The following is a 46,241-nucleotide window of genomic DNA, read 5'->3' on the forward strand; positions in this document are numbered from 1 at the left end:
CGAGCAACCCGTGGTCGGGCTCCTGGTCGAAGGAATCGGCTTCAACGTCCCAGTCGATCGAGGTCATGGCCCGATGCTCGCACCGGGCACTGACAATGGGCCGCGCCGCCGGTCGACGCGCTGTCAGGCCCCCGTCCCTGGCCGCCCGTTCCCGCGCCGTCCGGTCAGCTTCTTCAGCAGCGGCCAGAGCAACAGGAGCAGCACCACCGCGTACGCCGTCACCGAGAACGGCGTGTTGACGAGACCGCTCGCGCTTCCGTCGCTGATCTGGAGCGCGCGCCGCAACTGCTGTTCGGCGGCCGGGCCGAGGATGGTGCCGATCACGGCCGGCAGCACGGGCAGCCCGTAGCGCCGCATGCCGAACCCGATCAGGCCGATGATCAGCAGGATCACCAGGTCGAACGCCTCGCCGCCGACCGCGTAGGCGCCGACGGCCGCGAAGAAGAGGATCCCCGCGTAGAGGTACGGGCGCGGGATGCGCAGCAGCCGCGTCCAGAGTGGCGCGAGCGGCAGGTTGAGCGCCAGCAGCAGCACCATGCCGACGAAGAGCGAGGCGATCAGGCCCCAGACCAGGTCGGGTTCGCGTTCGAAGAGCAGCGGCCCCGGCTGGATCCCGTACTGCTGGAAGGCGGCCAGCATCACGGCGGCGACGGCTGTCGTGGGCAGGCCGAGCGTCAGCATCGAGACGAGCGTCCCGGCGGCGGACGCCGAAGCGGCCGACTCGGGGCCCGCGACGCCCTCGATGGCGCCCTTGCCGAACTCGTCCTTGTGCTTGGAGAGCCGCTTCTCCATGACGTACGAGAGGAACGTGGGGATCTCGGCGCCGCCGGCCGGGATCGCGCCGAAGGGGAAGCCGATGAGCGGTCCGCGCAGCCAGGACTTCCAGGTGCGTTTGAGGTCGGCCCTGCCGAGCCAGGGGCGGCCGACCGGGATCGCCTCGCCGGACGAGCGGCGCAGATGCGCGGCCACCCAGAGCGCCTCGCCGATCGCGAAGAGTCCGACGGCGATGATCACCACGTCGATGCCGTCGGCGAGTTGGAGCGCGCCGAAGGTCAGCCGCTGCTGTCCGGTCATCTGGTCGAGGCCGACCAGGCCGAGGGTGAGACCGATGAGCAGCGAGGCGAGTCCGCGGATCCGGGAGGAGCCGAGGACGGAGGTGACGGCGATGAATGCCAGCACCATGATCGCGAAGTAGTCGGGGGCGCCGATGTCGACGGCGAGCGAGGCGACGGTCGGAGCGAGGACGACCAGCAGGATCGTGCCGATCATGCCGCCGGCGAAGTGGCCGACAGCGGCGGCGGCCAGGGCCTGGGCGCCCCGTCCGGCCTTCGCCATCGGGTTGCCCTCCATCGCGGCCACTACGGCGGCGCTCTCCCCCGGGGTGTTGAGGAGGATGGAGGTGGTGGAGCCGCCGAACATCGCGCCGTAGTAGATCCCGGCGAACATGATGAAGGCGCCGGTCGGTTCGAGTCCGTAGGTCACCGGCAGCAGCAGCGCGACCGCCATGGCGGGGCCGATGCCCGGCAGGACGCCGATCGCCGTGCCGAGCAGCACACCGATCGCCGCCCAGAGCAGATTGATCGGGGTGAGTGCCGTACCGAAGCCGTCCAGCAGGGAGTTGAGGGAGTCCATGGGTCAGATCACCTCCATCAGCGGGCCGCCGGGGAGCGGGACGCCGAGCAGGTTGTTGAAGATGAAGTAGGTGAGCAGCGCGAGACCGGCGGCGATCAGCGGGTCGCGTTCGAGGTGGCGGCTGCCGAGCGCGTACGCCGAGCCCCAGAAGAGCAGGGCCCCCGAGATGGGGAAGCCGAGCGGATCGATGAGGACCGCGTTGCCGAGGAAGACCCCGGCGAGCAGCAGTACGGTGCGCCAGTCGCCGGGCTCGCTCAGGTCGACGTCCTCGCCGCCCTCCGCCTCGCCGCGACCGCCGCGCAGCACGTCGACGCTGAGGAGTACGGCCACGGCCAGCAGACCGGCGCCGACCACCATGGGCACGGTCTTGGGGCCGACGGGGCCGCGCTGGGTGATGTCGACGTTCATGGTGAGGGCGTCGGTGAGGACGAGGACGCCGAGGGCGAACAGCAGCGCTCCGACGCCGAGTTCGGAGTGTTCGCGCAGCCAGGAGCCGCGCGGCGCGGGCTCCCCCGCCGTGTCGATGGTGTCGGCGCTGCCGTCCGCGCCCGTCCCTGTTCTCACAGTCCCAGCTCCTTCAGTACGGAGTCCACGCGCTTGTCCTCGTCGGCGAGGAAGTCGCCGAACTCCGGTCCGGTCAGGAAGGCGTCGTCCCAGCCGTTCGTCCTGAGCGATGTCCGCCACTGCGGCGAGTCGTGCAACTTCGTGAAGAACGCGATGAGTTTGGCGCGTTCGGCGTCGGAGAGCCCTGGTGGCGCCACCACGCCCCGCCAGTTGGTGAAGTCGGTGTCGATCCCCGCCTCGCGCAGGGTCGGCCCGTCGAGCCCGGCGACCCGCTCGGGTCCGGTCACGGCGAGCAGCCGCAGTTCGCCCGCCTCGATCTGGTCGCGGTACTCGCCGACACCCGAGACCCCGAAGGCGATCTTGCTGCCGAGGATCGAGGCGAGGAGTTCGCCACCGCCGTCGAAGGGCACGTAGTTGACCGTGCGGGGCGCGATGCCCGCCGCCTTGGCGAAGAGCATCAGCGCGAGATGGTCGGGGCCGCCGGCCGAGGACCCACCGCCGACCGGCACCTTGGCGGGGTCGGCGCGCCAGGCCTTGAGCAGATCGTCGAGGGTCCGGTACGGGGAGTCCTTCGCGACGACGACGATGTCCGACTCCTCGCTGATGCGGGCGATCGGCGTCGTATCGGCCAGTGTCTTGGGGGACTTGTTGGTGCGTACGGCGCCGACGACACCGAGCCCCATGGACAGGGCGAGCTTGCCGTTGCCGTGTTCACCGACGACTCGGGTGAGACCGACGGTGCCACCGGCGCCCGGCAGGTTGAACACCTCGATGTTGTGGCTGAGTTCGGCGTTCTCGGCGTCCTTGGCCATGGTGCGCGCGGTGATGTCGTAACCGCCGCCGGGTGTGTTGGGGACCATGAGCCGCAGACCGGGTATCTGCGTACCGGTGTCGGCGCCGCCGCCCGAGGTGAGCAGCGGCGGCCCCACCAGTACGAGAAGCGCCGACCCGAGCAGGGCGAGTGGAGTGCGCAGTCGCAACGGTGCCGCCTTCCGGAGGGAGAGGAAAAGCTGTGAGGTGGGCCACATGTTGCCTGTGCGTTAACAAGCTGTCTCTCTTCCGGAACCAACGGACGTTGTGGTCGTTGTGGTCGCGGCCTAGCGTGACGGCGTGACAAAAGTGCTGGTGGTGGACGACGACTTCATGGTCGCGAAACTGCACAGCCGTTTTGTGTCAGCGATGGACGGCTTCACGGTCGTCGGGGTGGCCCACAACGGTGCCGAAGCCCTGCGCGCCGCCGAGTCGTCCCGGCCCGATCTGGTCCTGCTCGACATCTATCTGCCGGACATGGACGGCATCTCGGTCCTGCGCGAACTGCGCGCCGCCGAGCAGCGGGACGCGACCCGTACGGGCGTCGACGTCCTGTTCATCACGGCGGCGCGCGACGCGGGCGTGGTCCGCTCCGCGCTGCGGGCCGGGGCGCTGCACTACCTGATCAAACCCTTCAACCAGGCGGCGCTCCAGGAGCAGTTGCGCCATGTCGCCTCGCTCCGTACCCGCCTGGCCGGCCTGGGCGAGGCCCGGCAGGAGGACGTGGACCAGATCTTCGGCACCCGGCCGCCGGGCAGCAGGGAACTCCCCAAGGGACTGGCACCCCACACCTCTGACCTGGTCGAACGCACCCTGCGCGCCCACCCGGAGGGCCTGTCGGCCACGGAGTGCGCGGACGCGGGAGCCCTGTCGCGGGTCAGCGCCCGCCGGTATCTGGAGTACTTCACGGACACGGGCCGGGCGGAGGTGACCCTGCGCTACGGAGGCACGGGGCGCCCCGAACGCCGCTATCGCTGGATCAACTGACGTACGGCGCCCGGGTCTTCCGGCTGTCGCGGCCTTCCGGTCGACGAAGCCGCCGGTCAAGGAGGCGCGCACGGGGCGAACCCGGCCACTCGGACTGATCGTCGCGGAGTGCTAGCCTCCGCGACCGGAGCCGTCCGTCGTCTCTCGGCGCAGAGACAAGGAGACGGAGAGACGAGGACCGGGAGAACCGATGAGGCCTGCTCGCGTGTCACTGCTGTGCGCACTCGCCCTGCTCGTACCGCTCACCCCGCTCACGCTGGGCGGGCAAGCGGTGGCGGCCGATCCGGGACCGGCGAGAGACTCCGGCGACGTACGGGACGTACTGACCGTGGCCAACCCCGGCTTCGAACAGGGCACCACGGGCTGGACGTTCAGCGCCGGCAGCGGTGTCTCCACCGACAAGCCGCACGGCGGTACGAAGGTCGCCCACCTCGCCGTCGGGAAGGGCGGCATCGGCGGCAAGGCCACCCAGACCCTCCGGGCGCCCCGCGCCGGCACGTACGACATATCCGCGTGGATCGCCACGGGCGGCGCCGGCGGGACGTACGCCGTACGCGTCAACGGCGCGAGCGCCGGCTCCCTCGCCCTGCCGGCCCGCCCCGGCTACGCCCGTTACACCGTGAGCCGCGTCCGGGTGAGGGCCGGCGACTCCCTGGAGATCGCCTTCACCTCGGGCGGTGGCACCGACGTCTGGGCCGACGCGGACGACGTCATGGTCTCCCCCGCCGCCCCCGTCGATCCGGTCGTCACCTCGTCCGACCCGAAGATCACCGCGATGTTCGACTGGGCGAAGCGCAAGGCCAACAGTTGGACGCAACTCCCGGGCGCGGTCGGCCCGCTCAATGTGGACGAGAACAACCTCCCGGGTACGGGGACCGCCGCGTACGGCCCCTCGTACTGGGCGGGTTACGCCAACCGCAGCGGCTACTACGCGCGCGACATGGCGCACCAGCTCGCCGGCGCCTCGGTGCTCGGCCTGGGCGCGGCCAACAAGTCGATGCTGAGCTCGTTCGCCGCTTCGGCGACCGCCGGCCAGAAGTTCTTCCCCGACTGGTCGTTCAACTTCGACGCCAGGACCCCGCTCTCCATCGACTACCACGGCCCCGACGACTTCGTACGCGAAGTGCCCGCGCCCTTCGAGCTGGTGGAGAAGGCCGCCGAGGCGTACCGCTGGAGCGGCGACCCGGCGTATGTCGACGATCCGGCTCTGTGGGACTTCTACCGTCACGCGACCGGCCAGTTCATCACCCTGCACGACTCCACCAAGCCCAACGGGGTCGCCGAAGGCACCGGCGACGGCATTTTCGCCGGCTCCGCCAGCTACAACGAACAGGGTGACGAGCACCTCGCAGAGGCGGGTGACGCGATCGGCGCGCAGTACCAGGCGTTTCTCGCGATGTCGGAGCTCGCCAGCGGCAAGGGCGACCGTGCCCTGTCCGCCGACTTCGCGAAGAAGGCCAAGGACCTCAAGGCGTACTTCAACTCCACCTGGAGCGGCGACGGTTCGGGCGCCGACATGGTCCGCGCCTACACCACCGACGGGCAGCCGCTGACCGGCTGGGGCAAGGAGAACAGTTGGTTCATGCCGATGGACCGGATCATCGCGCCGGGCGTCCGCAACGACGCGTACCTCGACTTCGTCGACCAGCAGGCGAGCGGCGACGGAAAGCCGGACAACATCGAGGCCCTCACCTATCTCCCCGACACCTTCTTCAACAACAACCGCCCCGACACGGCCTGGAAGTGGATGAATTACATCTACGACCACAAGGACGTCCAGCACGTCAACGCGGCGCAGGGACCCAACGGCGACTACCCGGAGGTGTCCTTCACCCTGCTGAGCCAGACCGTCGGCGGTCTGATGGGCGTCACCCCCGACGCGCCCGACCACGCCCTGACCACCCAGTCCCGGCTGCCCACCGGGATGAGGACGCTGCGCGTCGCCGGGCTGCGGATCGGCGGCAACACCTTCACCCTGAGCCACGAAGGGGCGACCGGCTCGACCCTCGCCAACACGTCGGGTACGGGCAGCTATACGTGGGAGGCGCGCTTCCCCGGTACGTACTCCTCGGTCGTCGTCAACGGTGTGGCGCGGCCCGCGCGGACCGAGGTGGTGGACGGGGTGACCTACACGTACGTGCGTCCGAAGGTCGCTCCCGGCGCGACGGTGAAGGTCGAGGTCCGCTGAGCGGCCGGGGTGACTCGTGGTCCCGCGCGGTCCCGTGTGTTCCCTTAGCTGATCCTTAAGAGAAGCCTAAGGAACGTCATCCCGGGCCGGGGAGAAGGGACTTCGGGGAGCCGAGCGGCTAACTTGCTGACCGGGGCGGGATCCGGTGCGGCGGCACCGTGCACTCGGGAGGTCGTGGTGACACCGCGTACGGCCCCGCCCCGCTCAGCTTCGCGTACGCCCGGTCAGGCGCCGCTCGCCGAGGCGCAGGTGGTCGGGGTGGCGTGCGCCGGGTCGAGGGCGTTGGCCACCTCGTGGAAGGCGACCTTGTCGACCGTCCCGATCGCCACATGGTCGGAGAGGTCGAGCGGGCACAGGTCCTGGACCAGCACGTTGTGCACGTCGGGACCGCTCAGGTACTGCGAGCGGTACGGCGTGACGACCTGGTCGTACCGTGTGGAGATGACCGTGTAGTGCACCCCGGGGACCGTGTCGCCGTCCTTGTTGAGCCGGGTGAGGAAGGGCGATCCGACGAGCTGGTCGGCGAGTCCGGGGGTCCTCTCCGTGAGCAGGTCCTTCGCTTCGGGGTAGTACGTCAACATGCGGGCCAGCCCGGACAGGGTGGTGCCGTGGTTGTCGGCCCCGATGCCGATCATGGCGTTCGTCTTCGCGGCCCCGCCCAGGAACTTCAGGTACCAGTTGGGCATCATGCCGCCCTGCGAGTGACCGACGATGTCGGCCTTCTGGGCGCCGGTCGCCGCGAGCACCTTGTCGACGTACGTGGCGAGTTGCCCGGCGGACGCCTCGATGGGGCCGAGGCCGTAGAAGACCGGTACGCCGGGCAACTGCCCGTAGTCGAGGGAGAAGACGCAGTAGCCCCGGTGCGTGAGATACGGCGCGAGGGCGAGCCAGTTGTCGACAGAGTTCCCGAAGGTGCCGTGGACGAGGACGACAGGCCGGGGATGGGCGGCCGACGGCTTGCAGGAGTAGTCGTTCCAGTTGGACGCGGACACCTTGGCCGGGGCCGGCCGGGCCGGGTGGACGGTGGCGGCGCTCACCGCCGCGGCGGGGGTGACGGTGACCGTGACGGCCAGCAGCAGTCCGGCCAGCGGTCCGAGCGCGCGTTTCCAGGGCAGCATCGGGTGGTCTCCTTGCGGCTCAAGGGAATGGCGATGACTGTCAGCCCATATGGCCCGGACCACATATCTGGCTGTGCTCATGCCAAGTTACGCACGAGTAGGGAGCTGTTGGGAAGTTACGTGCCGGTAAAGATGTGGCCGACCAGGTCACCGTAGGCGTACGCGCGACACCTCGGCCGCCAGGACACCGGGTGTCGCGTCCGTGGACTCATGTCCGTTTTACGGCGTCACCCGGCCGCCTTCAAGGGCGTGGCGCCGAGCGATCCGTTCAAGGGGCCGCGGCCGGGCATCTTTTGGGCTCCTCGCCCCCGTGGCACCGTAATCCGCACCGTGCCGGAGAGAGGCTCTTACTGAATGGGCCATTCCGTTTCTTCATGTCCGGTACATTGCCGATGCGCTACGCGGCAGTCTCCTCCGGATTTCGGCACGTTGGACGTGGGACCTTGGTCCTATTGATGGAGAACGAGCGGCCCTGACAGGCTGTTCCACCATGGACGCAGCGAAACCGGAGATTCTCTACAACCCCCGTGATCCGAAGATGCGCAATGATCCTTATCCGTTCTACGCACGGTTGCGCGAGACGGAACCGGTCCATCGGACGCCATTCGGGTTCTGGGTCGTTTCCGGATATGACGAGGCCGCGCAGCTACTCCGTGACCCGCGGCTCACCAGCGAATTCCACCGGGACGCGAAGTGGGCGGAGCACCGGGGCGGTTGGAACAGCCCCGTGGTGGACGACACCCGAATGTGGATGCTCATGCTGGACGGTGCGTCCCACCGCCGCATCCGCGGTTTGGTCAATCCCGTGTTCACGGCGCGTTCCGTGCAGGAGATGCGTCCCCGGATTTCCAGGATTCTGGAAAAGGTCCTGAACGACATGGGGTCCGGGGAGGGCATCGATCTCATCGACGGCCTCGCGCTGCCCCTGCCGGTGACAGTGATCTGCGGGCTGGTCGGCCTCCCGATGGAGGACCGGGACCAGTGCCGGCGGTGGACCGAGGCCATCGGGCACGTGGTCGACCCCGCCCTGGACGAGGCGACCCAACAGGTCATGAACAGCTCGGTGGTCGAGTTCCACGCCTATATCGCCGAACACCTGGCCAAACGGCGCAGTGATCCCCAGGACGACATCCTGTCCCGGCTGATGCTCGCGGAGGTGGACGGCCAGCGACTCTCCGACGACGAGATCATCGCCAACGTGCTGTTGCTGTTCAACGCCGGTCACGAGACAACGGTCAACCTCATCGGCAACGGCATGCTGGCGCTGCTGCGCCACCCGGACCAGTTGCGTGCCCTGCGGGAGAACCCCGGACTGATCGAGGAGGGTGTCGACGAATTCGTCAGGTACGACGCCCCCGTACAACTCGTCGCGCGTATCACCACCGCGGATGTCGAGGTCGGCGGAGAAATAATTCCGGCCGGATCGAAACTCATGATCCTGCTCGGCGCCGCCAACCGTGATCCACGCCGGTACGCCCATCCGGACACCTTGGACATGACGCGCACCGCTATCAAACCTTTGGCCTTCGGCGGCGGTGCGCACTATTGCATCGGCGCGCTGCTCGGCAAGATCGAGGGCCGGCTCGTCTTCGACGAGTTGCTACGGCGATATCGGAGCATCTCGCTCACCACGGAGGACGTTGTGTGGCGCCCCCACGTGAATTTCCGCGGACTGAGCGAGTTGCGGGTCGATCTCGTTCCCTGACCTCACGCCGAACACCCAGCGCTTCGAAGCCCGCGGGAATGCCATGAAAGGACCCGATCACTTGCGCAGTTCCCTGCTGTCCGGCGACACCCTCACGGAGAGTTTCCTCCACCACACTCAGGCCTCACCCGACGCCGTGGCCGTCTTTCCCGGCAGTGAGGAGCGCGTCTCGGGCGCCCAACTCGCCGAGTCCTCGCTGCGATGCGCGGTCGGACTGATGGAGCACGGGGTCGGCCCCGGCGCCGTCGTCGGCCTCCTCGTCCCCACGGACGCCCGCTTCCTCACCCTGTTCTTCGGGGTGCAGCGCACCGGGGCCGCATGCAGTGTCCTGCCTCTGCCCGCGGGCTTCGGCGACGAGCAGGGCACCGCCCGCCGGCTGGCCCGCGTCCTGCGTATCGCCGGCATCCGCCACCTCGTTCTCGGGGCCTCCTTCGCGAGCCTCGGTGCCCTCCTCACAGAGCAGGTACCTGGCCTCGTACTCATCGACCCCGCGGTCTCCGCCCCCGGCGGCGCGCACCGGCTGCCCGCCGTCGACCCGACCGCCCTGTCGGTCGTTCAGTTCACTTCCGGCAGTACCAGCGCCCCCAAGGGTGTGATGCTCACCCAGAGCGCCATGGCCGCGGGTCTGCGGGCCTGCGTGGTCTCCGGGGAGTTCAGTCCGGACGACGTCTTCATGCAGTGGGTGCCCACCTTCCACGACATGGGCCTGGTCGGACTCTGCTCGCATCTGCTCAACGGCGCCGATGTGCATGTGTTCACGCCGACCGCGTTCCTTCGTCGCCCCGCCCAGATTCTGACGTACTTCGCCGAGCACCGCGGCACGGTGATCACGGGACCCAACTTCTCGTACGACCAGTTCGTGGACGCCACGCCGCCCGAGCTCGTCAAGGAGCTCGACCTGTCCGCCTGGCGGCTCGCCTTCAACGGGGCGGAGCCGGTGAGCGCCAAGACGGCCGAGCGCTTCACCGCCCACCTCGCGCCCGCCGGGCTGCGCGACAGCGTCATGTACCCCGTCTACGGCATGGCCGAGGCCACTCTCGGCATCACGTTCCCCCGGCCGGGCACCCCGGTACGGATCCTGTCCCTCGACCGGAACGAACTGGCGGCCACCGGGCGGGTGGTGCCCGTGGAGCGCGGCGTCCGCGGCGCCAAGGACGCGGTGGCGCTCGGCGGCCCTGTGCACGGCATCGAGATACGCCTGGTCGCCGACGACGGCCGGGAGTGCGGGCCGGGCGAACTGGGAGAGGTGCAGATCACCGGACCGGCCGTGACGTCCGGCTACTACAACAATCCCGAGGCCACCGCGGCCGCCTTCGACGGACCCTGGTTCCGCACCGGCGACATCGGATTCCGGCACGAGGAGGACCTGTTCGTGACCGGCCGCACCAAGGACATGGTGATCGTCCGGGGCCAGAACTACTTCCCCGACGACGTCGAGGCAGTCGCCCGTGAGGTTCCCGGCATCTACCGCAAGCGCTGCGTCGCCTTCTCCGATCTGACGGAGGACGGACGTGAGGTGGTCCGGGTGGTGGTCGAGGCCGACCCGAAGAAGGCCGGGGACGATCTGGAGGCCGAGATCACCGCCAGGGTCGTACAGGAGATGGACTTCACCGACGTCCGTGTGCACCTGGTCAAGCCGCGCTGGATCACCCGTACCACCAGTGGCAAGTGGCAGCGCTCCCGCACCCGCGAACGGCTGGCGGAACTGGCCGACATCACTGCCGCCGACACGCGGCGCGGCGACCGAACCGAACCGGAGGACATCCCGTGACCACCCCGCACAAGTTGAAGACCGCCCGCGACCCTGAGGCGGAGGCCCTGCACAGCTACGACGTCTTCCCCGCGTACCAGAGCGCCTCTTGGGAGATGAACGACATCCCGTGGGACGAGTTCCGCCCCGATCTGGTGCGCCCCGAGTACATCGCCTTCGCGATGGGCGCCGTCATGGGCGAGTCCAACTCGATCGCCGCGCAGCACGGTTTCTTCAACGAGTTCGTCGACGACTACGACTTCTCGGCCTTCGTCTGCCTGTGGGGCTACCAGGAACTCCAGCACCACCTGACGTTCAAGAAGTGGCTGCGGCTGGCCGGCACCGATGTCGGCTACGAGCAGATCAACGCGATGCGTGCGCCGTACCCGCCGGGCATCACCCCGTCGGCGACCCTCGCCACCAACATCATCTCCGAGATCGCCACCAACCACATGTACAAGTGCGTGAGCCGGGCCACCGAGGAGCCCGTCATCGCCACGATCATGAAGCGGGCGAGCGGCGACGAGGCCCGCCACGCACGGGAGTTCATCCACTACACCGCCCGCCGGCTGGTCAGCCACCCCGAGGAGCTCGCCTCGGTCCTGGAGACCTTCTACATCTACATGTCCGATCCCAAGGGCCGTTACAACCACCCGGTGAGCAAGTTCAAGAGCGATCTCCCCGAACTCGACGGCCATGTCACCATCGACGAGGTCTTCCGCCACTTCGGCGAGGTCGACGACGGTACCGAGTGGGACCGCATCCACCGGCAGTTGTTCAACACGCTTGCCGAACTCACCGGCCGCCCCGTGGAGAAGCTCCGTGACATCCGGCGCATCCTCGCCGAACTGCCCCGGGCCGAGGACGGAGCGCGATGACCGAGAAGGCGACCCCTGTCGAGCTGCCCTGGCTCGACGAACCGCGCTTCCAGTGCTTCGGCTGCTCGCCCCGCAACAAGATCGGCCTGGCCCTGGAGATGTTCCGCCTCGCCGACGGCCGGCTCGCCACCGACGTCACCTTCTCCGACGAGTACGCCTCCTACCCGGGAGTCGTCCACGGAGGCATCGTCAGTGTCCTCGTGGACGAGCTGATGGGCGATCTGATCGCCCTCGACCGCGGCATGCTGGCCTTCTCCGTCACCCTGCGCACCAAGTTCCTGCGCCCGATGCGGACCGGCACCCACTACCGGGCCGTCGCCCGGATCATCCGGGAGGGCAAGGGCGTGGTGCACGCGGAGGCCGACGTCATCGGCTCCGACGGGAGCCCGCACGTCATGGCCAACTCCGCCTACCAGCCCATCAGTTCGGTGCAGGCCGAAGACCATATGGGCCTGGTCGGCGCCGACCGCGACCGTCTCGCACACTTCTTCGACCATGCGATTGGATGACCATGTCCCAACAGATCAGCCCGGGGCCCGCCTCCCTCGAGGAGTCCGCTGTCCTGGAGGAGGTCCTGGCCCAGACGGCGAAGGAACTCGGCATCGGCGTCGGTGAGATCGCCGAGGACTCCGTCCTCAAGCAACTGCCTGGCGCGGACTCGGTGCGTCTGCTGCGCGTCGTCGCGCAGATCGAGCGCGTCTATGACGTCGAGTTCGAGGACGAGGCCATCTTCGACGTCGGCACCCCCCGACAGCTCACGGACCTCGTCCTCGCCCAGGCTCGCGCGGAGGCCTGAAGATGACCACCCACGCCCGGGCGGACGACCGCCCCGAGCTGCACGCCGGGCGCGAAGGCGATCTCGCTCTTCCCCCCGAGGATGCGAGGCGGGCCACCAACGAGCATTACGAGCTGCCCCCCGAGGTCTTCAGGGCCTTCCTCGACGAGCGGGTCAAGTACAGCTCCGGCCTCTACCGCACTCCGGACGCCACCCTGGAGGAGGCGCAGACGGCCAAGCTCCACTTCGTCGCCGAACGCCTCGGGCTGCGCGGCGACGAGTGCCTTCTCGACATCGGCTGCGGCTGGGGCAGCCTCACCCTGTTCATGGCCGAGGAGTACGGCTGCGAGGTGACCGGCGTCACCCCCTCCGCTCCGCAGGCCGAGTACATCCGGAAGCGGGCCGTCGAGCTCAAGGTGGCCAACCGGGTCGACATCCGGGTCGGCTCCTACAGCGACCTGGAGATCGACGGACGCTACGACGCGGCCACGATGCTCGGTTCCATCATCCACATGCCGGACCGGGTGGCCGTGCTGCGCAAGGTGTACGGCTCGCTGCGCCGCCAGGGCCGGCTCTACCTCTCCGAGAGCTGCTTCCGCAGCACCGAGGTCTACAAGGAGTTCGCCGCCCGGCCCGGCACGCGGCACGTCACCGAGACCATTTTCGGCTTCGCCGACATGGTGCCCTTCTCCCATCTCATCGAGGCGACCGAGTCGGCCGGCTTCAGCCTGGAGGCGCTCGACGACCTCACCGCCCACTACCACCGCACCATCGAGGAGTGGGAGCGCCGCGCGGAGGCCAACCGCGACCGGATCGAGGCCGCCACGCCCGGCATGGCCGAACCGCTCGTACGGTATCTGCGCACCGCCAACGCCGGCTGGGGCTACACCTCCAAGCACTACGGCCTCACCGCGGCCAAGTCCCGGCTCGGACCCAAGGCGGGGGCATGACCGAGACGCCCGTACTCAACGACCTGCTGCCCGCCCTCGAGATGCACGAACTCGTCGACCAGGCGGTGACCCGCGCCGGAGAGCGGTCCTGGACCATCGCCGAGCTGGACTGGGACTCCCTGCGTCCCGAGCGGCTCAGTGAGACCGATCGCTCCGCGGTGCGGTTCATCACCTTTGTCGAAGACCACATCCCCGGCTATCTCTCCCACTTCCTGGAGGCGTTCCCGGTCGCCGACGCCGAACAGGAGCTGGAGCGCTTCGGGTTCAACCGCGAGTACTTCCGCTTCCTGGTCGCCTGGGCCGGCGACGAGGAGCGACACGCCTCGGCCCTCGGTCGCTACCAGGTCGAGACCGGTATGGCGACCCGTGAGGAACTGCTCATGAGCCTCGCGGAGGAGGGGCGCAAGAAGTTCGTGCTGCCCTACGAGCACCCCGTCCAGTCCTTCGCGTACACCTTGATCCAGGAGAAGGCGACGCAGCTCTTCTACCAGCGCTTCCGCGAGACGGTCAGTGAGCCCTTCCTCAAGGACCTGCTCGGTCGGCTCGCCCGCGACGAGGCCCGCCACTTCGCCTTCTACAGCAATCTCGTCGGCGCCTACGTCGCGCGGGACGGCGCCGCGGCCGTCCCCGGCCTCAAGGACGTGATCGCCACCTTCCGGATGCCGCTCGCGGACACCATGAAGGGGTACTGGCGCTGGTCCCTGAAGGTGGCCGACGCCACCTCCTACGACCACACCGAGTCGTACGACGCGGTGGTGCGCCTGGTACGGGGCTTCGTGGACACCCCCGGCGAGCCGAGCGTCGACGACCTGGGCGACTTCGTCCAAGCCATCCGGCGGGTGCGGTGAGCCCGGTCGGTTCCCCGGTCCTGGTGGTCGGCTGCGACTGGGCCGGACGGCACGCGCCCGAGGAACTGCTCGGGGAGCGCGAACGCGCCCACGCGGAAGGCCTGACCGGGGCCCGGCGCGCCGAGTGGGTCCGCACCAGGCTCACCGCCAAGGCGGCGGTCCACTGGGCCACCGGGGACCGCCGCGTCCAGATCCTGCCCGACCCCGGCGGCGCCCCCCGTGTCTGGGACACGCCCTCCGGGGCGGCCGTCTCACTCGCCCACACCGGCGAGTTCGCCGCCTGCGCGGTCACCCGCGCGGGACCCGCTCACCCGCTCGGTGTGGACGTCGAACCCGTCGACGCCCGCAACGACATCCTGCTGCCGAGGCTGCTGGGGCCGGACGAACCGTCCTGCGCCGTACCGGGAACCCGGCCGGTGCCGCTGCCGTCCGGCTTTCTCGCCACCGTCCTGGCGGCCTGCAAGGAGGCGGCGCTCAAGGCGTATCGGCGGCCTTCTCCGGCGCTGCGTGACTACCGGCTGCGCCGAGGGCCCGACGGCCGGCTCAGGGTGCGGGCCGCCGGTACTCCCCAGGGCGAACTGAGCGTGTGGTGGTCCTGCCGGGCGGGGCGAGTGACCGCCGTCTGCGGCACCGGGCGCCTGCCGCCCGTACGCCGGGTGGTCTCCGCCGAGAGCGTCCTCGCGGCCCTCCGCGGCGACTCCCGACTGCCGGCGGGACGCGCCGAGGCGGCCGACCGCGGCGGGCGAGAAGGCTAGCGGCGGATCACGCCCGAGCTGTCGCCGCGCAGCACCGTCTCCTTGTCCTGATTGAGGATCTCGATGTCGAACTCCACCCTCGTGCCCGAACGGGTCTCGGTCAGGGTCCGCACGGTCACCTCGGCGGTGATGGTGTCGCCCGTCCAGACCGGCCGGAGGAATTCCCAACCCATGCGACGCGCGATGAAGTTCAGCCGGCCGCCGATCATCGTGGCGAGCGAGGCGGTGAGCAGTCCATGCGCCATGGCCCGGCCCTGATCGGGCAGATGGTGCCGCCCGCGGTCCCCCACGAGGTCGGCGAAGGCGGTGATGTCCTCGACGGTGATGAGGCGATGCTCGCGCAGCACCTGGCCGACCGTGAGGTCGAGCGGCGCGGCCCGGTCGCCGGCCGGCCCGCTCATCAGCGCGTCTCCATGGAGTCGGCGGAGGCAGGGGCAGGGGAAGGGGAAGGGGCCGCGGGGGACTTGGTCCGCACCAGACAACTGCTCTTGCCCACGGCGCAGAGCTTGCCTTCCGAGTCCACGACGCGGCAGGTCGCCAGGCCGCGGTTGCGCCCGAGATGCACGACCTCGGCGTCGACCGTGACCAGACCGGACGCCTCGCGCACCGGACGCAGGAAGTCCACGTTCAGGTCGAGGGTGACGATGTCCTTGTCCTCGGGGATCGCGGAGAGGATCGAGCATCCGAGGGCGGAGTCGATGAGCGTCGACAGGATCCCCCCGGCAAGCAGGCCGAGGTGGTTTGTGAAGAAGTTCTTTACCGGCATTGTGAACTGCACCCTGCCTGGGTCGGCTTTGACCACTTCGATACCCAGGACTTGCGCGACGGGCGGTGCGACGACATCACCGGAGACAAGCCCTCGCAGATACGACAGGCCCGTTGCGTCGGACTGGGTCGCGAAAAGCGGCCCTTGGTCCCGCCATTCGATTGTGGCGGTGTGGGTGCTGCGGGCAGGTGCGTCTGACATTTCGCTCCCCCATGTGGGCACCGGGTATGAGGGTGTCAGTCTGACAGTGTCGACGACTGCCCGCAACAGTCTTCAGTTAGTGCGAGTTGACGACTCGTCGACTCCATAGGTCAAAGGTCCTGGTGGTTCTCTCCTTGACAGTTCGAGATTGCTGGCCGTTGGATAAAATATCATCCGGGTGCACTGATCCGCGATTGGATTGATGACGTCGATGACCACTGAAATTCGATCCCTGCCCAGCCGGTTCGCCCGCATTCTCGGGGTGGGTTCGTACCGTCCGGGGCGCGTGGTCGGCAATGAGGAAATATGCCGGCTCATCGATTCCGAATCCGAATGGATAGAGGCGCGGTCGGGAATTGTGACCCGACATTTCGCCGATATCGATGAGACCATTCCTGTCATGGCGGCGAGGGCTGCGGAGAAGGCTCTGAGCGCGGCCGGCCTCACCCCCGCGGACGTCTCCTGCGTGGTCCTGTCCACGATGTCCTATCTGCACCAGGCGCCGCCCGCAGCGGCGGTCTGCGCCGCCGAGCTGGGGGCACGCGGAGCCGCCGCCTTCGACCTCGGCGCGGCCTGCGCCGGGTTCTCCCACGGCTTGGCCGTGGCCGGCAGCCTGGTGGCGGGCCGTCAGGCGGAGCACGTTCTGGTGGTCGGGGCGGAGCGGATGAGCGACATCGTCGACCCCCGGGACCGTTCGACGGCGTTCATCTTCGGCGACGGCGCCGGCGCGGCCGTGGTCGGTCCCGCGGACGAGCCGGGCATCGGGCGTGCGGTGTGGGGGACCGACACGGAACACCTGCGGGCCATCGAGCAGAGCCGGTCCTTCGCGGAGCTGCGACACGACCCCACGGCGCGCTGGCCCTTCCTCGAGATGGCCGGTCCGGAGGTCTTCCGCTGGGCCATCGGTGCGGTTGCCGAGGTGTGCGGCCGGGCTCTGCGGGCGGCCGGAGTGACGATGGACGACATCGGGGCGTTCGTGCCGCACCAGGCCAATGTGCGCATCATCGACGCGGCGGTGAAGGCGATGGGCCTGCCGCCCTCGGTCGAGGTGGCGCGGACGATCCGGGAGGACGGGAACGTGTCGGGCGCCTCGATCCCGCTCGCTCTCGACACCCTGATCGCCACCGGCCGGATCAGGCCCGGGGCGCTCGTGCTCACGGCCGGCTTCGGCTCGGGCCTCAGTTACTCGGCGCAGGTTGTCGCCGCCCCCTGACCCCGGCTGCTCGGGCACACGTACGGATCGGCTCCCCGTCACGGCGGGGAGCCGATCCGTACGTGTGCCGGCGGGTACGGGCTTCAGGTGTCATCCGCGGACCCGTTCCGCGTGGACCCGCCCCGCTCGGGGCCGAGCCCCTCCATCTCGCGGAGCTGGTCGAGAATGGCCTTCGCGAATTCCAGGCCCTTGGCGGAGAGGCCCACCGCACGCATGGCCACCCCCGTGACTCCGGCGCGCTCCAGGGATTGCAGATCCTGCTGCGTCAGGCCGGCGTCGCGCCAGGCCGCGAGTTCTTCAAGCCTTTTGTCCGTGTGGGCGGCCGACTCGTCGTCGAAGAAGTACGAGACAGACACCCCGAAGAATTTGGCGAGGGCCTCCAGGTGATGGAGGCGCGGATTTCCTCGCTCGCCCTTGCGGAGATAGGCAATGTACTGCTTGGAAATGTCACCGCCCTGATCCCTGATGGCGCGAGCGACTTCCTCGTTACTGAACGGGCCGCGACCGCGCGGGTGAACGGTCTCAAACAGGTGGTTCAGCCGCTGGATCAGCGATATGGGCGGTTGCATCCCCATATGTTCCTACTCCTCTCGTCTTGTTGCTGACAACTGGAAGCATGCTTGAGGGGTGGGTGAGGTTACGCCAGTTGACGGGGTCAAAGTGGTGTCGTAGTGTGCGTGAGAGTATTGGTGGGCCTATCGAAGTACCTCACGCAGAGGTTACTGCATGCCGTCTCCTCCCTCAATGTCCGTGCCCGAACTTGTTGTTGAGTGCACGTGGTGACTACGGCCAAGATGGCCGATGGGTAAACCTTCCAGGAATCGCGCAACTTCCGACCGACGCTTATGCCGTTGTGTGCGGGCAATTTCCGTACGCACTTGCTGGGCGCCTGTTTTCTCGTGCCCTTCGTGAGAGGCAAAGAAGTGGAAGAAGCACCGACTGCGAATCTCACCTGCCGGGAGTTAGGCGTACTGCGCCTGCTGACCCGGGGGTTGAGTAATCGGCTCATCGCTCGCAGCCTCGAAATATCCGAGAAGACCGTGAAGAATCATCTCAGTAGCATTTATCCCAAGATCGGTGCTGCTGACCGCACTCAGGCCGCGCTCTACGCCCACCGCATGGGTCTGACCGAGTCCGGCAAGGGGACGTCGCCCGCCTCCCCGCCCATTGCGGCGTCGCCCGCGGACCCCACGCTGACCGCATGCGAGCGCGGTGTACTGCGCCTACTGACCCGGGGGTTGAGTAATCGGCTCATCGCTCGTAGGCTCGATATATCTGAGAAGACCGTGAAGAATCATCTCAGTAGTATTTATTCCAAGATCGGTGCTGCTGACCGCACTCAGGCCGCGCTCTACGCCCACCGTGTGGGTCTCGCCGCCTGAGGGTTCTCAAGGTGGAGCTTTCTCTGAAGGCATTCCTGCCACCTGGGCAGTGTTGTCTGGACGGGGGAGCAATGAAGCGTAGGTACATACGTCGAATATGCGGCGACCTGATACAAGACCTCGATCTGACCGCCCCATTTTCCGTGGATGACCTCTGCGAGCAGGTCGCCGAGCGTCGGCGGCGCAGGATCCGGCTGGCACCGCTGGCGTTCCCCGCCAGTGGCCCCGTCGGTCTCCTCGTCTCCACTGCCGCCGTCGACTACGTGTTCTACGAGGTGCACACGACGACGACCCATCAGACCCATATCGTCGTCCACGAGTTGGGCCATCTCGTCTGGGGTCACTCCTCCAGCGGCCCCGGCGAGGACAGTCCTCACGACTCGGGAAGTTCGCTCTTCTCCGAGGACATCGACCCTGTTCTCATCGGACACATGCTGGGACGCACCCAGTACAGCCGCCCCGAGGAGTACGCCGCCGAGTACTTCGCCACCCAGGTACTGCGGATGGTCAGCGGCCCGCCCCTCGACACCGCGGCGGTCCCGGCCGACATGGGCGACCTCGCGACCCGGCTCGAACGCTCACTGCAGCACTGCGGCGGTACCCGGCGGTGACCAGGACGCTCGAATACGTCTTCAGCTTCACCCATACCCTCTCCGGCGTCATCAGCCTGAGCGCCTTCGGCTACAAGTGGCGTGATCTCAGGCGCGATCCGCGGAACCTCGCGCTGCGCGCGTTGTGCGGCACCCGCCTCTTCAACGGTCTCGCCTATCTGGTCCTCGCACCGATGACGTACCTGTGGATCGGACGGCTGACGGGGATCCCCAACCTCTGCACGCTCCTCGGCCACTCCTCCATCGTGCTGGCTGCCCTGTCGGCGCACGTGATGATGACCGGGTGGTTCCGCTCGCCCGACGAGGCGCGACGCCGGCTCCCGAAACTGGCCGCGCTCTACCTCCTCGCCATCGCCGTTATGGCCGCCTTCTTCTTCGCCGCCCCCCTGCCCGGCGCGCACCCCATCGACTTCGAGGTCCATTTCGCCACCCAACCGACCGCCGGCGTCTACGTGGCCGTCTTTCTCGTCACGTACGGCCTGAACCTCGCGAACACGGCGCGGTACACCTGGCCCTCCTCCCGCGCCGTGGTCAGACCGTGGCTCGCGCAGTCGCTGCGCCTGGCCGCCGTGGGATCCGTCTTCGTCCTGGGCTTCATCCTCGGGAAGCTGATCGGGGTCGTGGGCCGCTGGTTCGGGCAGACCGCCCTGGACCAGGTGGCGGTCCTGTGGAGCCCCCTCATGGCCAGCGCCGGCTCGATGGTGATCGTTGTGGGCTTCACGATGCCGGGCTGGGGGGCGGCCCTCTCCAGGAGGCAGGAGCGCTACGGGTCCTACCGCACCCTGCACCCCCTCTGGTCCTCCCTCTGCGAGGCGGCCCCCGGCATCGCCCTCTTCGAACCACGCTCCCCGCACCGGGCCCTCTGGACGAGGGACCTCCACACCCGGCTCTACCGGATGGTCATCGAGATCAGGGACGGCCAGCGGCTGCTGCGCCCCTATGTGTGCGACGCCTGCGAGGATCGGCTGCGGACCGGGCTGCGGGAGTCGGACGTGGTACGGGGCGACAACGGTGACCTCCTTCTGGAGGCGGCGGTTCTTTCACTGGCGATGCGGCGCAAGCGGGCAGGCCGCCGGCCCTCCGGCAACTCGGCCGGCACCGGATCGCGCCAGTCGGGCGGGGAGTTCGCCGACGAACTGACCTGGCTGCGGCACGTGGCGGTGGCGTATGCGCGGGTGCCGGCGGACCGCGGACTCCTGCCCGACCTCGACCGTTGCGACTGCACGGTGGCGCCGAGCCTTCGGCCGGTACGGGGCGGCGCGGCCTGAGCGGGTGCCACTGGCGCTCGAATGCTCCTCGGACGGAGCCGGGGCAAGGAGCATTCGAAGGTGCCGCGGCTGGACGCGTCGGCTGGGTTGTTCAGCGGCGACGGCCTCGCTCGGCCCCGTTTCGAGCCGCGGCGCCGGAGGTTGTGGCGGCAGGCGGTACCAGGTCAGCGGTGATCATGACGTCCCGGTGGGCCACGTGTCCGGGGGGTAGAACTGACGCACCCAACGGCGGTAGTCGTCGATGGCGCTCTCCCCAGGGGCGAGTTGGGGGTGTGGCTCGTACCGCTTCGAGTTCCAGATCCTGGCGTCCTGGCCCATCTGGTGGGCTATGGTCCGCACGAGCGCCTGCCCCGCCACCGCGGACCAGGACATGGAGGCGGCCTTCCGGAGCCGGGGGGAATCCGCGTGCGAAGCGGCCTCTGTCATGGCGACTACACGCAAGCGCGTCTGCCACGGCCCGACCGGAGTCGCCGTGAGCAGTACCCCCAACTCCATTCCGACCTGGTGCAGCGTCACATCCCCCGACGCCAGGCCGAGGCCGGACAGGACCAGGCCCTGGTCCACCCTTATGGTCGCCAAGCCGACGGACAGCCTGATGGCCGCGCTGAAGGATATGCGCAGCAACGGACCTTCATCCACCGGCGGGGTCACCTCGCGAAGGGAAACACTGTGCACGACCGGCTGATGCCGGTAGTCGACGAAGCTCTCCATGACCTCCTGTGGGTGCGAGGCCAGGAGCGTGCTCCAGGAGGCGGCGGGCGCGAACCTGTCATCAGGTGTCTCTGAAGGCTCCCAGACAGGCGGTGCGGCATCATGGCCGTGCCACACATAGATGATCTTGCCCCGCTCGCGCACGGTGAACTGCGCCAGCGTCGCCCGGGGCGGGGCTCCGCCCGGGACCTTGACGCAGGATCCCTCGACGTCGAAGGCGAAGCGGTGGAACGGGCACACCAGATGCTCGCCGTCAACCACCCCTCCGGCGCCGAGGTGGGCGCCCAGGTGGGGGCAGTGGGCATCCACGACCCGCAGGACGCCGCCCCTGGTGCGGTAGAGGACAACATCGCGGCCCATGAAGCGCCGGTTCACCACCGCGCCGGCCGGCACCTCACGGGACAGCGCCAGGCAGAACCATCCCGACGGGTACGGCAACGGCACCCGGTCCCCCTCTCCCACGGCGAGGTCGGTCCGCGACGGAACGGCTCCCGCCCGCACTCGATGTCGGAGCCTGGCCAGCGATTGCCTGTTCAAGGTCTTCCTCCTTGTCCCGCCCGGTTGTCCCGTACAGGTCCGTGACCACGGACGACACCTTGACAGCCGACACCGCTACGGTGTCGTGCTGTCCGGTGGCCCGTCTTCTTCCTCCCTCGCCTTCTCTGCAGCGTAGGCACTCACCAGGTCGTCGGAGTGGTACCGCTTGGGGGCGTACTCCTGGATGAGGTGCGCGTAGGCGAGCCCGGTGAGGGCCTGCATCGCCGCCAAGGTCGGCACGTTGGCCAGTTGGCCCGCGTCGGCGGCGGTGATGTCGCGTATCCGGTGCGCGCCGAGAACGCGGAACATGCGCGCCTCGGCGCTCGTCAGACGCTGGTACGACCACGAGAAGGCCGCCCGGATGTCGCCCGAGACCCGTCCGCCGCACAGCACGTTGAGCCGATTCTGCTCGCTCCGCAGTTCCTCGGCCAGGTGACGCAGGGGGACCATCGGTCTTGCGAGCGCGCGCGTTGCCGCTATCACCAGCGCCAGCGGCAGCCGTGCGCACGCGTCGGTCACCTCTGAGAGGGCGGCGCTGTCGATGTCGAGGTCGCCGGCGGCCAGCCGGCTCGCGAGCAGGGCCTTCGCCTCGTCCCGGGAGGGCACGTCCAGGGTGGTCAGGCGGGCGCCGTGCGAGGTCACCAGGCCGGTGAGCCTGCGGCGGCTGGTGATGATGACCATGCATTGCGGGGCAGCCGGGATCAGGGGCTGCACCTGGGCGCTGTCATACGCGTTGTCAATCAGGATGAGCATCTGCCGCTGCGCGAGGGTGGTCCGGTACAAGTTGGCATACGCAGCCGGGGTCATCGTCTCCGGTTCCGGCAACGACATCAGCGGCGCGAGGACGGACCGGATCGCTTGCTGAATACTCACCGAGTCGGTCGCCGGGCTGAAGGCACCCAGGTCTACGTACAGTTGCCCGTCGGGGAAGCGGTCGGCGACCTTGTGGGCGAAATGGAGAGCGAAGGCCGTCTTGCCGATTCCCGGGGGGCCGCACACCACGGAAACCACCGGGGAGGAGCCGACCGGCGACATCTCGTTCGCCACGTCGGTGAGCACCCTGAACTCGGCCTCGCGCCCGATGAAGTGCCGGGGCTCAGCGGGGAGTTGGTGGGGAACGCCGACCGGCGGCCGCGGGATCTCGCGGCTCTGCGGGTGCGGCTCGCGCGCGACGTCGGCGTGAACCCGCTGAGGCGGGACGGGCAGTGCGAGGGACCGCATCGGGTCGCCGGCCAGGATGAGCTGCTGGAGGTGTTGCAGCGGGCCGCCGGGATCGATGCCGTAGTCCTCGGCAAGAAGCTGGCGCGCCCGGGTGAACGTGTCCAGCGCCTCCGCCCGCCTGCCGCACCGGTACAAGGCAAGTATGAGTTGCTCCCACCGTCGCTCCCGCAGTGGCTGCGCGGTGGTGAGTGACATCAGGAACGGCAGCAGTTCATGGTGCTGGCCAAGGGCCAGCCGCGCGTCCACCAGCGACTCCTGCACCGCGTGGCGGTGCTCGAGCAGTTCCGAGATGACCGGCTGCATGATCGGCGTGGCCGGGATGTCGGCCAGCGGCGGGTCGCCCCAGGTGTCCAGGGCGCGCTGGAAAAACCGGGCGGCGCCGTCGACGTCGCCCAATATCTGGGCCGCCCGCGCCTGTTGGGCCAGGCTCCGGAAGCGATGCAGGTCCAGCACGTCACCCTCGTGCAGCGCGAGGCCGTAGCCGTCACGGCCCGTCTGCAGCCGCCCCCTGATCGGAGTCGCCTTGCGCAGACCGTAGAGGTTGCTCCGAAGCGCGCCACCTGGATCGCTGGGCAGGTCGGTGCCCCACAACGCGTCAGCAAGATATTCTTTACTGACGCGGCGCCCGCTATTAAGTAAGAGGATAGACAAGGTGCTCCGCTGGCGAGGTCTCATAATTGCTATGGGATCGCCGTTCGCAAAACGCACCGTAAGTGACCCAAGGATTGCGAACTGCACTTCCGCCCCCGTATGCGTAGCAGTTCTCGCCAACATGAAGCCATGAAGCCATGAAGCGTCTCAGTTCTCTGACGCACGATGCCATTCAATCATTATTTTGGCGGTTGTCTCAAGACCCTACGGCGGTTTCTGTTCCAAGTGGCCGGGCCGCGCTTAGGGTTCCCTATGCGATCTTTGTCAGCAATTGTCACCAGGAGAGTCCCGCACCGGCACCTCGCCAACGATCCCGGAGTGTGCCCCGGGCTGGATGATTGACCGAGCTCATCCGATAAAAGCGGGGCCTACCAGCGAGATCACGCTTCGATCACGCCCCCGTCGCGAGCATGCTGATAGTTTGACTGCCGCGAAAGACACTCATTTGTGTCGCATCAACAAAGCACTCGATCATTCATTTATCGGCCCTATTTCAAATGGGCTTGGACGCACCTGGGAGGATCGCATGCGCAACGTGCTTGCACGCAAGAGAACCACCGCAGATCCCAGTGAGACCGTTCCTGTAGCGCCTGGAGGCCTCCCGGTCGTGGGTCACGCGGTGAAGGCACTCCGTGATCCAAGGGGATTCCTGCGTTCGCTGCCCGCGCACGGCGACATGATCCGCGTCAGCGTCGGACCGCTCAAGGCGGTGATGGTCTGTAATCCGGAGCTGACCTCACAGATACTTCTCAACGATCGCGCCTACGACAAGGGCGGTCTGCTGTTCGACAGGGCCAGGGAGGTATTCGGCGACGGTCTGGTGACCTGCCCGCATGCCATGCACCGACGGGAGCGCCGGCTGGTTCAGCCCGCGTTCCACCGCAGCCGACTTTCCGGCTACGCCCGGGTGATGACCGAGGGGACAACCCTGCTGACCAGCCGGTGGCGTGATGGTCAGGTCCTGGACATGCCCGCGGAAATGCTCAGCCTGACGATGCATAACATGTTGCAGACGATGCTCGGCGGGACGCTGCCCCCGGAAGACCTGCGACAACTGGTCAGCGACGCCATCGAGGTGCAACACGCGACGTACCGGCAGACATTCACGCCGGCGGTGCTGAACCGGATTCCGACCCCCGGCAACCGGCGTTATCAGCGGGCTCTGGCCGGGCTCCACAACACCGTGACCGACATTATCGCCAAGGCCCAGGTGGACCCGGAGGACCATGGGGATCTGCTCTCGGCGCTCCTGACGTCCCGCGATCCAGGCAGCCCCGACTGCCCGGCCGGCGGCGGTCAGAGCGAGCGTCTGAGCAGCACCGAGCTGCGCAACGAGGTCCTGACCTTCCTGGTGGCAGGTTCGGAGACAACAGCGATCGCCCTGGCATGGGCGCTGTACCTTGTCGCCTGCGATCCGGATGTCCAGGAGCGACTGTGGGCCGAGACCGATCGCGTCCTGGACGGCAAGCCGGTTTCCCTCGACCACCTGCCCGACCTGAAATTCGCCAACCAGATCATCACCGAGACGCTGCGGCTGTATCCTCCGGCCGGGATGATATGGACCAGGATGGTCACAACAGACATCCGCCTGGGCGACTATGACATCCCGGCAGGGACGACCATCGCGTACAGCCCTTACGCTCTGCAACGCCTGGCGCGCTACTATCCGGATCCTGACGTCTTCAATCCTGACCGCTGGGATGCCGAGATGCAGCATTCAGCACCGCGCAATAACGCCTATCTCACCTTTGGTGGCGGTGCACGCAAATGCATCGGCGACCAGTTCGCCGTCACCGAGGCTGTGCTGGCACTCACGGACATCGCCTCTCGCTGGCGCGTGGAACCCATTCCCGGACAGAAACACCCGGCCATCACTCCCTCAATGGGGCCACGCGCTCTCAAGATGCGCCTGAGTGCCAGGTCTGCACCGAATCGCACGTCATAGCGCGAGCGCACGGATCCATTTGGAATGGTGAGACAGGTTCTGCCCGGGGAGACCGGCAGGCCGATCACGCAGGTCGCCCGTGCCCTGGAGTGAGGAAACCTCCAGGGCTTCCGGGGAATACCGACCAATTTCCGGCAACGCGGCTGCGTTGCTTTTACATGAAAACGCGAGCGGCCACACGTGTGTAAAAAATATGCGAAAGGCAGGTCGGTGAGGGTGAGTCAGGAGCAAGGTGTCATGGGTGGTGCGAGGACTGCCGAGAGGTCCGGGGAGCCTGTCGCGGTGGTTGGAGTGGGGCTCCGTCTTCCCGGGGGGATCACAACGCTGGGCGGGTTGTGGGATGCCTTGGCCGCCGGCCAGGATCTTGTGACATCGGTACCCGACGACCGGTTCAATACCGATGATTTTGTTGTAAGTGATGGTGAGGTTCGAGCGGGGAAGGCATACACCGCGGCGGCCGGGATTTTCGGGGACGTGTGGGGGTTCGACCCGGAGTACTTCGGTATTTCGCCGAAGGAGGCGGGCCAGATCGATCCGCAGCAACGGTTGCTGCTGGAGTGCGCGGTGGAGGCCTTCGACGACGGGGGCGTGGATCCGCGGCTGCTGGCGGGTTCGGACGTGGCGGTTGTGATGGGGCTGACCGTCCAGGACTACTGGGGTCTGCTGCTGCGACGTCCCGGGGTGATGAATTCGTTCGCCCCCACCGGTACGGGGGCTTTCAGTGCGGCGAACCGCCTGTCGTACCTATTTGATTTCCATGGGCCGTCCCACACGGTGGACACGGCGTGTTCGTCGTCCTTGACGGCACTGCATCTGGCGGCTGAGACGGTCCGTTCGGGCCGTTGTGAGGTCGCGTTGGCCGGCGGGGTGAATCTGGTGCTCGGCCCTGGCGGGCACGTCATCTCCAGCCAGGCGTCGATGCTCTCCCCGACGGGGCGTTGCCATTCGTTTTCGCAGGACGGCGATGGCTTCGTCCGGTCGGAGGGCGCGGGGGTGGTGCTCCTGAAGACATTGAGCCGTGCTGTGGCTGATGGTGACCGGGTGCACGCGGTGATCAGGGCTTCGGTGGTCAATGCCGACGGGCGGACCTTGGGGATGTCCATGCCGGGTGCGGACGGGCAGGCGGCGATGCTGGAACGTGCGTACGCCGAGGCCGGTGTGCGCGCCGACCAGGTGTCGTACGTCGAGGCTCACGGGACGGGGACGGCGGCGGGCGACCCGGCGGAGTGCGAGGCTCTGGGGCGGATTCTGGGGCGGCGGCGCGGGGGGAAGCCGTTGCCGATCGGGTCGGTGAAGTCGAATCTGGGGCACCTGGAAGCGGCGGCCGGCATGGCGGGACTGTTCAAGGCCATGCTGGTCCTGCGCGAGCAGCGGGTGCCCGCCACCTTGCACGCGCGACCGTTGAACAGGGCGATCGATTTCGGCGGGCTGGGGCTGGACCCGGTGACGGCGATGCAGCCGCTGGACGGTGGGGCCGGTGCGCGGCGTATCGCCGGGGTCAATTCGTTCGGTATCGGCGGCGCGAACGCCCACGTGGTCCTGGAGTTGCCGGACGCGCCGCCGGCCCCGGCCGAGGGCAGGCGGCCGAGTGCGGCCGTACCGGTGGTGGTCACCGGCCGGACGGAGGCGGCCTTGCGGGAGTCGGCGCTGGCGATGGCCTCCCACCTGGAAGGCATTGACGATTCCGCCCTGGTGGATGTCGGGTTCACCACGGCGCGGCGCCGCGAGCGCCGTGAGTTGAGCACGGCCGTGCTGGCCTCCAGCGGCGCGGCGGCCGCGCAGGCACTGCGGGAGACGGCGGAGAAGGGCGCGTCGGACAAGGCGGCATCGGCCGTCAGTACGGCCCGGGGACGTGTCGGGTTCATTTTCAGCGGGAACGGCACCCAGTGGCCGAGGATGGGCGCGGAGTTGCTGGGGCAGGACGCTGCCTTCACCGCCGAGGTCCGGGCTGTCAGCCGCGAACTGGAACCGCTGCTGGGCTGGTCGGTCGAGGCGGAAATGGCGGCGCCGGACGCCGGGCGGTGGGCGCTGACAGAGGTGGCGCAGCCGATGCTGTTCGCCCTGCAGGCCGGATTGATCATGTCGCTGCGCGAGCGGGGGGTACGACCGCACGGGGTCTGCGGCCATAGCGTCGGTGAGGTCGCGGCCGCCTACTGCGCCGGAATTCTGGATCGTCCCCAGGCATGTCACGTGATCGCGCACCGTAGCCTCGCGCAGGCGCCCACCTTCGCGACCGGGCGGATGGCGGCGCTGGCGCTGTCGCCCGCACGGGCTCAGCGGTTGCTCGACGAGACGGGCGCGAGCGACCGTGTGGTGATCGCGGCTGTGAACTCCGGCAATGACGTCACCCTGGCCGGGGACGGCCGGACACTGGAGGCTGTTGAGGATCGCTGTGTTCGCGACAGTGTGTCCTTCCGGTTCCTGCGCCTGGACTACCCCTTCCACAGCCCGGCCATGGATGCTGTCCGCGGCCCGCTGCTGGACGGCCTCGGAGAGCTCGAGACCGGTCAGGGCGGGATCCCGATGGTCTCCACCGTCACCGGCCGCGCGATCGCGGATCACGAGATGGACGCCGACTACTGGTGGCGCAACGTGCGTGAACCGGTCCAGTTCGCCGCGGCGGTCACGGCGCTCATCGGTGCGGAGCACGGCTGTGACGTTCTGGTCGAAGTCGGCCCTCACCCGGCGCTCAGCGGCTACCTGCGCCGCATCGCCGTCGATGAGGGAGCGTCGGTGGAGGTGGCGTCGACACTGACCCGGATCAGCGCCGGCGATCAAGCGCTGAGCGGCACCGTGCTGCGCGCGGCCGCGGCTGGGGCGCGACTGGACTGGGATCGGTTCTTCCCCCAGGGCGGTCGCGTCGTGGATGTCCCGGCCTACTCCTGGCAGCGCCGGCGCTACCAGTTGGGAGATCCCTCGTGGTGGTCCGACCACGAGATCGCGCCGGCGCCGCAGCCGGTCGCGTCCAATCCGCTGCTGGGCCGGCGCCTGCTCGCGGCCGACCCGACGTGGGGGCGGGAGCAGAGCGCGGCCTGGATCGCTGATCACAAGGTCGGCGACGCTGTCGTCATGCCCGGCACGGGCTTTCTCGACATGGCGCTGTCGGCGGCCCGCGAAGTGCACGGCGGACCCGTGGAGTTGCTCGACATATCCCTGACCAGGTCGCTGGTCCTGCCCAGCGATCCCGGAGCGGCTCCGGTACGCACCACCATCACCGTCCGTCCCGACGGGACCTTCGTCGTCGCCGGGCACACCGGTGAGGACATCGAGGCCGTCCAGCACGTGAACGGGCGGTGGCGCGGCCTGGCCGATGCCAGACCTGCTCCGGTGGACGTGGCTGCTCTCGCCCGCCGCATCAGCGAACCCGTGGACATGTCCGACCACTACCGGGCCTGCGCCGCGGTGTCGCTCAACTACGGGCCGGCGTTCCGTTCGCTGACAACGCTGGCTGTCAAGGACAGCGAAGGGCTGGCGGGGCTTCGTACGGATCAGTTCGCCGGCACTGAGCACCAGGCCCGTGTCGTTCTCCTCGACGGCTGCCTCCAAGCGATGCTGCCGCTGTCCGCCAGTGCCGTCTCCGGCTCGGCGCAACCGTACGTTCCCCACCTCCCGGTGGCGGTGGGGAGCGTACGCGCCTGGGGTCCTCTGCCCGCCACCGTCGTGGCGTACATGCGGCTGACGTCCGTTGTCGAGACCGGGCTCATGTGTGACATCACCGTCTGTGACACCGAAGGAACAGTCCTGCTCGACCTGGGGGACGTGTACGCGCGGCGCATCGAGAACAGCGGTTCTCCCGCGCCCCGGGTCTACAACGAAGTGCTCAGGGCACGCCCGCGGATGACCGCGCTGCCCGGCACCCCCTGCCCGCTCCCTCCGCCTTCACGCGTCATCGATGATTGCGGCCCGGTCGTCACCCGGCTCGATGACGCGTTCCGGGACCACGGCTACGGCGACCACATGGAACGGTCCCGGCAGTTGAGCGCGCACTACATGGCGGCCGCGGTGAACAGCATCCTGGGCTCCGCGGTGGCACGAGGTGCGATCAAGGCAGCCGGACCGGTCGGTGGACAGGTTTTCACCCTCGACGACCTGAGGAGTGCCGGCGTCAGGGAGAGCCTGTGCCCGTTGGTGGAGATGATGTCGGCGATCGCGGTCCGGTACGGGCTGCTGACCGCTCGTGCCGACGGGGGCTGGTGCCAGAGCGGCACACCGGTGCCTGAGGAGCTTCTGCGGGACAGGCTGAACGAATTCCCGGAGCTCATCGTGATGTGGCAGGCCGCCGCGTGGGTCGGGCGCAGCCTGCCCGGCGTCCTCACCGGTGAGGTGGAGGGGCTGGAGGTGCTGTTCGGCGAATCCGGTCCGATCGCGGCGCAGGTGTACAACCACGATCCGGGGCTCACGTACCTGTCCGACGCCGCCGTGGCGTACCTCCGCGCCGCCCTGGCCGACTGGCCGGCTGACCGGCCGTTGCGGATTCTGGAGATCGGTGCCGGCACCGGGGGCTTCACCGCTCGCATCCTGCCCCACCTGCCGCCCGAGCGCACGCATTACGTGTACTCCGACGTCTCCCCGGCGTTCTTCCCCAAGGCCGAGGCTCGCTTCGCCGCCTTCAACTTCCTCGAATACCACACCCTCGACCTGAGCGCTGATCCCATCGCGCAAGGGTTCGTGGCGGGATCCTTCGATCTCGTCATCGCGAGCAATGCCCTGCACACGACGACCGACATCACTCAGGGGCTGCGTAGCGCCGCCACGCTCCTGGATCACAACGGTCAGCTCGTTGCCCTTGAAATGCACAGCAATGCCTACGTCGCGACACTGTTCGGCATTCTGGACTCCTTCTGGGACTCCTCCGACACCGATCTGCGGCCGGCCGGCGCAGCCCTGACCCGCGACCAGTGGCCGTCGGTACTGGAGCGAGCGGGGTTCTCCGCCGGCGCGTTCCTGAGCGCCCAGCCGGACCAGGAGGGTGTTCCCGCGTCGGTGATCGCGGCGGTCCGCGCCCTGGGCACTCAGCCCGGCGGCACACCGCAGGACCAGGACACAGACGGCGCGACCTCTCCGTGCCTGCTGATCACTGAGAGCGGGGGCAGCTCCGCCGATGGCCTGGGCGACCTCGTGGCAGCCGCCCTGACCGCCACAGGAGCACGCGAGCTGGTGCTCTCGGGTCTCCAGCCGCGGACGGACTGGGCGGCTCTGCTGCCGGCCACGGGGCCGGTCGACATCGTCCTGATCGCCGACGACACCGAGAAGACGACAGTCGAGCGGGTCACCGCGCGTGCCGCCGAGGCCTGTGCGCGGCTGAGTGCCCTGGCGACCGTCTGTGCGCGGGCCGGTGGAGACCTTCAGCCCACCCTGTGGCTGGTCGCGTGCACGACCGCCGACAGCCTGGACGCCCCGATGACACATACCGGCGCGGCCCTGTGGGGCGCCACCCGCACTCTGGCCAACGAACAGCCGCTGGTGACCGTCCGCAGGATCCGTGTCGTCAGCGGGACCGCGGAGTCGGCACGGCGGACGGCCGGCCACGTCGCGTACGAGATCACCCACCCCGATGCCGAAGACGAATGCGTGATCACCCCTCATGGGCGCTTCGCCGTACGGGTGCAGGCGCTGCCGGAGACCCGGCGGACACGCGCCCACGGGGCCACCGCGCACTTCGCGCTGGCCGTCCACGGTGAAGCGGGCACCCCCCACAGGCTCGTCTGGCAGGACAGCGGCATCCCCGACCCGGGGCCGGGTGAGATCACCGTCCGCGTGCGGGCCGCGGCCCTCAACGGCCGTGACGCCCTCTTCGCCACGGGGCGCCTGCTCCCGCCCCGTGGCTCACGTCCGGGCGACGTCCACCTCGGCTGCGAAGGCGCGGGGATCGTGACCGCCGTCGGAGACGAGGTCACCGGCATCCTCCCGGGAGACCGGGTCGCGGGGATCACGCACGGCGGCTGGCTGGCCTCGCACATCAACCTGCGCGCCGACCGCGTGGTGAAGCTCCCCGAGCAGGTCACCTTCGCCGCGGCGGCATCCCTTCTCATAGCCCAACTGACCACGCACCATGTCCTGGGACACCTGGCCGGTCTGGGTCCCGGCGACAGCGTTCTCATCCTGGGCGCGTCTGACGGGACAGGGCTGGCGGCCATGGATTTCGCCCGGCTCGCCGGGAGCCGCGTCATCGTCGGCGCGCCCACGCCGGCTCTGCGCGCCTTGCTGTGTCTTCCGGGGATCGACCACGTGGTGGACTCGGGTGCTCCCAGCTTCGCCGAGGAGGTCCGGGACGTTACCCAGGGCGGCGTCGATGTCATTCTCAATCTCAGCTCCATCACGGCGGACCTGCGCCGGCGTGCGCTGGACCTCTTGGCGCCGGGCGGACACTTCTTCGACGTCGGACCGCTCGTCGCGCCGTCATCGACGCCGCTGCACATGCCGCCCATGGACCGCGACGTCACCATTCACGCCGTCGATGTCGTCGGCTGGTTCGAGCAGCCCTCACGCACGGTGGACCGCTGCCTGCACGACCTGCAGAAGGTGATCGACAGCGGCGAATGCCGCGCATTGCCCCACACGGTCTACCCCGCCGACAGGATCCACGAAGCCATGGACGGCCTCCTGGCCGGTCAGGGGGCCGGGAAGACTGTCATCGCCCTCGACGACGGGGTCCCCCTCGATCGCGCCCCCGAGCCGCCGGTGCTGGATCCCACGGCAACCTATCTGGTCGTCGGCGGCCTTGACGGCTTCGGAGCCGAGACCGCCCGGCACCTGGTCCGCCGGGGAGCGCGTCACCTCACGCTCGTCAGCCGGCGTGGCACCGCGGGCAACCAGAACGCCGCCGCCCTGGTCAGCAGCCTGAACGACCAGGGAGTCCAGGTGGACGCGCGCGCTGTCGACATCTCCGACCCGAAAACCGTCGACCAGCTCTTCCGCGACCTCGACGCGGGCGGACGCCGGCTCGCCGGGGTGATCCACGCTGCCATGGTCCTCGATGACGGCGAGATCACCGACCTGTCCGCCGAGCGTTACCTCACCGTCCTGAACCCCAAGCTCACCGGAGCGCTTCTCCTCGACTCCCACACCCGCCGACGCGACCTCGATTTCTTCGCCCTGTACTCGTCTTTCGCCGCGTTGCTCGGCAACAGGAGACAGGCCTCGTACAGCGCCGCCAGCCTCACCCTGGAAAACATCGCGCGCCGGCGCAGGCACGACGGACTGCCCGCCTCCGTACTGCAGTTGGGCGCCATCTCCGACGTCGGATACGTGCTCCGCACCGGGATCACCTCGGTGATGAGCGATTACGGCATCCTTCCGATGACCTCGTCGCAGGCGCTGGACCGCTTCGACATGCTGCTTCACCACCCGGACACCACGGTCACCGCGGTCGTCGCCGAATCCCGGGGCCGTGAGCAGGCGCTCATGGCCTTCCTCCCCGCGGTTACCGCACCCCGTACCGCCATGCTGGTCCACACGCCGGATGCCGGCGCCGACGACAGTCTCCTGCCGCGCCTGCGGGCCGCTGCCACCGCGGAGGAAGCCCGCCCGATACTGCTGGAGGCCCTCACTTCGTGGCTGGCCTCGGGTCTCCACACCACACCCGATCGCGTCGACGTCAGCCGCCGCATCGATCAACTCGGCGCCGACTCCCTCACCGCCACCGAACTCATCGGCCACATTCGCCGCCACACCGGTTGCGCGATCCCCGCCCCCGAAGTCATGACCGCACCTCTCACCGGCATCGCCACCACCGTCCTCCACCACCTGCGCCCCGAGAGCCAGTCCTGACAAACCCCGCGCCGGGGTGCGTCCGAAATGGCCGCGCCCCAGCAAGTCACCAAAGCCAATAGCTGAACCGCACAGCAGTTGTCCAGAAAACGGATTCGGCAACTGGGCAGGTCGAATCCGTTTTCTGGACAACCTGGCGGGAGCAGCCCCTACTCCTAGTGGCTACGAACTGGCAGATATCCCGGGAGAGAACAGATGCCGCTCACGACAGCCCTCGCTTTTCCGCCGTTCAGCAACCCTTACCCTCCGGGGATCCTGCGCACGCTGGCTCGCACGAACGCGAGCGTGGCCGATGCCCTCGAGACAACAGACCAGAAGCTCGCGGAAATCGGCCAGCCACCCGTAACGCACAGACTCACCACCACAGCGCCCGGGCCGGCTCCCAGCCTGGAAACGGAATACGTCCACAACCTGGTCGCGGCAACGCTCGTCCCGTACTCCGTATACGCGTCACTCGATCTGAAGGTTCAGCCATCCATCCTTCTCGGACATGGTGCGGGCTTCAATGTCGGGAGCGTGATCACGGACCTCATGTCCATGGCAGAAACAATCGATGTTCTCCTCACGGGATTCTTCGAAGCCAAAAGAATTTCACTGCGGGGTGGAATGCTCGCCCTCGCCGCCAACCAGCGGACCGCCGGGGCGATGTGTCGGCAGATCTCGGAGGACGGCCTCCACGTCGGCATGATCAATACTCCGACCCAAACGGTTGTATGCGGCCGCTTCGACGACCTGGACCTACTGGAGAGGCACGCGGAACGCGAAGGAATCCCCTGCAGACGTCTCGCTGCCATCCTCCCCATCCACACCCCGCTGTTCAAGCCGGCAGCCCTCCAGGCAATCCTTCGGCAAGAAGAACGAACCGTGCAACTCGCACTGCCCCCTCTGTACTTCACCACCGAATGCCGACCCATCATCGAATCTGACACAGTCAGAAAAGCGTCACTCGCCATCTGGACCAAACCCGCGAACCTGATCGAGTCCATCACGGACCTTCAGGAGAATTTCGGTATCAACCACTTCATCGAAGTCAACACCACTCCGACGCTCACACCAATGATCATCCAGAACGCGCACCCGGGCACACGGGTCGACGGCCCGCCACCCGGCATAACGGATGCCGCGGACGTACTCCCATTCCTCAACGGCGCTTACTGACCTAGCTCTCGCATGACGGCTCGCCAGGGGCCCGTGCCGAACTTGGGTTTCCAAGATTTTCTCAGGCGTTGACCGGCGCCGCTGACGGTCGGTTGAGCAGGATGAGCCGGCAGAACCGACGCCGCACGTGCGAAGTGCCTCACCACCACGACGGCTACGAAGCAACGAGCCGCCGTATCCTCATAGTTGACAGTCTGCGGCGATAGTCTGCGGCTATCAAGATCAGTCCGATACCATATTGGACGGCAGCTTACTTCGGCCCATATGGTCCTGTACATGACCACCCCACCCGCGTTAACAGCCCTGCCGCGTCCGGTTTTCCGGCAGGTGACGGTGCCCTCACGGCCCCGCGTGGGCTCTCAGCCGATCGAGCCGTGGGCGGAAGGGGTCCGGACTCGCATCCGTCCCGGCCTGTTCGACCACATCACGACCGGGACCAGCCGATGAGCACTACCCGGGAGCACTCCGAGGCGCGGCTGCTGGTCCCCTCCCTGATGTTCATCGCCCTGGTCGTGGCGGCAGTCGCCAGCCTCGGGGCGCCGCTCATCACCAGCGTGGCGACCACGTTCCACGTCTCACTCGACAGCGCGCAGTGGACACTGACCATCGCGCTGCTGAGCGGCGCGGTCGCCACGCCCATCCTCGGCCGGCTCGGAGCCGGCCCACACCGACGAGCCACGATTCTCGTCACGTTGGCGGTCGTCGTCGCCGGCAGTGCGCTCACCGTGCTACCGCTGCCGTTCGCGTGGCTGCTCGTCGGCAGGGCCGCACAAGGCGTCGGGCTCGGTCTGACGGCGCTGATGATGGGCGTGGCCCGCGACCATCTCCCCGAGGAGCGCAGCGCGCCCACCATCGCCCAGGTCTCGGTGGTCTCCATCATGGGGGTCGGTGTCGGCTACCCCCTCGCCGGCCTGCTCACCGAGTTCGGCGGGGTGCGCGCCGCCTATGGCCTCGGTCTGTTCGTCACCATCATCGCCTTCGTGGCCGCCTGGCGCTCCATACCCGTAGCCCCCGAAGGCCGCTCCGCCCACGTGGACATAGCGGGCGCGCTCCTCTTGGCGGGTGGACTGTTCCTCGTCCTGTTCCTTGCCGGCCAGAAGAGCCTGTGGAGCCATCACCTCGCCGTGGCGGTGGTCCTCGCCGTCGTCGCCGTGCTCCTGCTCTCCGCCTGGACCGTCTCCGGGCTGCGCGGCAAGACGCCCCTGGTCGATCTCCGGGCGTTCCGGCACCCGGCGGTCGCCGGAGCGAATGTCGCCATGTTCGTCGGTGCGATCGGCATGTACATCCTGCTCACGCTCATCACCCGGTACGCGCAGACGCCGCACAGCGCCGGCTACGGCTACGGGCTCACCACCTTCGTCGCCGGGCTGGTCCTGATCCCGTTCTCCGTGCTGGGGTTCGTTGCCGGCAAGCTCACGCCTCGGATGCTCAAACGGATCGACGCCCCCTTGCTCCTGGCCGGCAGCGCTGTCGTTATCGGTGGCGGGTTCGTCCTCTTCGCCGCGGCCCGGTCGAACCTTGCCGAGCTGTTCGTAGCAATGAGCGTGCTGGGCTTCGGTGTCGGCAGCTTCTCGGCCGCCATGCCCGGCGTCATCCTGGCCGTCACCCCCAAAAGCGAGACGTCCAGTGCCATGAGCTTCAACTACGTCGTGCGCAGCGTCGGGTACTCGCTCGGCAGCGCCATCGGTGGCCTGGTCCTCGCCTTCGGCACCGACACCGGCCAGATCTTCCCGAACGACAGCGCCTACACCACGGCAGCGTTGGTCGGCATCGCCGCGATGGCGATCACGACGATCACCAGCCTTGTCCTGGCCCGCCAGCGCTCGCCCAAGGCCGAACCGACCGTCCCCACGGTCGGCGCGCCGTGATGTCGGTGAGGTACGACAGGTACCGCTCGATCGGACCGACCGGCGCGTCGTCATCGCCGGGTACCGTCCACGATTCCTGCCGTGTCACCGGCGACACGACTCGCTGAACCAGCGTGATCCCCGGGCCCTACTGGTTCATGAAGGCAGGCGGGTCCGCGTTCGTACGTGGAGTGCACCCGACCCCGGCACGCGGGCGTTCACCAGCACCATGACGGACGCCTCAAACGAGCGTGGCACACCTCAAGCGAGCATGGCGAATGGGGCGAAGCACCACGAAGACCCTCCCGTAGATCTCGCCCGGGCTCACCAACGAAGAAATAAGACCAACGCGGCCTCGGCGAACACGGATAGGGGCCGAGCGGGGTCTCCACCACTCCATCAATCGAACGAACGTGCGAAAATTTGAGTTAGGGTGCTTCTCACGATCCAAATGACGCAAAGGGGGCTCATGGGAAGCAGGAGGTGTGTATGTCGTTTACGCACCTCCGTGTCGCCAGCGGCTACTCGCTGCGCTACGGGGCCAGCCACCCCCACGCGCTGGCGGAGCGGGCTGCCGAGCGCGGGCTCGACACCCTGGCGCTGACCGACCGGGACTCGCTCGCGGGGGCGGTGCGTTTCGCCAAGGCGTGCGCGCGGGCCGGGGTCCGGCCGCTGTTCGGCGCCGACCTCGCGGTGCCCGGCATACCGACAGCCGGCCCCGCGCGTCCTGAGCGGCAGCGGACCCCGGCCAAGGGGGGCGCGTTCGTGACGGACGCGCCGCAGCGTGCGGTGTTCCTGGCCCGGACCGCGGGCGGCTGGGCCGAGCTGTGCCGCCTGGTGTCGGCGGCGTCGGATCAGGGCGTCACCTGGGAGGACCTCGCCTGCGAGGACGGCGAGCTGTTCGTGCTCCTCGGGGCGGATTCCGAGGTGGGGCAGGCGCTGGCGGCGGGGCGTCCCGACCGGGCCGAGGCGTTGCTCGGTCCCTGGCGTGAGCGGTTCGGCCGGTCGCTGCGCCTAGAGGTGTCCTGGCATGGGCGGACCGGCACCGGACCGGGGTCGTTGCGGCTCGCCTCGCGGATGGCCGGCTTCGCCGCCGAGCAGCAGGTGGAGGCCGTATTGAGCAATGCCGTGCGTTACGCCGACCCGCACCAGGGCGAGGTCGCCGACATCCTGGACTCCGCTCGCCTGCTGGTGCCGGTCGACACCCGGGACGCGTCCCGTCTGGACAGCGGGCACCGGTGGCTGAAGGACGCCGGGGAGATGGAGCGGATCGCCGAGCGGATCGCCGAGGCGGTGGGCGGACAGGGTGTGGACGCCCGGCGTCTCCTCGCGGCGACCGAGGAGACGGCGGCGGCCTGCGTGGTCGACCCGGGTGAGGCGTTCGGCCTCGGCCGGCTGAATCTTCCCGAACCCGAACTAGTGGGCGCACGCGCCGAGTTGGCTGACCGGGTGCTGGCGGACCGCTGCGCGGCGGGCATGATGGACCGCGACTACCACCGGGACGTCCTTCGCTGGGACCGCCTGGAGGACGAGCTGAGGATCATCGCCGGGCACGGTTTCGCCGGATACTTTCTCACCGTTGCCGAAGTGGCCTCGCAGGCGCAGAAGTTGGGCATCCGGGTCGCGGCCCGCGGCTCGGGAGTGGGATCGCTGGTCACGCATCTGCTGGGCATCAGTCCGGTCGACCCGGTGGCGCACGGTCTGCTCATGGAGCGGTTCCTGTCCGCGCGGCGGTCCGCGCTGCCCGACATCGATCTGGACGTGGAGTCGGCGCGGCGCCTGGAGGTCTATCAGGCGGTACGGACACGTTTCGGAGCCGACCGGGTGGCAACGCTCGCGGTGTACAAGACCTACCGGGCACGCGGGGCGATCGAGGACGTGGCGCGGGCCCGGGGCATGGACCCCGACCAGGCGGCACGCCTCGCCAAGGCGTTCCCGCACATCCGGGCAGAAGACGTACGGGCGGCGCTCGCCGAACTGCCGGAGCTGCGCGAGGTCGCCGCCGAGGACCACGGCCGGCTCTGGGAGCTGGTGGAAGCGCTGGACGGGCTGCCGCACGAGGCGGCGATGCACCCCTGCGGGCTCCTCGTCTCCAACGCCGGGCTGCTGCGGCGCACCCCGGTGGCGCCGACCACCGTGGCGAACATCGCCATGTCGCAGTTCGACAAGGAGGACATCGAGGACACCGGGCACCCGAAGATCGACGTCATCGGTGTACGCATGCAGTCGGCGCTCGCCCACGCGGTCGCCGAGATCGAGCGCGTCACCGGCGAACACCTCGACCTGGACGACCCCGCGCAGGTCCCGCAGGACGACCCCGCCACGTACGACCTGATCACGTCCGGAGACACGATGGGCACCTTCCAGTTGGAGAGTCCCGGGCAGCGCGAACTTGTCCGGAATCTGCGGCCGCGCTCGTTCGGCGACCTGGCTCTCGACATCAGCCTGTTCCGGCCCGGGCCGGTGGCCGCCAACATGGTGGCTCCGCTGATCGAGGCCCGCGACGGCCGGACCCCGACCCGCTACCCGCACCCCGATCTGAAGCCGATCCTGCGGGAGACCGAGGGGCAGGTGGTCTTCCACGAGCAGGTCATCGCGATCATGGCGACGATGACCGGGTGCGACCGGGGCATGGCGGACGAAGCGCGCCGAGCCCTGTCCAGCCCCGAGCGGCAGGGCCGGGTGCGGGCCTGGTTCGCCGACCAGGCCCGGAAGCGCGGTTATCCGGTGGAGGCGGTACGGGAGGTGTGGAACATCCTGGAGGGCTTCGGCAGTTTCGGCTTCGCCAAGGCGCACGCCGCGGCTTTCGCGCAGCCCGCGTACCAGTCGAGCTGGCTCAAGGCCCACCGGATGGCGGCCCTGCTCGCCGGGCTGCTCACGCACGATCCGGGGATGTACCACAAGCGCGTTCTGGCCGCGGACGCCCGCCGCCACGGCGTACCCCTGCTGCTGCCCGACATCAACCACTCGCAGGCCGCACACATAATCGAACTGGTGTCCGGCAAATGGGGGGTTCGGATCGGTCTGTCGCAGATACGCGGCATCACCACGGCCGAGAGTGAACGCATCACCGCCGGGCAGCCCTACACCTCCCTGGAGGACTTCTGGCAGCGCGCCCGGCCCAGCCGCCCCCTGTCCGAACGCCTGGCCAGGGTCGGAGCGATGGACACCTTCGGACCCCGTCGCGAACTTCTGCTGAAACTCACCGAACTGCACCGCTCCGGCCGCGGCCGGAGCTCCTCCGCGGGACAGCTCCCCATGGAGAACGGCGGCACCGGCACCGAGCCGGACGACACCACCATGGCCACAGGTCTTCTGACCATGAGCGGCTCCGAGCAGCTCGGCGCGGAGCTGGACGTGCTCGGCATGGACGTCTCACGCCACCTGCTGGAAGACCACCAGGACCTGCTGGCCGACATCGGCGTGACGCCTGCCGCCGCTCTGTCCGGGCTGCGGCACGGTGCCACCGTGCTGGTCGCCGGCGTCAAGGTCGCCACCCAGACCCCGCCGATCCGCTCGGGCAAGCGGGTCATCTTCGCCACCCTCGACGACCCGACGGGCCTGTCCGACCTGGCATTCTTCGAGGACAGCCACGCACGCTGCGCCCATACGGTCTTCCACAGCGGCCTGTTGCTCGTCCGCGGGACCCTGGCCGGCCGCCCACCGCGCGCCTTCAGTATCACCGGCACGGCCGCCTGGGACCTGGCCGAGCTGATCGAGCTGTACGGCGACGGCGGCCCGGCCGCCGTCGCCGACCGGCTCGCCCGTCCCGCGACTGCCGAACGTCAGGCCGGTACGCACCGGACCATCGCCCAGCCGACCGGCACCGCCCTCCATCCCTGGGCCGACCTGAAACCGCCCGGAACCCCGGCCGCCCTCACCGCTCTCGACGGAAGGACCTTCCATCATGCGAGTCCCGGAAGCGCAGGGTGACTGCCGATGATCCTCTACCTCCACTTCGGCCCGCAGCCCGAGCCGATATACCACCAACTCCTCGCCACAATCCATGAGTTCACGCCCGCGACCCAAGCGCTGCCGCCGGATGCGGCACTCGCCGACGTGTCCGGGAGCATGCGGTACTTCGACCGCGATGCCACCGGCCTGGCGGCCCTGATCCGGATGCGGGCCGCCGCGGCCCTCGACGTCGACGCGACTGTCGGCATCGCCCCCAACCCCCTGCTCGCCCAACTGGCCGCCCATCGCGGCGCCCCCGGTACGATCCGTGCCGTCCCCGACGACCCCGAGGCCATCACCACATTCCTCACCGGTCTGCCCGCCGGTACGCTGCCCGGAGTCGGCCCGGCGACGGCGCACACCCTGGCTTCCTACGGCCTGTCCACCGCCGACCAGATCGCCGCCACCCCTCTGCTCACCCTCCAGCGCATCCTGGGAGCGGCCGCCGGACGTCAGCTCCATCAGCGCGCGTCCGGCATCGACCCCACCCGCGTCACCCCCGGTGCCCCGCCCCGCACGTACAGCGCCGAGCACCGCTTCGTACGCGACGAACTCGACTCCGACCGCCAGCACGACACCCTGACCCATCTCGCCGAGCATCTCGGGGCACGGCTCCGCGGCGAGCACCAGGCCTGCCAGTCCCTGACCCTGACCGTCCAGTATGCCAACCACTCGACAACCACCCGCAGTCGCACCCTGGCCGAACCCACCGCACACAGCCCTCAACTCCGCGCGGAAGCACACGCGTTGCACAAGACTCTGGGGTTGCAGAGAGCCCGGGTCCGTCGCCTCACACTGCGTGCGGGGGATCTGTGCGACGCGGGTTCGGTGTCCCGGCAGTTGGTCTTCGGCCTCGACAACGACAAAGCGCGTCGCATCGAGGCCGCCGCCGATCGAGCCCAGGCACGCTTCGGCCCGGGCACGGTGCGACCTGCCAGTACCGCGGGGATGGTGTGAGCCCCCGGTGGGGCCGTCGCCGTGGTTGCCTCCCAGGGCAGCCCTACGACACCACCCAACAAAGCCCTACTAGCTGGGCGTCAGCCATTCAGACCCCTCCCACCTGCGGAAATACCGGGCGACCCGGACGGTGGGGGCATGACTTTCGTCGACGAGGTGAAGAACGCCGTCACTCCACGGGCAGCCCTGCTCGTCATCGGTGTACTGGCGTTGCAGCTCCTGTTCATCGCGTCCTACGTGGGTGCTCTGCACCATCCGAAACCCACGGACGTGAAGGTCGCCGTCGTGGCTCCCGGGTCGATCGCCGGCCAGTTGGCCGATGAGCTGAGGCAGTTGCCCGGCGGTCCGCTGGACCCGCGCACGCTCCCCGACGAGAAGAAGGCGCGCGAGCAGATGCTGAACCGCGACATCGATGCCGCGCTCCTCATCGATGCGAAGTCCTCGACCGACACACTGCTGATCGCCTCGGGCCAGGGGTCCACCGAGACCAGCACCCTGCTGAACCTCTTCGAGCAGATCGAGGCCCAGCAGCAGCGCACCCTCAAGCTCGACGATGTCGCGCCCGCCTCCCAGGAGGACGCGGACGGGCTCTCGTCCTTCTATCTGGTCGTGGGCTGGTGCGTCGGCGGCTACCTGTGCGCGGCGATCCTCGCGATCAGCGCGGGGGCGAGGCCGGCCAACCGCAGCAGGGCCGTGATCCGGCTGATCGTGACGGCCCTGTACGCCGTCGCGGGCGGACTGATCGGCGCGGTGATCACCGGACCGATCCTGGGCGCGCTGCCCGGCAGCCTCTGGGGGCTGTGGGGGCTCGGCGCGCTCACGGTCTTCGCGGTCGGCGCAGCCACCCTGGCCTTTCAGTCGATCTTCGGTGTGGTCGGAATCGGCCTGGCGATCCTGGTGGTCGTCGTCGCCGGCAACCCGAGCGCCGGCGGCGCCTTCCCGCTCCCGCTGCTGCCGGATTTCTGGCGGGCGATCGGTCCCGCGCTGCCGGTGGGCGCCGCCACCTGGGTGGCCCGCTCGATCGCGTACTTCCGGGGCAACGCGGTCACCGGACCGCTGCTGATCCTCTCCTCGTGGGCGTTCGTCGGCACGGTGGTGACGCTGGTCATGGCGTCGCTGCGGCGCAAGGACCGGCCGGCGGGCCCGGCCATGGCCCCGGCGGAGGACCGGCCACCCGGCCCGGGAGACGAGGGCGGTCGTACGGAGGGTACGGAGCCCGGCGCCGAAGGTCCGGAGCCGGGCACCCCCACGGGACCCCGAACCGGAGCGACCCCCGTGTAACCCCGCGTGACCCGGCATCAGCCGGACCCGCACCGGACACGCGGAAGCCCGGCCCACCGATGGATGGTGGGCCGGGCTCCCGCCGTCAGGCGTTTCCGGTGGCGGTCAGCCGATCAGCCGATCTCCGAACCGGTGGCGGAGAGCGCCGCCGTCGCCGGCTGGAAGAACGTCTCACCGCCGGAGGTGCAGTCACCGCTGCCGCCCGAGGTCAGCCCGATCGCCGAGCTGCCCGAGAAGAGCGAACCGCCGCTGTCGCCGGGCTCGGCGCAGACGTTGGTGTCGATGAGCCCGTTGACGATGTCGCCGTTGCCGTAGTTCACGGTGGCGTCGAGTCCGGTGACCTGGCCGTCGTGCACCTGGGAGGTGGAGCCGCTGCGGGTCACGTTCATCCCGACAGTGGCCTCGGCCGCCTTGGTGATGCTCTGCGCGCTGCCGTTGTAGAGGTCGACCTCACTCGGGTGCGCCACGCCGGAGGCGTACTTGACCAGGCCGTAGTCGTTGCCCGGGAACTTGGACTGGGAGGTCGTGCCGACCGCGTTGCCCTGGGCGTCGGACCAGTCCGTGATCTCCGCCGTGCAGTGCCCGGCGGTCAGGAAGTACGGCTGACCGCCCTTGACCACGTTGAAGCCGACCGAGCAGCGTCCCGACCCACCGGGCACCGGACCGCTGACCGCGTCGCCGCCGGCGATGAAGGGCTTGAACGCCCCCGCCGTCTGCTTGAGCGTGGCCTTGCCGCCGAGGTCCTTCACCACACCGCTGAGCTTGTCCCAGGCGGCGCCCTTGACCGTGCTGTCGGCCGTGACCACCATCTTGTTGGCCACCGGGTCGAAGGACCAGGAGGTACCCGGGATCGTCGCCTCGGAGACCAGCGTCTGCCGGGCGCTCTTGAGGTCGGCGAGGGAGTTCTCGACGACTCTGGCCTTGCCGCCGGCCTGGCGCACGACTTCGGCCGCCTGATCGTCGACCACGTTCACCACGAGCGCCTTGGCCTTGGCGTCGTAGTACGAACCGGCCGCGTCGGCACCCAGGCTCTTGTCCAGGGTGGAGGAGAGAGTTCCGGCCGCGGTCGCCGTCAGCGACTTCACCGTGAAGTCAGGGGTGGCCTCACTGGCGTTCGCAGTCTGGAAGGTGACGCCCGCCGTCACCAGAGCGACGACAGCGGTGCCCGCCATTGCCGCACGCTTCGTGGATATGTGTCGATGCTTCAACACTGACCTCCTGTGGGGGCCGAGTCGGGGCAAGTGGGGTGCTCCGACCCGGAGGATGGGCCGCTCACTATTCCGAGACCGGCCAGTAGCACACAAGGTCGCCCACCAGACACGCACACGACAACACCAATACGCCCACGCGGCCTACACCTCCGACTCGCACGGGTCGGGGAGCAACCGTCCCGTTCGCGAAGACCGCCGCCGCCCGGGCCCCGGCGGAAGGCGGGTCCCCGCCCGGAGTCTGGCGGGGACTCACCTTCCGCTGGTCGTACGTACGTACGGATCCGGTCAGTAAATACTGACGCCGTACGCGCTCAGCGCCTCGGTGACCGGCTGGAAGTATGTCGTACCCCCGGAGGAGCAGTTGCCACTGCCGCCCGACGTCAGGCCCACCGCGAGGCTGCCCGAGTAGAGCGAGCCGCCGCTGTCACCCGGTTCGGCGCAGACATTGGTGCGGATCAGGCCGGAGACGATGTCGCCGCCGCCGTAGTTGACCGTCGCGTTGAGGCCCTGCACCGTGCCGCTGTGGATTCCGGTGGTGGAGCCGCGGCGGGTGACCGACTGGCCGACGCTGGCGTTGGTCGCCCCCGTGATCTCGACGCTGCCGACGGTCCCCGGATGGGCGATCGCGGTGTTCGAGTACTGCACGATGCCGTAGTCGTTGCCCGGGAAGCTGGAGCCGGCCGTCGGGCCGATGCTCGTGGTGTGCGAGGAGTTGGTGTACCAGGGCGGGTTGCCCTCGGTGCAGTGGCCCGCGGTCAGGAAGTAGTACGTATTGCCGCTGCGTACGTTGAAGCCGGCCGAGCAGCGCCAGCTCGTGGCGTAGACGGCGTCGCCGCCGCTGATCAGCTTGGAGAGCCGACCCGCGGTGCGCTCGACGCGCAGCGCTCCCGCGTTGGCTCCCGCCGTCTGCCGTATCTTCGCTATCTCCGCTTCGGTGACGGTGCTGTCCGCCGTGACGACAAGACCGTTACTCGCTTTGTCGACATACCAGGCCGTGCCCGCCACATCGGCGTTCAGTACGGCGTCGCTCGCTGCGGCGAGCTGGTTCGTGCTGAAGGTGGACGCCGAGTCGGCGTTCGCCGACGGTACGGCGAGCGCGGCGGCGGCGACGAGACCGGTGGCGACGGCGAGCAGACGCGTACGTCTGGCCAGGCCACGGCCGGGGGTGGTGCGCTTGATCCTCACGTGTCGTTCCTCCCTGGGGGAATCGGAGGGCCCGACATGGGGCGTGCGCCGGACCCGTGAGGCGCAGCCGGGAGCGCCCGTCCGGATTCCGGAGGACCCTGCTCCCGACAAGCGCTGTTCGGGAGTATTGGGGGCGGCCAACTCGGGGCGCAAGGCCATCTTTTGGCCTGCCCTTGGCCTGGACTTGACCCGACGTGACCGGTGGTGCGGGTGGTTCTCGGGTGGCGCCACGGAAGCCACGAGCCCGCCGGGAACCAACCGAGCCACCCGAACCGCCGGAACCACTGGAACCGCCGGAACCACCGGGAGCCGCCGGGCACCCCGAAGGCGCCCGGCGCCTCCCGGTCACGCGACACGCGAGGTGTCAGCCCGCGATCAGGTTCCGCTCCCCGGCGGGGACACCGATCGTGAGCGTGTTGCCCGGCGGCGGGAACGGGCAGATGAAGTGCTCGGCGAAGGCGCACGGCGGCAGCAGCGCGCGGTTGAAGTCGACCAGGACCGTGCCGTCCTCCGCCGGGGCCGGGGGGCGCAGGAAGCGGAAGCGGTAGCTGCCGTTCCCGCTGGTCGTGTCGGCGAAGACCGCCCAGAGCGAGCCGTCGGGCTCCACCGCGACACCGAGGGTGTGCTCGGCGCCGTCGACATCGAAGACGATCTCACCGGCGATGCCGAGGCCCCGCTCGACCCCGTCGGCGTTCTCCACCCGTACGGTGCGGTGCTCGTCGTACGGGTGGAAGCGGCCGGGGAGCGCCCAGTGGCTGTCGTACGGCGTCGCCTCGATGCCCCGGAACGCGTGGCGGGCGGCTGAGCGCGGATCGAAGTCGCGTACCGCCCAGAGTCCTTCGCGGCGCAGCACGACCAGCCGGCGTTCGCCGGCCGCGATCCTGGACTCCCCGATCGGGCCCCGGTCGGGGGTCAGCCGGATCTCGCCGTCGAGCGGCTCGCCGTCGGCGGTCAGGCCGTCGCCGGCGCCGGCGCTCAGCACCACCTCGTCGCCGTCCTCCCGCCACACGCCGGGGACTGCGGGGATCCGCCCGTCCACGTGGTCGGCGAGCCAGTGCGTGCCGGTGAGGGAGAGCGGGCCGTGCGGTTCCGACACCTTGGCGGTGCGCCGGTCGTGCCAGCTCTTCCACTCCTCGGCGGCGGCTGCGGATGCGTCGTGCGCGTCGCGTACATCGGTCCTCATGACGCTCAAGACTTCCACACCGGCTCTCCGGTGGACGTCATGAGCCGTGCGTCAACGCTGTGGTACGGCTCACCCACCCCGTACGTGTCATCCCGCCCGGGTGTACCGCCCGGTCGGCCGCGCGAGGCACAGGTGCTCACGGAGGGTGCCGCCCGGGTAGAAGGTGCGGAACCGGCTGCGGTGCTGGAGCAGGGCGACGGTCCCGTTCACGAGCCGTTCGAGATCGCGG

General features: G+C 68.8%; 32 protein-coding genes and 3 pseudogenes. 22 read left to right on the forward strand and 13 right to left on the reverse strand.

The genetic code is table 11. From position 1 onward, the window contains the following. Positions 1-123: 123 nt before the first annotated feature. From QR77_RS06855 to QR77_RS06865, 3 genes are read right to left on the reverse strand one after another with little or no spacing between them, the layout of a single operon-like run. Positions 124-1,632 (reverse strand): tripartite tricarboxylate transporter permease, encoded by a 1,509-nt coding sequence (locus QR77_RS06855; RefSeq protein WP_040020303.1) that lies wholly within the window; start codon positions 1,630-1,632, stop codon positions 124-126. Positions 1,633-1,635: 3 nt separating this feature from the next. Beyond that, complete coding sequence (locus QR77_RS06860; RefSeq protein WP_040027423.1) at positions 1,636-2,157, reverse strand: tripartite tricarboxylate transporter TctB family protein; 522 nt, start codon at positions 2,155-2,157, stop codon at positions 1,636-1,638. A 35-nt stretch (positions 2,158-2,192) separates the two neighbouring features. Continuing rightward, the gene (locus tag QR77_RS06865; RefSeq protein WP_040027424.1) at positions 2,193-3,176 is read right to left on the reverse strand and encodes a tripartite tricarboxylate transporter substrate binding protein; all 984 of its coding nucleotides are present in this window, start codon (positions 3,174-3,176) and stop codon (positions 2,193-2,195) included. A gap of 130 nt (positions 3,177-3,306) precedes the next feature. Here QR77_RS06865 and QR77_RS06870 point away from each other — a divergent pair, with 130 nt between their 5' ends. Both QR77_RS06870 and QR77_RS06875 read left to right on the forward strand, forming a co-directional pair. Continuing rightward, positions 3,307-3,993, forward strand: a complete 687-nt coding sequence (locus QR77_RS06870; protein ID WP_269084311.1) for a response regulator — start codon at positions 3,307-3,309, stop codon at positions 3,991-3,993. Between the two features lie 190 nt (positions 3,994-4,183). Then, a complete protein-coding gene (locus tag QR77_RS06875) occupies positions 4,184-6,181 on the forward strand; it encodes a hypothetical protein (protein WP_040020306.1) in 1,998 nt (665 codons plus the stop codon). A gap of 224 nt (positions 6,182-6,405) precedes the next feature. Here QR77_RS06875 and QR77_RS06880 read toward each other — a convergent pair whose 3' ends face one another. After that, on the reverse strand, positions 6,406-7,299 hold the full coding sequence (locus QR77_RS06880; protein WP_040020308.1) for an alpha/beta fold hydrolase: 894 nt from the start codon (positions 7,297-7,299) through the stop codon (positions 6,406-6,408). A gap of 490 nt (positions 7,300-7,789) precedes the next feature. Between QR77_RS06880 and QR77_RS06885 the strand changes: the two genes are divergently transcribed. The 8 genes from QR77_RS06885 to QR77_RS06920 all read left to right on the forward strand — a co-directional run bounded on the left by QR77_RS06885 (position 7,790) and on the right by QR77_RS06920 (position 14,960). Next, entirely contained in the window at positions 7,790-9,004 is a 1,215-nt protein-coding gene (locus tag QR77_RS06885; protein ID WP_040020309.1) for a cytochrome P450, read from the forward strand. 61 nt (positions 9,005-9,065) lie between these two features. Continuing rightward, complete coding sequence (locus QR77_RS06890; RefSeq protein ID WP_078876514.1) at positions 9,066-10,775, forward strand: AMP-binding protein; 1,710 nt, start codon at positions 9,066-9,068, stop codon at positions 10,773-10,775. Then, the gene (locus QR77_RS06895) at positions 10,772-11,632 is read left to right on the forward strand and encodes a ferritin-like domain-containing protein (RefSeq protein ID WP_078876515.1); all 861 of its coding nucleotides are present in this window, start codon (positions 10,772-10,774) and stop codon (positions 11,630-11,632) included. Before QR77_RS06890 ends, QR77_RS06895 begins: the two co-directional genes overlap by 4 nt. After that, positions 11,629-12,141 carry a PaaI family thioesterase gene (locus QR77_RS06900; RefSeq protein ID WP_040020310.1) on the forward strand — a complete coding sequence of 171 codons (513 nt, stop codon included), beginning with the start codon at positions 11,629-11,631 and terminating at the stop codon, positions 12,139-12,141. Before QR77_RS06895 ends, QR77_RS06900 begins: the two co-directional genes overlap by 4 nt. Continuing rightward, positions 12,138-12,428, forward strand: coding sequence for an acyl carrier protein (locus QR77_RS06905; protein WP_078876516.1), 291 nt, complete (start codon positions 12,138-12,140; stop codon positions 12,426-12,428). Before QR77_RS06900 ends, QR77_RS06905 begins: the two co-directional genes overlap by 4 nt. A gap of 2 nt (positions 12,429-12,430) precedes the next feature. Then, positions 12,431-13,357 (forward strand): class I SAM-dependent methyltransferase, encoded by a 927-nt coding sequence (locus QR77_RS06910; RefSeq protein WP_078876517.1) that lies wholly within the window; start codon positions 12,431-12,433, stop codon positions 13,355-13,357. Then, the gene (locus QR77_RS06915; protein WP_040020312.1) at positions 13,354-14,205 is read left to right on the forward strand and encodes an acyl-ACP desaturase; all 852 of its coding nucleotides are present in this window, start codon (positions 13,354-13,356) and stop codon (positions 14,203-14,205) included. Before QR77_RS06910 ends, QR77_RS06915 begins: the two co-directional genes overlap by 4 nt. Beyond that, positions 14,202-14,960: a hypothetical protein gene (locus QR77_RS06920; RefSeq protein WP_040020313.1), complete on the forward strand. Its 759-nt coding sequence runs from the start codon at positions 14,202-14,204 to the stop codon at positions 14,958-14,960. The genes QR77_RS06915 and QR77_RS06920 overlap by 4 nt, the downstream gene beginning before the upstream one ends. Here the strand turns inward: QR77_RS06920 and QR77_RS06925 are convergent. Together QR77_RS06925 and QR77_RS49755 are read right to left on the reverse strand one after the other, a co-directional pair. Continuing rightward, a complete protein-coding gene (locus QR77_RS06925; protein ID WP_052488579.1) occupies positions 14,957-15,361 on the reverse strand; it encodes a hypothetical protein in 405 nt (134 codons plus the stop codon). The two genes, QR77_RS06920 and QR77_RS06925, sit on opposite strands and share 4 nt — an antisense overlap. Continuing rightward, the gene (locus QR77_RS49755; protein ID WP_078876518.1) at positions 15,361-15,927 is read right to left on the reverse strand and encodes a PaaI family thioesterase; all 567 of its coding nucleotides are present in this window, start codon (positions 15,925-15,927) and stop codon (positions 15,361-15,363) included. Before QR77_RS49755 ends, QR77_RS06925 begins: the two co-directional genes overlap by 1 nt. A gap of 211 nt (positions 15,928-16,138) precedes the next feature. Here QR77_RS49755 and QR77_RS06935 point away from each other — a divergent pair, with 211 nt between their 5' ends. Further along, a complete protein-coding gene (locus QR77_RS06935) occupies positions 16,139-17,140 on the forward strand; it encodes a beta-ketoacyl-ACP synthase 3 (protein WP_078877757.1) in 1,002 nt (333 codons plus the stop codon). Between the two features lie 83 nt (positions 17,141-17,223). Here QR77_RS06935 and QR77_RS06940 read toward each other — a convergent pair whose 3' ends face one another. Then, positions 17,224-17,715 (reverse strand): helix-turn-helix transcriptional regulator, encoded by a 492-nt coding sequence (locus tag QR77_RS06940; RefSeq protein WP_040020315.1) that lies wholly within the window; start codon positions 17,713-17,715, stop codon positions 17,224-17,226. A gap of 372 nt (positions 17,716-18,087) precedes the next feature. On the opposite strand from QR77_RS06940, the pseudogene QR77_RS48355 reads away from it, so the two are divergent. The 4 genes and pseudogenes from QR77_RS48355 to QR77_RS06950 form a co-directional block, all read left to right on the forward strand. Further along, positions 18,088-18,270, forward strand: a pseudogene (locus QR77_RS48355) (LuxR C-terminal-related transcriptional regulator); the annotation flags it as partial. A gap of 60 nt (positions 18,271-18,330) precedes the next feature. Continuing rightward, positions 18,331-18,522: pseudogene (locus tag QR77_RS44915) on the forward strand (LuxR C-terminal-related transcriptional regulator); the annotation flags it as partial. Between the two features lie 71 nt (positions 18,523-18,593). After that, positions 18,594-19,133 carry a hypothetical protein gene (locus QR77_RS06945; RefSeq protein ID WP_160310884.1) on the forward strand — a complete coding sequence of 180 codons (540 nt, stop codon included), beginning with the start codon at positions 18,594-18,596 and terminating at the stop codon, positions 19,131-19,133. Beyond that, positions 19,130-20,401 carry an MAB_1171c family putative transporter gene (locus QR77_RS06950; RefSeq protein ID WP_040020316.1) on the forward strand — a complete coding sequence of 424 codons (1,272 nt, stop codon included), beginning with the start codon at positions 19,130-19,132 and terminating at the stop codon, positions 20,399-20,401. Before QR77_RS06945 ends, QR77_RS06950 begins: the two co-directional genes overlap by 4 nt. 174 nt (positions 20,402-20,575) lie before the next feature. Here the strand turns inward: QR77_RS06950 and QR77_RS06955 are convergent, their stop codons facing one another. Together QR77_RS06955 and QR77_RS06960 are read right to left on the reverse strand one after the other, a co-directional pair. Then, positions 20,576-21,649, reverse strand: a complete 1,074-nt coding sequence (locus QR77_RS06955) for a Rieske 2Fe-2S domain-containing protein (protein ID WP_160310885.1) — start codon at positions 21,647-21,649, stop codon at positions 20,576-20,578. Positions 21,650-21,724: 75 nt separating this feature from the next. Beyond that, the gene (locus tag QR77_RS06960; protein ID WP_160310886.1) at positions 21,725-23,521 is read right to left on the reverse strand and encodes an AfsR/SARP family transcriptional regulator; all 1,797 of its coding nucleotides are present in this window, start codon (positions 23,519-23,521) and stop codon (positions 21,725-21,727) included. Between the two features lie 421 nt (positions 23,522-23,942). Here QR77_RS06960 and QR77_RS06965 point away from each other — a divergent pair, with 421 nt between their 5' ends. The 7 genes from QR77_RS06965 to QR77_RS06995 all read left to right on the forward strand — a co-directional run bounded on the left by QR77_RS06965 (position 23,943) and on the right by QR77_RS06995 (position 42,433). Further along, positions 23,943-25,466: a cytochrome P450 gene (locus QR77_RS06965; RefSeq protein ID WP_160310887.1), complete on the forward strand. Its 1,524-nt coding sequence runs from the start codon at positions 23,943-23,945 to the stop codon at positions 25,464-25,466. 237 nt (positions 25,467-25,703) lie between these two features. Next, on the forward strand, positions 25,704-33,236 hold the full coding sequence (locus QR77_RS06970; RefSeq protein ID WP_063798007.1) for a type I polyketide synthase: 7,533 nt from the start codon (positions 25,704-25,706) through the stop codon (positions 33,234-33,236). A 195-nt stretch (positions 33,237-33,431) separates the two neighbouring features. Further along, positions 33,432-34,394 (forward strand): hypothetical protein, encoded by a 963-nt coding sequence (locus QR77_RS06975; protein ID WP_040020320.1) that lies wholly within the window; start codon positions 33,432-33,434, stop codon positions 34,392-34,394. A gap of 443 nt (positions 34,395-34,837) precedes the next feature. Next, positions 34,838-36,262: an MFS transporter gene (locus tag QR77_RS06980; RefSeq protein ID WP_040020322.1), complete on the forward strand. Its 1,425-nt coding sequence runs from the start codon at positions 34,838-34,840 to the stop codon at positions 36,260-36,262. Positions 36,263-36,730: 468 nt separating this feature from the next. Beyond that, complete coding sequence (gene dnaE, locus QR77_RS06985; protein WP_040020325.1) at positions 36,731-40,174, forward strand: DNA polymerase III subunit alpha; 3,444 nt, start codon at positions 36,731-36,733, stop codon at positions 40,172-40,174. Positions 40,175-40,180: 6 nt separating this feature from the next. Then, positions 40,181-41,152 carry a DNA polymerase gene (locus tag QR77_RS06990; RefSeq protein WP_040020327.1) on the forward strand — a complete coding sequence of 324 codons (972 nt, stop codon included), beginning with the start codon at positions 40,181-40,183 and terminating at the stop codon, positions 41,150-41,152. A gap of 138 nt (positions 41,153-41,290) precedes the next feature. Continuing rightward, a complete protein-coding gene (locus tag QR77_RS06995) occupies positions 41,291-42,433 on the forward strand; it encodes an ABC transporter permease (RefSeq protein ID WP_107068901.1) in 1,143 nt (380 codons plus the stop codon). A gap of 113 nt (positions 42,434-42,546) precedes the next feature. Here the strand turns inward: QR77_RS06995 and QR77_RS07000 are convergent, their stop codons facing one another. From QR77_RS07000 to QR77_RS44925, 4 genes and pseudogenes are all read right to left on the reverse strand, one after another. Beyond that, positions 42,547-43,641 (reverse strand): S1 family peptidase, encoded by a 1,095-nt coding sequence (locus tag QR77_RS07000; RefSeq protein WP_078876522.1) that lies wholly within the window; start codon positions 43,639-43,641, stop codon positions 42,547-42,549. A 288-nt stretch (positions 43,642-43,929) separates the two neighbouring features. Beyond that, on the reverse strand, positions 43,930-44,829 hold the full coding sequence (locus QR77_RS07005; RefSeq protein ID WP_040020331.1) for a S1 family peptidase: 900 nt from the start codon (positions 44,827-44,829) through the stop codon (positions 43,930-43,932). A 364-nt stretch (positions 44,830-45,193) separates the two neighbouring features. Then, complete coding sequence (locus tag QR77_RS07010) at positions 45,194-46,012, reverse strand: DUF1684 domain-containing protein (RefSeq protein ID WP_040020333.1); 819 nt, start codon at positions 46,010-46,012, stop codon at positions 45,194-45,196. A gap of 87 nt (positions 46,013-46,099) precedes the next feature. After that, positions 46,100-46,241: pseudogene (locus tag QR77_RS44925) on the reverse strand (FMNH2-dependent monooxygenase); the annotation flags it as partial.

It is taken from the genome of Streptomyces sp. 150FB (genome assembly GCF_000818195.1).
Classification (GTDB): Bacteria; Actinomycetota; Actinomycetes; order Streptomycetales; family Streptomycetaceae; genus Streptomyces.

Excerpts from the sequence above, each read along its gene's own strand:
- QR77_RS06880 (WP_040020308.1), bottom strand. The coding sequence starts at position 7,299 with ATGCTGCCCTGGAAACGCGCGCTCGGACCGCTGGCCGGACTGCTGCTG.
- QR77_RS06875 (WP_040020306.1), top strand. The coding sequence starts at position 4,184 with ATGAGGCCTGCTCGCGTGTCACTGCTGTGCGCACTCGCCCTGCTCGTA.
- QR77_RS06905 (WP_078876516.1), top strand. The coding sequence starts at position 12,138 with ATGACCATGTCCCAACAGATCAGCCCGGGGCCCGCCTCCCTCGAGGAG.
- QR77_RS06975 (WP_040020320.1), top strand. The coding sequence starts at position 33,432 with ATGCCGCTCACGACAGCCCTCGCTTTTCCGCCGTTCAGCAACCCTTAC.
- QR77_RS06910 (WP_078876517.1), top strand. The coding sequence starts at position 12,431 with ATGACCACCCACGCCCGGGCGGACGACCGCCCCGAGCTGCACGCCGGG.
- QR77_RS06925 (WP_052488579.1), bottom strand. The coding sequence starts at position 15,361 with ATGAGCGGGCCGGCCGGCGACCGGGCCGCGCCGCTCGACCTCACGGTC.
- QR77_RS06995 (WP_107068901.1), top strand. The coding sequence starts at position 41,291 with ATGACTTTCGTCGACGAGGTGAAGAACGCCGTCACTCCACGGGCAGCC.
- dnaE (WP_040020325.1), top strand. The coding sequence starts at position 36,731 with ATGTCGTTTACGCACCTCCGTGTCGCCAGCGGCTACTCGCTGCGCTAC.
- QR77_RS49755 (WP_078876518.1), bottom strand. The coding sequence starts at position 15,927 with ATGTCAGACGCACCTGCCCGCAGCACCCACACCGCCACAATCGAATGG.
- QR77_RS07010 (WP_040020333.1), bottom strand. The coding sequence starts at position 46,012 with ATGAGGACCGATGTACGCGACGCGCACGACGCATCCGCAGCCGCCGCC.
- QR77_RS06945 (WP_160310884.1), top strand. The coding sequence starts at position 18,594 with ATGAAGCGTAGGTACATACGTCGAATATGCGGCGACCTGATACAAGAC.
- QR77_RS06885 (WP_040020309.1), top strand. The coding sequence starts at position 7,790 with ATGGACGCAGCGAAACCGGAGATTCTCTACAACCCCCGTGATCCGAAG.
- QR77_RS06935 (WP_078877757.1), top strand. The coding sequence starts at position 16,139 with ATGACCACTGAAATTCGATCCCTGCCCAGCCGGTTCGCCCGCATTCTC.
- QR77_RS06915 (WP_040020312.1), top strand. The coding sequence starts at position 13,354 with ATGACCGAGACGCCCGTACTCAACGACCTGCTGCCCGCCCTCGAGATG.
- QR77_RS06900 (WP_040020310.1), top strand. The coding sequence starts at position 11,629 with ATGACCGAGAAGGCGACCCCTGTCGAGCTGCCCTGGCTCGACGAACCG.
- QR77_RS06940 (WP_040020315.1), bottom strand. The coding sequence starts at position 17,715 with ATGGGGATGCAACCGCCCATATCGCTGATCCAGCGGCTGAACCACCTG.
- QR77_RS06980 (WP_040020322.1), top strand. The coding sequence starts at position 34,838 with ATGAGCACTACCCGGGAGCACTCCGAGGCGCGGCTGCTGGTCCCCTCC.
- QR77_RS06970 (WP_063798007.1), top strand. The coding sequence starts at position 25,704 with ATGGGTGGTGCGAGGACTGCCGAGAGGTCCGGGGAGCCTGTCGCGGTG.
- QR77_RS06855 (WP_040020303.1), bottom strand. The coding sequence starts at position 1,632 with ATGGACTCCCTCAACTCCCTGCTGGACGGCTTCGGTACGGCACTCACC.
- QR77_RS06990 (WP_040020327.1), top strand. The coding sequence starts at position 40,181 with ATGATCCTCTACCTCCACTTCGGCCCGCAGCCCGAGCCGATATACCAC.